Genomic DNA, 56,149 nt, shown 5'->3' with positions numbered 1-56,149 from the left:
GGAGGAGGCCGCGGTAGCGCCAGATCGACCGGGGGCCGGACTCGATGTCCTCGCGGCGGACCCGGCCGAAGTCGTAGGCCACTTCCAGCGGCCCGAAACACTCGATGCACGCGTACTCGGCGGCGAGAGGGGTCTCGTGCCCGCATTCGCGACAGGACAGCGCGCGGGCGGGGCCGAGGTCGAAGGAGGTGCTCTTGGGCACACTGACAGCAGTCATCGCGAGGTAACTCCTCATCTGTCCCGCAGTGCGGGTCGGAATTGGCACCGTGACCGCCGGGCCCCGCACGCGTGCGAGTACCTGACGATCGGGTTGCCGGGGCTTCTTCGGGCCGATCCCTCTGCCCCTCTGGATGAGCGGTATTCAGTTGTGGCCACCAAGTTACGGCACCCTCCCGCCCCTCGACCACCGGTGTCCACACTTCGGGAGTCGGTGGGGCGTGGCAGGATCTGTCCCGTGAGTGCGACCGCTGTCACGCCGGATCCGTTGCAACTCGTGGTCGGCGACGAGGAGTTGCTGGTCGAACGAGCGGTGCGCGCGGCACTGGACGCGGCCCGCGCGGTCGACGCCTCGGCCGATCTGACCCGCGTCAGGGTGACCGACCTCACCCCGCCTGAGCTGGCCGAACTCGTCAGCCCGTCGCTGTTCGCCGAGGGCCGCGTGATCGCCCTGGAGGCCGCGCAGGACGCGGGCAAGGAGATCGCCGACACCGTCATCGCCTACGCCAAGGCCCCGGCCGACGGCATCACGCTCGTCGTCGTGCACTCCGGCGGCGGCCGCAGCAAGGCCGCCAAGGAGCTGCCCGCCGCCCTCCGCAAGGCGGGCGCCGTCGTCGTCGAGTGCCCCAAGATCACCAAGGCCACCGAGCGCGAGGCCTTCGTGCGCAACGAGGTCCGGACCGCGGGCGGCAAGATCGACCCGGAGGGCATCGCCGTCCTGATCGACTCGGTCGGCACGGACCTGCGCGAGCTCGCCGCGGCCGCCTCGCAGCTGGTGGCCGACAGCGGCGGGAAGATCGACGCCGACGAGGTGCGGCGCTACCACCGCGGTCGCGCCGAGGTGACGGGCTTCGCCGTCGCCGAGAAGGCCGTGGCGGGCGACCGGGCGGGTGCCCTGGAGGCACTGCGCTGGGCGATGCAGACCGGCGTGCCGCACGTGCTGGTGGCCGACGCCCTCGCCGACTCCGTGCGGACCATCGCCAGGGTGTCGGCGGCCGGTCGGGCCGACCCGTTCCAGCTGGCGGGCAAGCTGGGAATGCCGCCGTGGAAGGTCAAGAAAGCACAGGGGCAGTCCCGTGGCTGGGATTCCCCCGGATTGGCCGAGGCCATGTCGGTCGTCGCTTTGTTGAACGCCGACGTGAAAGGCGTGGCCGCCGACGCGGATTACGCACTGGAACGCGCGGTCCTGAGGATCGTCGCCATTCACGGCCGCCGTTAGGTTGATCACGGGACCGCGCCCGGTTGCCGTGGAACCACCTGGATGGCGGCGGGCCAGCCACCTGGCCATTCTCCAGTCGGATATCAGCCGCAGGGCAGCGTGGGCGTGGTGCTGAACTGGCGTGCCGGACGTTCAGCGGCTCGGTGAGCAGGAAGCCGCAACCGGGTGCTTCAAGACATTGCCCGAACAACGCCGAGAGGGCGCCACCCCGTCGGGGTGGCGCCCTCTCGTGGTCGCGGGGCGACCGACTGCTCAGATCTGGTTGGCGCGCTTCGCCAGGGCCGACTTCTTGTTGGCGGCCTGGTTGGCGTGGATGACGCCCTTGGTCGCGGCCTTGTCGAGCTTGCGGGACACGTCCTGCAGGAGCGCGGTGGCCTTTTCCTTGTCGCCGGCCTCGGCGGCCTCGCGGAACTTGCGCACCGCGGTCTTCAGGGAAGACTTGACGGACTTGTTCCGCAGTCGAGCCTTCTCGTTGGTCTTGATCCGCTTGAGCTGGGACTTGATGTTGGCCATGCTGACGCCCTCATTCTCTTGCTTCTGGGGTGCACCGCGGTGATGGTTCGGCCCTGCTGGCAGGCAGGTTTCCTCCAGTGCGGAATGCCACGCGGTACGACCGAAGAAGGGTAGCAGCAGGTCGTCGACCAGCAGGAATCGGGCTGGTCAGGACGGCTCAGGCCCTTGGCACACCGAGGACTCGGAACGGGGCGCCGAGCGGGTCGCCCACGGTGGCGAACCGGCCGAACGGCGAGTCCGCCGGGTCGCCGACCGCGATGCCGCCGAGCCGGACGACCCGGTCGACGGCCGCGTCGACGTCGGCCACGCCGAAGTAGGTCATCCAGTGCGGTGGGATGTCGGCGGGCACCTCGTCGGTCATCGCGTACGCGCCGCCGACCGCGCGGCCGTCCACCTCGAACCGGCTGTAGGGGAGTTCGGGCGTGCGCTCCGACTCCAGGTCGAACACGTCGCGGTAGAACGCGGACGCGGTGTCGAGGTCCCTGGTCGCCAGCTCGTTCCACACCACGGCACCGGGCTCGTTCACCAGGTACGCGCCGATGTGCGTCCCGGCCTCCCACATCCCGAACGACGCGCCCGTCGAGTCCGCCGCGATCGCGCCCCGGCCGAGACCCTCCACCTCGAACACCGGCACCAGCACGACACCGCCGTTCTCCTCGGTCAGGTCCACCGACTCGTCCACGTCGTCGGTGGCGAGGTAGGTCGTCCACACCACCGCGAACCGCGCGTCGCGCGGCATCTCGCGCAGGCCCGCGACGGGTTTCCCGCGCAGCAGCGCCATCGTGTAGCCGCCGTTCTCCGGCGTGCCGACCTCGTAGTCCCACCCGAACAGCCCGCGGTAGAAGTCCGTCGTCGCGGGGAGGTCGGTCGTCAGCTGGTCCACCCACGCGGGCGTGCCGTGCTCGTACGGCGTGTTCAGGTCGCTCATGGGGTGCCTTCCTCGATCACCCGGACAGTCTCCGGCGTGCCGAGCGGCCGCGCGACCCGTGGAGGTCGCGCGGCCGGGGTCACTCCTCGGGCTCCTTGCGCGGTCGGCCGCGCTTGGGCTGCTCGGCCGCGGAGGAGGGCAGTCGACCCGCCTCCTTGAGCGCGCGCCGCAGCAGGAACTCGATCTGCGCGTTGGCGCTCCGCAGTTCGTCGCCCGCCCACCTGGTCAGCGCGTCGTGCACCGCGGGGTCGAGTCTGAGCAGGACGCTCTTGCGCTCTACCACGTCGTCCTCAGGTGTACAGCGATCCCGTGTTGACCACGGGCTGGGTGGACCGGTCGCCGCACAGCACGACCAGCAGGTTGGACACCATAGCCGCCTTGCGCTCCTCGTCGAGCTGCACCACGTCGTGCTCGGCGAGCCTCGCGAGCGCCAGCTCGACCATGCCGACGGCGCCCTCGACGATCCGCGTCCTGGCCGCGACGACCGCGCTGGCCTGCTGCCGCTGGAGCATCGCGTGGGCGATCTCCGGGGCGTAGGCGAGGTGCGTGAGCCGAGACTCGATCACCCGCACGCCCGCCGCCTGCACCCGTGCCGCGATCTCGATCGACAGGGTCTCCGTGATGACGTCGGCGTTCTCCCGCAACGACAACCCGGCCTCGTCGTGGTTGTCGTAGGGGTAGCTGTTCGCGATGTGCCGCACGGCCGTCTCGGTCTGGATTCCCACGAACAGCACGAAGTCGTCCACTTCGAACAGTGCGCGCGCGGTGTCGTCGACCTGCCACACCACGACGGCGGCGATCTCGATCGGGTTGCCGTCGGCGTCGTTGACCTTCAGCGCGGAGGTCTCGTGGTTGCGGATCCTGGTCGACACCTTCCTGCGCGTGGTGAACGGGTTCGCCCACCGCAGCCCGTCCTGGCGGACCGTGCCGACGTAGCTGCCCAGGAACTGGAGCACCCTGGCCTCGCCGGGCGCCACGGTGAACAGGCCGCCCATCGCGAGCGAGGCCGCGATGACCACCAGGGCACCCAGGATGATCAGCGGGATGCCGGGGTCGTTCGGTTCGGGGACGATCGCGAGCGCGATCAGGCCTCCGCCCACAAGCTCCCCGACCACCCCGAGGAAGAACGCGGGGATGCCCGCGAGCCCGAGCGCCTCGCGCTCCCTGATCACCGGTGCCGGCATCCGTTCGGCGATCTCGGTCGTCGCGTTCATGACTCCACCCACTTCGTGTCCTCGGCCGCCCCCTGCGGCCCTATCAAAGTGATATCACTTTGATAGGGCGTGTGCAACCTTCCGCCCCCTGGGGCGTCCAACGGGCATGGGGAACATCGTCGTGCGCGCGGCACAGGCCGCGGACTCACCGGCCGTCGTCGACATCCACGTCCGCGCCAGGCGCAGCTACTACGACGGCCACGTCCCGGAGCCGGAGCTCGCCGAGTGGGAGGCGACCCTGCGCGCCACCGGCTACGCGGACCGCTTCGCGATGGCGGGCCGGACCTGGCTGTGCGCGGAGGCCGACGGGGTCGTGCGGGGTTTCGCCCTGGTCAAGGGTCTGGAACTGCTCCAGCTCCAGGTCCACCCCGACCACTGGGGGCACGGCGTCGGCGGGGCGCTGCACGCCGAGTGCGTGCGGGTGTGGCGCAGCGGGGACGTGCCCGTCGCGGGCCTCGACGTGTTCGAGCCCAACACCCGCGCGCGCACCTTCTACTCCCGGCACGGCTGGCGCGAGGTCGGCCGCGACGGCGAACCTCCGCACGTGCGCATGGCGCTCGACGTCGGGGAGTCCTAGAGCAGCCGCTTGGCCAGCGCCGCGACCGCCCGCGCGTCGCAGTCCCGCAGGAGCTCGCGCAGGTCGGCCGCCGCGCCCGCGTGCTTGAGACCCGCTCTCGCCACCGCGGTGCCCCAGGCGAGGTCGTCGTCCTGGGCCTCGGCGAACGCCGTCAGGTGCTTGCGCAGGACGTGCTGGTGGGCGGGCCACCTGGTGACCAGCTCGGCGATGGTGACCAGGTGGCAGGCCTGCCGCACGTCCGTCGTGCCGACCAGGACCCGCAGGTAGAACTGCCACACGTTGACGAGCCGCTTCTCCTCGCGGATCGACTGCTCCGGCTGGGCGGTCAGCCTGCGGTGCAGGTAGGCGCGGACGTCGGCATGGCGTTCGATCGCGACCACCGCCGCCTCCACGGCGGGGCGGGGGAGCGGACGGGCGGGTCCGGGTTCGGCGCTGATGGTCGCGGGAACCGCGGCGGTAGCGGTAGCAGGCCGGGCGTTCGCGGTCGGCGTGGTCGGACCGGGGTGGTGCACCGGACCCAGGTGCGAGTCCAGCACGCGGGTCACGTCGTCGGCGGTGGTGCGGGGCAGCCGGATCGGGAGCTGCACGAGCTTGCGCAGGAACGTCCAGCCGGGACTGGGGTCGTCGGGGTGCGCCACGACCTCGGCGTCGGCGAGCTCCCGGTAGGCGCGGTCGACGTGCGAGGCGACGACGACCGGGTCGAGTCCCAGGACGAACCTGGTGCGGGGCAAGGACTCCGAGAGGAACACGTTGATCGCCTCGAACACCTCGGCGGTGGTCTTCGGGGTGCACCGGTCCAGGTCGTCCACGAACACCACGAGCTGCAGACCGTGCTGCTCCAGGTCGTGCAGGAGCTCGGTCACGTCGTGCTGCGCCAGGTAGAGGTAGCCGGACCTGGCGTTGTAGTACGGGTCGGCCACCGGCTGGGCGCTCGCCGCGGCGGCGCTGACCGGGCCCGCGAACAGCTCACCGGGCAGGAAAGCCGATGCCCTGTCCCAGCAGTAGCGCTTGGCGGTGTGCAGGAGGCCGACCACCAGCGGCGCCGCGGGGACGGCGATGAGCCACGGCAGCGGGATCGGGAGCTTCGCCAGCTGCGCGACGACCGCCAGCCCCAGTCCGAGGACGCCGACGGCGAGGAACGGGGAGCGGATCCGCTTCCACAGCTCGCGCTGGGTGTGCCGCCGGTCGATCCGGGTGGTGTTGCGGGTGAACCAGTGGCGCTCGCGGCCGTCGACGTCCGGGAGGAGCGCGTCCTCGACCGCGTCGGTGACGCACTTGGCCAGCCCGGCCCACACCTGCTCGCTGGACTGGTGCCGCCACGGGTTGAAGGTGGCGACGACCGACGCGGTGAGCGGCACGTCGTCGGACGGGGCGCGGGTCGGTGGTCGGCGCAGCAGGCTGTCGGCCTGCCACACGCGCAGCCGCCTGCCGGGTCCGGCTCGGACGGTGGTGGTGAGCCGCGCCTTGACGAGCTCCAGCAGCGTGCTCTTGCCCGAGCCCCAAGGACCTTCGACGGTGAGGACGTTCGGGCCGACGTCGGAGTCCGTTGTGGACGCCGGTCGCAGCAGCTCGGCCGCGGTGGATACGAACGCGTCGCGGTCGAGCAGGTCCACGGTGGCCGTCCGGTCGCCGAACCCGCGGGTGAGCACCGGTCCGAGCCGGGTCGACCGCAGGTGGCCGAGGTCCCAGACCTCGATGGTCCCCTCGTCACCCGCCGACACGAGGCGCGTTCCGCCGTCCGACCCGGTGAAGTGGGCCAACGCCCGCGCGTGGCCGACCGGGACCAGGACCTCCACCTGCTCGCCGGTGTCGGGGTCCCACAGGCGGATGGTGCCGCCCCGGCTCGCCGAGGCGACCAGTCCGCCGTCGACGAGGGGGACCCACTCCAGCGCGGTCACCGCGGTCGTGTGGCCGTCCAGGCGCCGCAGCTTCCGACCGGAGCCGAGGTCCCGCACCACCAGCGCGTCGTCGGCGCCGCAGGTCACCAGGCGGTCGCCCGCCGCGGCCAGCAGGCGGATGCCCGCCGAGCCGTCCAGGTGCCGGGCGGTGTCCCCGGAGCGCACGGTCAGCCCGGCCGCGTGCGCGGCGACGAGCCCGGTGTCCGTGGCCGCCACCGCGGTGACCCCCGACTCGGGGGCCAGGACCAGGCCGGGAGCGCCGACCGAGCCGAGCCGCAGCTCCCCGGCGCCGGTGACGACCGCGAACCGCGAGGTCGTCGGCGATCCGAACAGGACCACGTCCAGGACCACGTCGTGCACGTCGATCCGGGAGTGCTCCTCGGAGGTGGCCGAGTTCCAGGTCCGCAGTGGCTGGTGGTCGCCCGCGGACATCAGGTACCGCCCGTTCGCGGCCACCCTGGTCACCGGGGCCGCGTGTCCGGACAGCGAACCGAGTTCAGCCCCGGTCTCGGCGTCCCGGAGCTCGACCCGGCCGTTCCCGCACGCCGCGGCGATCACGGTCGTCCCGGCCGGACCGGTGTAGGTGGCCAGATCGGACACGGGGGCGACCGCGTCCAGCCGCAGGACCGGTTCGGCGTCCGCTGCGGGCTCCACGTCACCAGTGTGGCCCTAGTGGTCACGCCGTGTGACGGGTTCGGTGGGACTCATGATGTTTCCGCCACGTTTCCGTCCGGGACTTCCCCGCCGCCAGGTAGTGCGCGAACGGCACTCCGCGGGTCAGTATGTCGTTCATGGAACGTCGAACGCGCACCTCAGCCCTGCGGCGCAGCCCGGCCGTGACGGCCCCGCGGCCGAGCAAGCTGTTCGACGGCTACCTGGATCCGGACCGCCCGCACGCGGACGCCTACGACGAGATGTTCACCCGCGACGAGGGGGTGCGGTCGGCCTACCGGGCGTTGCACGAGTCGATCGCGCCGTCCGAGGTGGCGGACCTGAACGCGCGGTCGGAGGCGCTCGGGCGGGCGTTCGTGGACCAGGGCATCACGTTCTCGCTGTCCGGCCAGGAGCGGCCGTTCCCGCTGGACCTGATCCCGCGCATCCTGACCGCCTCGGAGTGGGCGAAGCTGGAGCGCGGGATCGTGCAGCGGGTGCGGGCGATGGAGATGTTCCTCGCCGACATCTACGGGGACGCGCAGATCGTGCGGGACGGGGTGCTGCCGCGGCGGCTGATCACCTCGTGCGAGCACTTCCACCGGGAGGCGGCCGGGATCAACCCGCCGAACGGGGTGCGGATCCACGTGTCCGGGGTCGACCTCGTCCGGGACGTGGACGGGGTGTTCCGGGTGCTGGAGGACAACCTGCGCTGCCCGTCCGGGGTGTCCTACGTGATGGAGAACCGGCGCACGATGGCACGGGTGTTCCCGGACCTGTTCGCGCGGCACCGGGTGCGCGCGGTGGGCGACTACGCGGTGCACCTGCTGCGGGCGCTGCGCAACGCGGCGGCGCCGAACGCGGCCGACCCGAACGTCGTGGTGCTGACACCCGGCGTGGCGAACTCCGCCTACTTCGAGCACTCGCTGCTCGCCAGGCAGATGGGTGTGGAGCTGGTCGAGGGGCGCGACCTGTTCTGCCGCGACAACCTCGTCTACCTGCGCACGACCGAGGGCGAGCGGCAGGTGGACGTGATCTACCGCCGGATCGACGACGACTTCCTGGACCCGGTGCACCTGCGGGCCGACTCCGTCCTGGGCGTGGCGGGCCTGCTCAACGCCGCCCGCGCGGGCAACGTCGTCATCGCCAACGCGATGGGCAACGGGGTCGCGGACGACAAGCTCGTCTACACCTACATGCCCGAGATCGTGCAGTACTACCTCGGCGAGAAGCCGCTGCTGCCCAACGTCGACACGTTCCGCTGCTGGCTGCCCGACGAGCGCGCCTACGTGCTGGACCACCTGGAGGAGCTGGTGGTCAAGCCGGTCGAGGGCTCCGGCGGGTACGGCATCGTGTTCGGCCCGTACGCCACGACCAGGGAGCTGAACTCGCTGCGCAAGCGGATCAGGACGAACCCGCGCGGCTGGATCGCGCAGCCGGTGGTGCAGCTGTCGACCGTGCCGACGAAGATCGGCGACCGGCTGGTGCCCCGCCACGTGGACCTGCGGCCGTTCGCGGTCAACGACGGCAACTTCATCTTCGTCCTCCCCGGAGGACTGACGCGGGTGGCGCTGCCGGAGGGCAGCCTGGTGGTGAACTCCTCGCAGGGCGGCGGTTCCAAGGACACCTGGGTGCTCGCGCCGCGGTCGTCCACAGTGGAGCGCGAGCTCGCCGAACCCGGGCTCGCCGGTGCCGAGGGGCTCGCCGCCATCGCGGCCGAGCAGGGACCGGAGCTGTCGACGGCCCAGCAGCAGCAACAACAGCAGCAACAGCTTTCCCAGCGCACCGAGGAGGTCTGATGCTGGCTCGCAACGCGGAGTCGCTGTACTGGATCGGTCGCTACGTCGAACGCGCGGACGACACCGCCCGCATCCTCGACGTGTCGGTGCACCAGCTGCTGGAGGACGCGACGGTCGACCCGGACGCGACCAGCCGCCAGCTCCTCGCCGTCCTGGGCATCGCCCCGCCGGAGGGCGAGCGGGCGTTCGACGTGTGGTCGCTGACCGAGCTGGTGGCCTACTCCGGCGAGAACGCCGGGTCCATCGTGGCGTCGGTCAACAGCGCGCGCGAGAACACCAAGGGCGCCCGCGAGGTCGTGTCGAGCGAGATGTGGGAGTGCCTCAACACGATGTACAACGCGGTGCCGGAACGGCAGCGCTACGCCCGCACCGTCGGCCCGCACGCGTTCTTCTCGTTCGTCGAGGAGCGCGCGGCGATGTTCGCGGGACTGGCCGACTCGACGATGAGCCGCGACGACGGCTGGCGGTTCCTGGTGCTCGGCCGGTCGGTCGAGCGGGTCGACATGATCGTCCGGCTGCTGCTGTCCCGCGTCGGCGACAAGGCGTCCTCGCCCGGCTGGGTCACGGTGCTGCGCTCGGCGGGCGCGCACGACACGTACCTGCGCACCTACCGCGGCGCGCTGGACGCGGGCCGGGTCGTGCAGTTCCTGCTGCTGGACCGGCTGTTCCCGCGCTCGGTGTTCCACGCCCTGCGCCAGGCCGAGTCGTGCCTGGAGCACCTCGACCACCAGCCCAGCGTGCGGGTCGGCGCCCGCGCGGAGGCGCTGCGGCTGCTCGGCCAGGCCCGCAGCGACCTGGAGTTCCTCCGCCCGCACGACCTGCTGGAGGACCTGCCGCGCAGGCTGAAGGCGCTGCAGGCGACGGTGCGCGACGTCGGCGAGGCGGTCTCCCTGCAGTACTTCCACTCCGTGCCCTGGGTGGCCTGGACCAACGCGAAGGTGACCTCATGAGCTGGCGCGTGCGGGTGGTGCACACGACGGGCTACCGGTACGAGGCCCCGGTCACCCAGTCCTACAACGAGGCCCGGCTCACCCCGCGCGGCGACCGGCGGCAGAACGTCGTGGTCAGCAGGGTCGAGACCACGCCCGCGACCAGGGCGTACCGCTACACCGACTACTGGGGCACCGAGGTCACGTCGTTCGACCTGCACGCACCGCACCTGGAGCTGAAGGTCGTGGCGTCGTCGGTCGTGGAGACCGGTGAGGAGAACGAGCCGAACCGGTCCGGCAGCTGGCCCGACCTCAAGTCCGAGGCGCTGCTCGACCGGTACACCGAGTTCCTCGACTGGACGCCGTACGTGCCCAAGGACAAGGAGCTGGCCGCGGTGGCGCGCGAGCTGCGCAAGGGCGTGAGCCCGGCGGACGCGGTGCTCGCGGCCTGCCACTGGGTGCACCAGCAGCTCAAGTACCAGCCCGGCACGACCGGCGTGCACAGCTCGGCGACCGACGCGTGGCGGGCCCGCGAGGGCGTCTGCCAGGACTTCGCGCACCTCACGCTGGTGCTGCTGCGGGCCATGGGCATCCCGTCCCGGTACGTGTCCGGCTACCTGCACACCAAGCCCGACGGGGCGGTGCGGGAGACCGTGCGCGGCGAGAGCCACGCGTGGATCGAGGCGTGGACCGGCGGCTGGTGGGGGTACGACCCGACCAACGCCATCCCGGTCGGTCCCCGGCACATCTGGGTGGCGCTCGGCCGCGACTACGGCGACGTCGCACCGCTGAAGGGCACGTACTCCGGCGGGGCCGCCTCCGCGCTCGACGTGACGGTGGAAGTCACCCGATTGGCCTGAACCCCTATGGTCGCCCATCCGTAGTCCCGAACATGCGCCTCCTTCGGTCTGCTGCCGCGTCGCTGATCGTCGCCCTCGCAGCGCTCCTGCTGCCCCTAGCCGGGACGTCCGCCGCCCAACCCGTGTCGACGGAGGTGGAGCAGACGCAGTGGGGCCCGCTGGACGGGGCGGCTCGCGACATGCTCGTGAAGGTCCGCCTCGCGGGCCTGTGGGAGAAGCCCGCGGGCGAGATGGGGCTGGAGAAGTCGGGCAACCCGCTCGTCCAGGAGGCGGGCAGGCACCTGATCGAGGGCCACACCGACCTCGACGCGCGGGTGATCGAGCTCGGCAAGATGCTCAACGTCACCCTGCCCACGGCCCCGAACTCCGACCAGCAGGGCTGGCTGCGCGAGATGACCGCCGCCCCCGCGGGCAGCGACGAGTTCGACAAGATCTACGCCAACCGGCTGCGCGCCGCGCACGGCAAGGTCTACATGTTCCTGGCCACGGTCCGGGCCGGTACCCGCAACTCGCTGATCCGCGACTTCGCCGACGTCTGCATGAAGACCGTGCTGGACCACATCACCGTGCTGGAGTCGACCGGCAAGGTCGACTTCACCGACACCAAGAACATCCCGATCGCCACGCTCGCGGCGGCCGCGGGCGCGCCCACCCCGCAGGCGGCGAGCAGCTTCGCGGCACCGCCGATGAGCATGCCGCTGATCGTCACGATCGGCGGCGTCCTGATCGTGGTCACGCTCGTGGGCCTGCGGATGCTGCTCGGCGGTCGCACGAGGCAGCGCTTCCGGGGCTAGGCCTCCCCAAGCCGGCGGTTCGACGTCCCGCCGGTCGGATTCCCCCGCACCTCGCCCGGTGCGGGGGAATCCGACCGGTCGGGGTCAGTTCCAGCCGTGCCGCACCCGCAGGACGGCGCTGACCTGGTCGAACCGCTCGGACTCCAGCACCGAGCCCTCACGGCGGATGTCGTGCTCGTCCAGCTCGAACACCCGGTCCAACCGCAGGTAGGAGTGCCTGCCATCGCGGTCCCAGGCGCCGGAGCCGAGGTCGAGCCAGTCGTCGGCCTCGCGGTCGTCGGGCTCCTTGCTGGACAGCATCAGGCCCAGCAGCGAGCGGTGGTGCCTGCCCACGACCAGCAGCGGGCGGTCCTTGCCCCGCTCCGGGTCCTCCTCGAAGGGCACCCAGGCCCACACGATCTCGCCCGGATCGGCGAGCCCGTCCAGGTCGGGGGAGTACTCCAGGGTGGCGGCGACGGCGGCCGAGTGCACTTCGCGGACCGCGCCCTTGGCCGGGCGGGCGTCCTCTCCATTTGCGAACACGGCGCAGAGCTTATGGCCCTGGTCTCAGGTCGGCGGGTAATCGAGGTGCGCGCGCCGTGAGATGATGTGGTGTCCCCCGTCCTATTGCGCGAGGAACTTGAGTGAGCACGTTCGCCGACAAGACGTTCACGCCTCCGGAGCTCATCCGGAACTTCTGCATCATCGCCCACATCGACCACGGCAAGTCGACCCTGGCCGATCGGATGCTGCAGATCACCGGCGTCGTCGACCCGAGGTTGATGCGCGCCCAGTACCTGGACCGCATGGACATCGAGCGCGAGCGCGGCATCACGATCAAGGCGCAGAACGTGCGCCTGCCGTGGCAGATCGCGGAGAAGCCGCACGTCCTCCACATGATCGACACGCCCGGCCACGTGGACTTCACCTACGAGGTGTCCCGCGCGCTGGAGGCCTGCGAGGGCGCCGTGCTGCTGGTGGACGCCGCGCAGGGCATCGAGGCCCAGACGCTGGCCAACCTCTACCTGGCGCTGGAGAACGACCTCGCGGTCATCCCGGTGCTGAACAAGATCGACCTCCCGGCGGCCGACCCGGACAAGTACGCCAAGGAGATCGCGCACATCGTCGGGTGCGACCCCGACGAGGTGCTGCGGGTCTCGGCGAAGACCGGCTTCGGCGTCAAGGAGCTGCTCGACGAGGTCGTGCTCAAGGTGCCGCCGCCCGTCGGCGACGCCGACGCGCCCGCCCGCGCGATGATCTTCGACTCGGTCTACGACACCTACCGCGGCGTGGTGACCTACATCCGCGTCGTGGACGGCAAGATCACCCCGCGCGAGCGGATCAAGATGATGTCCACCGGCGCCGTGCACGAGATCCTGGAAGTCGGGATCATCTCGCCGGAGCCCAAGGCCAGCGTCGGGCTCGGCGTCGGCGAGGTGGGCTACCTGATCACGGGTGTGAAGGACGTCCGCCAGTCGAAGGTCGGCGACACCGTGACCTCCGAGCGCAAGGGCGCGACCGAGCCGCTCGCCGGGTACCGGGAACCGCGGCCGATGGTCTACTCGGGCCTCTACCCGGTGGACGGGTCGGACTACCCGGAGCTGCGCGAGGCGCTGGACAAGCTCCAGCTCAACGACGCCGCGCTGACCTACGAGCCGGAGACGTCCGCGGCGCTGGGCTTCGGGTTCCGCTGCGGGTTCCTCGGGCTGCTGCACCTGGAGATCACGCGCGACCGGCTGGAACGGGAGTTCGGGCTGGACCTGATCTCGACGGCGCCGAACGTGGTGTACCGGGTGGTCATGGAGGACGGGGCGGTGCACACCGTGACCAACCCGTCGGACTGGCCGGACGGGAAGATGGCCGACATCTTCGAGCCGGTGACCAAGTGCACGATCATCGCCCCGAGCGACTACATCGGCGCGATCATGGAGTTGTGCCAGTCGAAGCGCGGCCAGCTCGGCGGCATGGACTACCTGTCGGAGGACCGGGTCGAACTGCGGTACACGATGCCGCTCGGCGAGATCATCTTCGACTTCTTCGACAACCTGAAGTCCCGGACGCGGGGATACGCGTCGCTGGACTACGAGGAGTCGGGGGAGCAGAGCTCCGAACTGGTGAAGGTCGACATCCTGCTCCAGGGCGAGGCCGTGGACGCGTTCAGCGCCATCTGCCACAAGGACTCGGCCTACGGGTACGGCACCCGGATGGCCTCGAAGCTGCGCGAACTGATCCCGCGGCAGCAGTTCGAGATCCCGATCCAGGCGGCCATCGGATCACGGGTGATCGCACGGGAGAACATCCGGGCGATCCGGAAGGACGTGCTGGCCAAGTGCTACGGCGGCGACATCACGCGGAAGCGGAAGCTGCTGGAGAAGCAGAAGGTCGGGAAGAAGCGGATGAAGATGGTGGGGAGGGTGGAGGTGCCGCAGGAGGCTTTCGTTGCGGCACTGTCCACGGATGACGACAAGAAGAAGAAGTAGGGCTGGGGTTGTGAGGTAGGGGGCTTCACCCCGATCGCCGAGTGTTCTATACGCAACAACGCTTGTCAAGAGGATAGGGCTGTCTTGACAAGCGTTGTTGCGTATAGAGATGGCTTTTCGTCGGGGTGCGTGGGGGAAGGGTGGGTTTCGGGGGCATCAGGCTGCGCCTGACAGGGCATCCTCGGCTTCGCCGTCGGACCAGGCATCCTTGCTGCGCTGCGGACAAGGCAGTGGGGCGCTCCGCGCCGGATGCGAGGTTGCGGGCTTTGCCCAGTGGGGGATCCGCGCTGCGCGTTGGACAAAGCATCCTTGCTGCGCGGCGGACAAGGCCCCAGGCGCTCCGCGCCGGATGCGCGCTGGCGGGCTGCGCCCGACGACGGACCCTCGGCTGCGCCGTCGGAAGGGAAGGCGTCTTCGCTGCGCGTCGGACTTGCTTGGTGTGTGGTGGGGTTGTTGTTTTGAAATGACGAAGGCCACCTCGGCATCTTTGTCGGGGTGGCCTCTGGTTTGTCGAACTGGCTGTCAGGTCGCTGCCTTGGGGGCGCGCAGACGCGTTCGACGGTGAACGGCCTTGCTTGGGGTCAGTTGCCGGTGCGGATGATCCGTTCCATGGACTGCCTGTGGAGGATCGCCTTGATCTCGGCGGTTTCCGCCGAGTCGTGCCTGGCCAGGATGGTGTCGAGGTCGAGGCGGGCGCTGGGGGTGTTGTAGCTGGCCAACTCGCGTTCGAGGCTTTGGCGGGTCTTGCGGGCCGTGCGGCGGTTGGTCAGGGTCCTGCGCAGAGTTCGGATCGCGGTGCTGGGGTGGGTCATCTAGCTCCCTTTGATGGGTGGTGGCTTGTTGTGCACCACCCATCCTTCACCTTTTTCTTGGCTTCTGCATCGATTCTGATGGTGATCTCTCTCGCATACCGGCGTTACCTGTGGTATACGGCACGTTCATCCGTTCTCGTAATAGTCGAGCAGCCTCAACGCGGTCTCGTACTTCTCGCGGAGGCGTTCGCGTTCGACCGGTTGCAGCTGGGCGGTGCGGTCGGGGGAGAGGTTGTCGCCGATGTCGGCGCGCTTGACGACCAGGGCGATCGGGTCGGCGGCAACGCGGGCGAGGTAGGCGGACTGGGGTTCGTCGGGGAAGTGGGTGAGGGCTTCCACGGCGCGGACGACGATGGTGGGGCAGTCCAGCTCCACGAGCTCGTCGAGGGTGACGGTGGTGTCCTCGACGACGTCGTGGAGGACCGCGGCCATCTGCTCGGCGTCGCCCTCCACGCGGGTCATGACGCGCAGCGGGTGGTCGATGTAGGGATTTCCGGATTTGTCGACCTGGCCCTCGTGAGCGCGGCGGGCCAGGTTGACGGCATCAGGGAGCGTGAAGGTCATGGCTTCCTCCGACTTCCACGGTCGGACGACCGCGTGCCTGTCTGGTGAGTGCGTTCCCAGTTGACCACGGACCAAACACGATTTCTCGGGATCGGGCCGTTCGGCCCAGTGGGGACACCGCCTTCGGCCCAACAGGCTCACCACGTCTTGACAGCGAGGAGTGGTCTAGTCCATTTTTCGAGTGGCCCACATCACGCGTCCGGGCCGTGGCCGCCGAAGTGGATCTGGTGAGGTGCACGTGGGTACGAAGACGAGACGAGCGCTGATCGCGGCGCTGAGCGCGCTGGTGGCCTTCGCGGGCCTCGGGCTGCTGGTGGTGGGGAACGCGTCCGCGGCGAACCTGGTGGGGAACTTCGGTTTCGAGGCGGGCAACACGAGCGCGTGGACCTGTTCCGGTGGGGCCGCGGCGGTGACCAGTCCGAAGCGGACGGGGTCCTACGCGTTGGCGGGAACGCCCGCGGGGCAGGACAACTCGCGCTGCTCGCAGACCGTGACGGTGGTGCCGAACACCGCGTACAAGCTGTCCGCGTGGGTGCAGGGCAGCTACACCTACCTCGGCGTGACCGGCACGAGCGCCGGTGAGAAGAGCACCTGGACCCCCGGTTCGGCGTCGTGGACGCAGCTGTCGGTGGACTTCACCAGCGGCTCCGCCACGACGGTGACCATCTACCTGCACGGCTGGTACGGCCAGCCCGCCTACTACGCCGACGACGTCGCCGTGGACGGTCCGGGCACGCCGCCCACGACGACCACCACCACGACCACGACCACGACGACCACCACGACGACGACCACGACGCCGCCGCCCGCGACGTCGCTGCCGAAGCACGTGCTCACGGGCTACTGGCAGAACTTCAACAACGGCGCCAGGGTGCTGAAGATCGCCGACGTGCCGACCACCTACGACATCATCGCGGTGTCGTTCGCGGACGCGGTGTCGGGCACACCCGGCGCGGTGACGTTCAACCTCGACCCCGGTCTGTCCAGCGCGCTGGGCGGGTACACCGACGCGCAGTTCAAGGCCGACATCAAGACGGTGAAGGCGCGCGGCCAGAAGGTGATCCTGTCGGTCGGCGGCGAGCGCGGCACCATCAGCGTCGGTGACGCGACGGCGTCGAACAACTTCGCCAACAGCGTGAACTCGCTGATCGCGACCTACGGCTTCGACGGCGTCGACATCGACCTGGAGAACGGCATCAACGCGACCCAGATGGGCGCGGCGCTGCGCAAGATCTACGCGGGCGGCGGCAAGATCATCACGATGGCGCCGCAGACCATCGACATGCAGTCCACCGCGGGCGGCTACTTCCAGCTGGCGCTGGCGATCAAGGACATCCTGACGATCGTCAACATGCAGTACTACAACTCCGGCTCGATGCTCGGCTGCGACCAGAAGGTCTACAGCCAGGGGAACGTGGACTTCATCACCGCGCTCGCCTGCATCCAGCTCCAGGGCGGCCTGCGCGCCGACCAGGTCGGCCTCGGCCTGCCCGCGTCGACGTCGGGCGCGGGCAGCGGCTACGTCTCGCCGCAGACCGTGAACAACGCGCTGAGCTGCCTGGCCAGGGGGACGAACTGCGGCGGGTTCAAGCCGTCGACGACGTACCCGACGATCCGCGGCGCGATGACGTGGTCGATCAACTGGGACGCGTCCAACGGCTGGGCCTTCGCGAACGCGGTGGCTCCGCACCTGGATTCGTTGCCTTAAGGATTAACCTCGGGTGCATGCTGGAACGACTGGCTGTACCCGTGATCGCCGCGCCGATGGCGGGTGGCGCGTCCACCCCGAAGCTGGTCGCGGAGGTGGGGTCGGCCGGTGGCCTGGGTTTCCTGGCCGCCGGCCTGCTCACCGTGGAGGCGCTGGCCGCTCAGCTCGCGGAGGTCTCCGGGCTGACCGACCAGCCCTTCGGCGTGAACCTGTTCGTGCCGGGCTCGCAGTCCACAGTGGACCTCTCGGTCTACCGGGAGCGGGTGGCCGCCCAGGCCGCGCTGGCCGGTGTGACGCCGGGCACGCCGGTGTGGGACGACGACTCCTACCCGGCGAAGCTGGAGCTCGTCCTGGCCATGCGCGTCCCGGTCGTGTCGTTCACCTTCGGCCTGCCCGGCGCCGACGAGGTCCGGCGGCTGCACGCCGCGGGCTCGTACGTCGTGGTGACCGTGACGACCCCGGCCGAGGCGAAGCAGGCGGCGCAGATCGGCGCGGACGCGCTGTGCGTGCAGGGCCTGGACGCCGGTGGGCACCGCGGCACGCTCACCGACGACGGCGTCTCGCCCGGCGGTGGCGAGCTGCTGGGCACGCTGGCCGCGCTGCGGCTGGTGGCCGCCGCCGTCGACCTCCCGCTGGTCGCGGCGGGTGGGCTGGCGACCGGCGCGGACGTCGCCGCGGTGGTGACCGCGGGCGCGGTGGCCGCGCAGCTGGGCACCGCGTTCCTGCTCTGCCCGGAGGCGGGCACCGCGCCCGGCTACCGGATGGCGTTGCAGGAGAAGAACCGCAGGACCGCGCTCACCCGCGCGTTCAGCGGCAGGCCCGCGCGCGGCCTGGTGAACCGGTTCCTGACCGAGAACACCGCGCACGCGCCCGCCGCGTACCCGAACCTGCACCTGATGACGAAGCCGATCCGCGCCACCGGTGACCCCGAACTGATGTCCTTGTGGGCCGGGCAGACCTACTCTTTGATCGAGTCGGCACCGGCCGCGGAAGTGGTGCGGAGGCTGGACGTCCAGGCGCGGACGGCGATCCGGAACGCCGCCGCCAGGTTCGCTGGGGAGTAGACGGTGGGCGATCTCGTCGAGGACGCGGTGGACCTGGTTCTCGACGCGGATCCGCTGTTCGCCTCGCTGCTGGGGGTACCGGGCCACGACCACCGGCTGCGCGACGTCGGCGAGGACGGCGAACGGGCGCTGCGGGCGCGGGCGGTGGAGATCGCCGAACGGGCCGGTGCCGCCGACGACCTCGACGAGCTGACCCGCGCGGTGGCGGTCGACCAGGCGGACTCCGTGGTGTGCCGGGTCGACGCCCGGCTGGTCGAGCACACCTACTCCGAGGCGCTCTCGGCCCCGGTGACCGGGCTGCTCGGCATGCTGCCGCTGCTGCGGCCGACGGGGGAGGAGGCCGAGCGGGCCTACCTGACCAGGCTCGCCGCCGTCCCCCGCTTCCTGGCGCAGGTGACCGAGCGGAACCGCGCGGGCCTGGCCGCGGGGAGGCTGCCGCTCGCGCACCTGGTGCGGGCCGCGGCCGCGCGGGTGGAGCGCTACCTGGCCGACCCGGCCGCGGACCCGTTGCGCACGCCGGGACTGGGCGCGTCGAACGCGCGGGAACGCGACCGGCTGCTGGAACGGGAGGTGCGGCCCGCGTTCGCCGCCTACCACGGGTTCCTGCTCGCCGAGGTCGTGGCGCACGGCCGCCCGGACGACCGGCCGGGCCTGTGCGCGCTGCCCGGCGGCGACGTGACCTACGCGAGTCTCGTGCGGATGCACACCACGACCGACCGCACACCGGAGCAGCTGCACCGGACGGGGCTCGACCTGATCGCCGGGCTGGAGCGGGAGTACGCGGAGCTGGGCTTCGGCACGATCGCCGAGGTCCGCGAGCGCAAGCGCGCCGACCCGGCGCTGAGGTGGCGCGACCCCGACGAGATGCTCGCCGTCGCCCGCGCCACGATCGCCCGCGCGGAGGCCGTCGCGCCGTCCTGGTTCGGCCGCGTGCCGAGCACCCGGTGCGCGGTGGAACGCGTGCCGGAGGCCGACGAGCCCAACGCCCCGAGGGCCTACTACCTGGACCCGTCGATGGACGGGGCGCGTCCGGGCACGTACTTCGTGAACACCCACCGGGCGTCCGAGCAGGACCGCACGCTCGCGGAGGCCACGGCGTTCCACGAGGCGGTTCCGGGGCACCACTTCCAGCTCGCGCTGCTCCAGGAGACCGGTGACCTGCCGCTGCTGCGCCGGATCGCCTCGATCGAGGCGCACATCGAGGGCTGGGCGCTCTACACCGAGCGGCTCGCCGACGAGATGGGGCTCTACAGCGACGCCACCGCCCGCCTCGGGATGCTGGCGCTGGACTCGATGCGGGCTGCCAGGCTGGTGGTCGACACCGGCCTGCACGCCTTCGGCTGGACCCGGGACCAGGTCGTCGCCTACCTGAGGGAGAACACCGTGCTGTCCGATGTGGACATCCAGTCGGAGACCGACCGGTACGTTGAGCAGCCGGGTCAGGCGCTCGCGTACATGGTGGGGCGCCTGGAGTTCCAGCGCCTGCGCGCCGAGGCCTCCGCCCGGCAGGGCGACGCGTTCGACCTCAGGGCGTTCCACGACCTCGTGCTGGCCAGTGGTCCGCTGCCGATGGACGCGTTGGCGGGCCTGGTCGAACGGCGGTTCGCCTGAGATGGCCGACCTCGCCGACACCATGATGGACCTGCTCCTGGACGCCGAGCCGCTGTCCTCGACCCTGCTCGGCCTGCCCGGCCGCGACCACCTGCTGCGCGACCTCGGCGTCGAGGCGGAGTCGGCGCTGCGCGCCCGTGCCGAGGACGTGCTGGGCCGGGCGGTGGGCGGCGACCCGACCACGGCGGTGGTGGCCGACCAGGCCACGGCGCTGCTCGAGTGGCTCGACGCCCTGCCCGCGGAGCTGACCTGCGCCGACGTCTGGAGGGCGTCCGCCGCGGGACTGCTGACCATGCTGCCGCTGGTGCGGCCCGTCGACGAGCGCGGCCAGCTCGACTACCTGGCCCGCCTCTCGGTCGTCCCCCGGTTCCTGGAGCAGCTGGCGGACCGGCAACGGGCGGCCGCGGCCGCCGGGGTGGTCCCGGTGGCACGGCTGGCGCGCAGGGCCGTCGACTTCCTGGACCGCTACCTGGCCGACCCGGACGGCGACCCGCTGCGCACCCCGGAGCTGGACGGCCCGCGCGACGCCAAGCGCCTCCGGTTGCTGGAGCAGGAGGTCAGGCCCGCGTTCGCCGCCTACCGCGCGTTCCTGCACGACGAGATCGCGCCCCAAGGCCGCGGCGACGACCGCCCCGGCCTGTGCGCGCTGCCCGGTGGCGCGGCGATGTACGCCGGTCTGGTGCGCCGGTTCACCACCACCTCGGCGAGTCCGGAGGAGCTGCACCGGACGGGACTGGAGCTGGTCGCCGAGCTGGAGCGGGAGTACCTGGAGGTCGGGTCCCGCGTCTTCGGGCTGACCACCGTCGAGGCGGTCCGGGAGCGGGTCCGCACCGACCCGGCGCTGCGCTGGGCGGACGCCGACGGGATGCTGGCCGCCGCCGAAGCGACCGTCGACCGGGCGCTGGCCGTGGCGCCGCGGTGGTTCGGCAGGCTGCCGCGCGGGGAGTGCGCGGTCGAACGCGTGCCCGAGGCGGCCGAGTCGACCGCGCCGCTGGGCTACTACGTGGACCCGGCGCTGGACGGCTCGCGGCCGGGCACGTACTTCGTGAACACCCGCCGGCCCGGCGAGCAGGACCGCACCATCGGCGAGGCGCTCGCGTTCCACGAGGGCGTACCCGGCCACCACCTCCAGATCGCGCTGGCCCAGGAGCTCGGCGACCTGCCCCTGATCCGCCGCATCGCGGTGGTCGAGGCCTACACCGAGGGCTGGGGCCTCTACGCCGAGCGGCTCGCCGACGAGATGGGCCTCTACACCGACGACGTGGCCCGGCTCGGCATGCTCGCGCAGGACTCGGCGCGCGCGGCCCGGCTGGTGGTCGACACCGGGATGCACGCCTTCGGCTGGTCCGTCGACCGGGCGGTCGAGTACCTGCGGGCCAGCACGGCCATGGCCGAGGCGGACATCCGGTCGCAGGTCGACCGGTTCGTCGAGAACCCCGGCCAGGCGCTGGCGTACATGGTGGGACGGCTGGAGTTCCAGCGCCTGCGCCGGGAGGCCGAACAGCGGCTCGGCGCCGCGTTCGACCTGAAGGCGTTCCACGACCTCGTGCTCGGTGGCGGTCCGCTGCCGATGGCCGTGCTCGCCGACGTGGTCGACCGGTGGTCAGCCCGACTCCTCCAGCGCGGAGTGCCTGCGGCTGTAGGCGAAGTACACGACGAGGCCGATGGCGAACCAGACGGCGAACCGCAGCCACGTGGTGGGGTTGAGGAACGTGATCAGCCACAGTGAGAACACCACGCCGATCACGGGCACGACCGGCATGCCGGGGGTGCGGAAGCCGCGCGGCAGGTCGGGCTGCCGGTAGCGCAGCACGATGACCGCGACGCACACCACCACGAACGCCAGCAGGATGCCGATGTTGGTCAGCTCGGCCGCCTCGGCGATCGGCAGGAACCCGGCGATCACCGCGGCCGCGCCGCCGAGTACCCAGGTGAACCGGCTCGGTACGTGCCTGGTCGGGTGGGTCTTGCCGAACCACGGCGGCAGCAGGCCGTCGCGGCTCATCGAGTAGCCGACCCGGCTGGCGCCCATGAGGAACGTGAACAGCACCGTCGTGATGCCGAGGATCGCGCCGACCGACACGACCACGCCCAGCGCGGGCAGGCCGATGTCGGCGAAGGCGGTGGCGAACGCGCTCTCCGCGTCGACGTCCCGGTAGTCGACCATGCCGGTGAGCACGAGGCAGGCGAGCACGTACAGCACCATCGAGATGGCCAGCGAGTAGAGGATCGCCTTGGGCATGTGCTTCTGGGAGTCCTTCGACTCCTCGGCCGCCGTGCTCATCGCGTCGTAGCCGAACACCGCGAAGAACACCGTCGCCGCGCCGGTCAGCGCCCCGGAGATCCCGAACGGGAAGAACGGGTCGTAGTTGTCGGTGTCGATGTGGAAGACGCCGACCGCGACGACGAGCAGCACGATGGCGACCTTGAGGTACACCAGGACCGTCTCGAACCTGGCGGCGTTGCGCATGCCCTGGTTCAGCACGAACGCGATCAGCAGGCACAGCAGCACCGCGAACAGGTTCACCTTGTAGCTGCCCGCCGCGACGTCGCCGGTCTCCGTCCCCGGAGCGCCGAGCATCCACGCGGGCAGGCGGACGTGCAGCAGCGACAGCAGCTCGGTGAAGTAGCCGCTGATGCCGATCGCCACCACCGCCACGATCGCGGTGTACTCCAGCAGCAGGTCCCAGCCGATGAACCAGCCGACGATCTCGCCCAGCACGGCGTAGCCGTAGGTGTAGGCCGACCCTGCCTTCGGGATCATCCCGGCGAACTCCGCGTAGGAGAACGCGGCCGCCGCGCTCGCGATCCCCGCGACCAGGAACGACACCAGCACGGCCGGACCCGCCGTCTTGTTGGCCACCGCGCCCGCGAGCGAGAAGATCCCGGCGCCGATGATGCCGCCGATGCCGATCGCGGTGAGCTGCCACAGCCCCAGCGTCCGGCTCAGCGACTCCCCGCCGCCCTCGTCTATCCGCTCGATGGGCTTGCGGCGGAACACCCCGGACCCGCGGCCGAAGCCGCCTTGCGTCGAGGACATCGTCGTCTCCCTTCGCCGTCGTGCGCCTTGATCGAACCTACGACCGGCGGGGGCGCTCGGCGACACGGGGAACAAGGTCGGCCGACGCCGTGTTGCCACCTGTCGTGAGACTCGAAGTGTGGTCGGACGTCGTCTGTCCCTGGTGCTACATCGGCAAGCGCAAGATGGAGAGCGCCCTGGAGGCCTGGGACGGTGAGCCCGTCGAGGTGCGCTGGCGCCCGTTCCAGCTGGATCCGGGCTCGCCCAACGACGGCGCGCCGATGACCGAGGCGCTGGCCGTGAAGTTCGGCGGCGCGGACGCCGTGGCGGGTGCCCACAAGCGGGTGGCCGAGGTCGCCGCGGGGGTCGGGCTCGAGTACCACCTGGACAAGACCCGCCAGGCCAACACGCTCGACGCGCACAAGCTGATCGCCCTCGCCGCCGACCAGGGCGTGCAGGAAGCGGTGCAGGAGCGGCTGTTCCGGGCCAACTTCACCGAGGGCGCGCACCTCGGCGACCCGGAGACGCTGGTGGAGCTGGCGGGCGAGGCCGGGCTCACCGGTGCCGAGGAGGCGCTGCGCGACGAGGCACTGGCGGCGCGGGTGCGCCAGGAGCTGGCCGAGGGCATCGCCATCGGCGTGCGGTCCGTGCCCACGTTCGTCGTCGGCAACCGCGGTGTCTCCGGCGCTCAGGACCCGTCGGTGATCCTGGAGCTGCTCAAGGGAGCCTGACCGGCTCGTGCGCGCCTCCACGCGGAGGCGCGCACGTCGGGGGCTAGCGGGTGAAGACGATCTTCCCGGCGGTCTCGCCGTCGAGCATGCTCCTGAGGCCTTCCTCGGCGCGCTCCATCGGCAGTTCGAGGCCGATCTGCGGGCGCAGGTCGTTGAGCGCGCAGAACGCCAGCAGGTCGCCGAGCTCCTCGCGGGTGCCCATGGTCGAGCCGACCACGCGCAGCTGGAGGAAGAACAGCCGCTGCAGCTCGGCACCGGTGGCGTCACCGCTGGTGGCACCGGAGATCACCACGATGCCGCCCGGCTTGAGCGACTTCATCGAGTGCGACCAGGTGGCCTTGCCGACCGTCTCGAACACCGCGTCGACCCGCTCGGGCAGGCGCGCGCCGGACTCGAACGTCGCGTGCGCGCCCAGCGACTCGGCGAGCGCGCGCTTCTCCTCGGTGCGGCCGGTCACCCACACCCGGTACCCGGCGGCGCGGCCGAGCTGCACCAGCGCGGTCGACACACCGCCGGACGCGCCCTGCACCAGCATCGTCTGGCCGGGGCGCAGCCCGGACTTCACGAACAGCATCCGGTACGCGGTCAGCCACGCCGTGCCCATGCAGGCCGCCTCGGCGAACGACAGCCCGGCGGGCTTGGGCAGCGCGTTCCTCCTCGGCACCACGACGTGGTCGGCGAACGTGCCCTGGTGCTTCTCGGTCAGCAGCGTGCGGCCGGGGTCGAGGGTCTCGTCGCCCGACCAGTCCGGGTCGCCGATCACGGAGTGCAACACGACCTCGGTGCCGTCGTCGAGCACGCCGGCGCCGTCGCAGCCCAGGATCATCGGGAACCGGTCGGCCTTGATGCCGACACCCCGCAGCGTCCACAGGTCGTGCATGTTCAGGCTGGCCGCGCGCACCCCGACCCGCACCCAGCCGTCCGGGACCTCGGGCTCCGGCCGCTCACCCACCCTCAGCGCGGCAAGGGGGTCCTGCGGGCTCGGCTCGGCTGCGTAGACGGCGAACATGCACGGAACATAACCCAGCCGACCTGGTCGGCCTGCGGTGAGGCGCGTCACGGCGCTAGGCTCGGTGTCGTGCCGGACGCGATCGCGCAGTGGTGGGACGGGGTCGAGCTGTGGCTCACCCAGCTGCCCTTCGTGCTCCAGTTCCCGATGATGATGGCGGTCATGCTGCCCATCTGCCTGTTCGCGGCGCGGCTCATCGACCGGGTCGTGGACCGCACGACGGCCCGCGTGACCCCGCACAAGGACGCCGAGCCGCCCGTCGGGACGTTGCCGACGGACATCCGCGAGCCCCACCCGCTGCGCCCCGGCGGCGGTTCGTAGGCTGACCCGGTGACTCCTGGTAGGCGGCTCTCCGTCGCCCTCATCGGTTTGATCGCCCTGGTCGTCTTCGGATGGGTCTTCAAGGACCTGACGTCCTCCTCCACGCCGTCGAGCGGTCCGACCTCGTCGTCGGCGAAACCCGCGGCACCGGGGAAGTCCACGTCGGCGGCCCCCGGCGGCGCGGTGGCGGGCACGGAGTCCGGGCTGGACGTGAAGCCGCTGTCGAGCCTGCCGTCGCAGGCCGCCGACACGTGGAAGCTGATCGAGAAGAACGGGCCGTTCCCGTACCCGCGCAACGACGGCGTCGAGTTCCAGAACCGCGAGAAGCGCCTGCCCGCCAAGGCGGGCGACTACTACAAGGAGTACACCGTGCCGACTCCGGGAAGTCCCGACCGCGGCGCGCGGCGGCTGATCACCGGCGGGCAGCGGGAGGTCTACTACACCGGCGACCACTACGACTCCTTCGTCGTCGTGGACGTGCGCAAGTGAGCGTCCAGGAGGCCGTGAAGGCGGCCCGCGACCGCGGCGCGCACCCGCACGTGCTGCGCGGCGAGGCCGTGACGACCAGGCACGAGGCCATGGAGGCGATCGCCGCCGCGCTGTCGTTCCCGGAGTGGTTCGGGCACAACCTGGACGCGCTCTACGACTCGCTGACCGACCTGTCCTGGCTGCCGCCCGGCGAGCACGTGCTGATCTGGCCGCGCCCGGCCGAGCTGGCCCGGCACGACCCGCGCGGCTACGACAGCGTGAGCGCCGTGCTCGAGGACGCCGTGCGCCGCAGCGCCGAGCTCGGCGACCGCGTGCTCACGCTCGTCCGCACCGACTGAGCCGCGCGCTCACCGGCCCGCCTCCCGCCACGCCGACGGCGTCACGCCGTGCGCGGCGCGGAACCGGCGGATGAAGTACCCCGCCTCCCGGTAGCCGACCCGGTGCGCGGTCTCCGCGACGGTCAGGTCGGTGTCCGCGAGCAGCCGCCGCGCCTCCCGCATCCGGCGCTCGGTGATCCACTGCTGCACGGTCCGCCCGGTCCGCTTGCCGATGGCTGTGGTGAGGTGCCCGGTCGTCAGACCGACGGCCTCCGCGACGTCCCGCAGCGAGATCGGCTCGTGGTAGCGGTTCTCGACGACCTCGAACACCGCGGCCAGCAGCGGTTCCACGGCCGCGTCCCCCGGCACGTCGACGTGCAGCCGACCGAGCCGCACCAGCAGCAGCGCGAGGTGCGCGCGGGCCGCGTCGGCGTACCCGTCGCGCCTGCCGCGCAGCTCCTCCTCGAGGTCGGCCAGGTGCCCGAGCCACGCCGCGCGCTGCTCGGCGGGCACGTGCAGGCGCTGCCCGCCGCCGCGGTGGTTCCCGATGAACGGGGACAGCAGGGGATGGGTGCGCCAGGACGCCAGCGGGGCCGCGGCCGCCGGGTCGACGGCGTCGGCCGGGAAGAACACCGCCCAGCTCTCCGCGTCGTCCCCGATCCGGCCCCTGGCCGGCGTGATCACCGTGCCCGGCGCGACGACGAACGCGTCACCGGCCGTCAACGGCCAGTCCCTCCCGTCCACCCGCAGGCTCGCCTCGCCGCGCTGGACGTAGAACAGCACCAGGAAGTCGTGGGCGTGCGCGTCCAGCGTCAACGGGTGCTCGTGCCGGTCGCCGACCCAGTGCACCACCGTCACCGACGGCAGCCCGGCGGCGCGGACGTAGTCGACGACGAGGACGCCCTGCGCGTTGCGCCGCGACCGGCGGAGGAGATCACCGGGACCGGAAGATAGTTCCATCAGAGCCGCACTTCGTGTCTTGTCCGCAGGTGGAGGCGTTGGAAGGCTAACAGCCAGCCACCGAACTTCGTACCTGCTGGGGGATGCCATGACGACCGACACCGAGCGCGACTACCTGCCCGCGATGGGGCGGAACAAGCTGCTGCTGCCGTTCTACGACGTGGTCAGCAAGCTCTCGGGCGCCAAGGGGCTGCACTGGCGGCTCGTCGCCCAGGCGGGCGTCGAGCCCGGCGCGACCGTCGTGGAGATCGGCTGCGGCACCGGGAACGTCCTGCACCTGGTGAAGTCGGCCGTGCCGGACGCCACCGCCATCGGTCTCGACCCGGACGCCAAGGTGCTCGCCATCGCCGCCCGCAAGGCGGCCCGCGCGGGCATCGAGCTGAAGCTCGACCACGGCTACGCCGACGACCTGCCCTACGCCGACGGGAGCGTCGACCGCGTCCTGTCCTCGTTCATGTTCCACCACCTGCCCGGCGAGCAGAAGCTCGGCGCCCTGCGCGAGGCCCGCCGCGTCCTCGTGCCCGGCGGCCGCCTGCACCTCGCCGACTTCGACCACAAGGAGCCCAAGGCCCTGTCCCGCAGGCACTCCGCCCACGCCCACGACTACGCGAACGGCTCGGTGGTCAACCTGCTGACCGAGGCTGGTTTCGCCGACGCCGCCGAGGTCGCACGGGCCGACTCGCGCATCGGCAGCCTCGGCTACTACCGCGCCACCAACCGTCCGTAACGCCGCGGTAACGGTCCGTGCTGCGAACTCCGGAGCCAACCGGGACAGTGTCGTCCCATGAATCCCCTTCGCCTTGCCGCCCTCCTGACCACCGCCGCCACCCTCACCGCCCTCGCGGCGGCACCCGCCCACGCCACCTCCGACCCCGGCTGCGACTACGAGCACGCCATCACCCCGTTCGACGTCGCCAACGGCGACAACCCGGTCGTCATGGTGACCGGCCGGGTCGTCGAGCTCAGGGCGTCCAACAAGACGAAGTGCGCGTGGGGCCGCATCTCCAGCGGCACCAACGGCGAGGAGATCTGGACAGACCGCCGCAAGCCCGACGGCTCCGGCTACCAGGGCTTCCTCGGCTACACCCGCATCGACAACAGCGGCAGCAAGCACACCGACGCGTTCAGCAACGACGGCAAGCTCATGCGCGCCTGCGGCTCCTCGCAGGGCCACATCGAGTGCACGGGCTGGTTCTAGTCCTCCTCGGCGGGCACCCAGGAGGCCTTCCGCTTCTCCACGAACGCGGCGATCCCCTCCTGCCCCTCCGCTCCGCCGAAGTGCTTGGCGGACAGCTCCAGCATGTCCGCGAACACGTCGCCGAGGTTCGTCGCGCGCGGCTGCTGGAGCATCCGCTTCGTCGACGCCAACGCGTTCGGCGCCCCCAACGCCAGCATGCCGGTGTACCGCGCGACCTCGTCGTCGAGCCCGTCGACGGGGACCTGCGAGTTGATCAGACCGATCTCCTGGGCTCTCTGCGCCCCGAACACCTCGCCTGTCAGGAACAGCTCGTGCGCCGCCCGCGGCAGCAGCCGGGGCAGCACCGTCACCGAGATCACCGCGGGCACCACCCCGATCCGCACCTCGCTGAACGCGAACGTCGCCGTCTCCACCGCCACCGCGATGTCGCAGGCCGCCACGATCCCCACCCCACCGGCCCGCGCCGGCCCGGCCAACCGCGCCACCACCGGCTTCGGGCTGGTCCAGATCCGCTCCAGGATCGCCGGGAACTCGTTCACCCCCTGCTGGTTCGCCGAAGCCCCACCGGCCTCCTTCAGATCCATCCCCGAGCAGAACACGCTGCCCGTGTGGCTCAACACCACGACCCGCACCCCGTCGTCGGCGACGGCCGCCTTCAGGTGCTGGGTGAGTTCGCCGCGCAACTGTGCCGAGAGCGCGTTGCGGTTGCGGGGGGAGTCCAGCGTGATCGTCGCGATGCCACGCCGCACCTCGTAGTGGACCAGCTCATCTGCCATGCCCAGCACTCTACGATCCCCGGTCCGGGCTGGTCGTGGGGAGCGGTGAGGGGCTGGGGCGAGGAGCAGGTCACAACCACGCGGCCGGCGTCCGCAGACTAGGGGCACACGATCGGTTGACCGGACTTCCGAAGTCGGCGGCGTCGGGCATAACCTTGGGACAGCCTTTCCCGCTAGGGGGAGGAAGTGAGCCCAGGTCGGCGTCCGGACGGTCGCTGCCTGGGCTTCGCGCTTGTTCGGCTCCGATGTCCGTAGTGCTGTCCGGCAGGAACACTTCGCCCCTCAACCTCCAACGCCACGGCCGTTGATCCGCTGTGTCAACGGGCGTCCCATCCGGACTTGCCCGAGAGGCAATCACGTCCGACACGGAAGTGGTTGCTGGACCGCTGGTCCACGCCCTGGGGCCGCGTGGGGTTCCGGAGAACCCCACGCGGGGACCGGTCAGCCGATGGTGGTGGTCGTGAGGGCGGGGTTGGGGTCGGGGTAGCCGGTGGCGGGGGCGTCGATCGGGAAGCCGAGGGCGGTGATGGTGGCGGTGAAGGTGAGGCCGGGGGCGGTGTAGCTGGTGCCGCCGAGCTTCGTGGTGATCGTGCCGGAGGCGCCCGCCGTCAGGTTGAGGGTGATGGTGGGCAGTTCGAAGTCGGCGCCGCCCTTGATCGGGCCCGCGATCTTGAGGACCACGTCGGTGCCCGACAGCGAGACGGTGGGGGTGCCGTTGCCGAGGCCCGCGCCGCCGGTGGCGGTGGCGGACCGGAAGGTGGCGTTGGCGGGCACGGGCAGCTTCAGGGTGATGGTCTTGATCTCGCGCACGGTGTACCCGCCCGCCGAGGCGGGCACCTTGTTCGGTGCGGGGTCGATCACGGCGGTGACGGTGCCGCCCGGTGCGGCGGTCTCCGGCGCGGTCGCGTCCAGGGTCTGGTCGAGGGTGAACTCGGCGCTCTGGCCGAGTGCCGTGGCTTTCAGCTTGTAGGTCACCGCGCTGGGGGCGGCGGACGCGGGTGCGCTCGTCGCGAGCAGCAGGGCCATCGCGGCGATTCCGGCTAGCTTCTTCATGTTTCCCTCTCCCCGTTGAGGTGGGAGGGCATCCAGTGGAAGCGGCGTGCCTTAACTGACTACTTGTGAGTAAGTTTCACGTCAAGTCCCTGTCGCTCGATCGGACGAGTTACGCGTACTGCCGAACGTCGAGCCCCGCCAACGCGGTCGAGTAGCGGTGCAGCACCAGCTCGGCGACCTCCGGGTCGGCCCCGAGCGGGGCGGCGATCCGGGCGTCCGGGTCCTGGGCCAGCGCCTGCGCGGTGATCCGGTCGGGCAGCAGACCCGGTGCCAGGAACCAGGACGCGACGGCGACGCGGGTCGCGCCGCGGGCGCGCAGCCGGGCCACGGCGGTGCTCACGTCGGGGGACGCGGCGGAGGCGAACGCGGGTTCGACGCCCGCCCAGCCGGAGCGGGCGGACCAGCGGTCGGCCATCGCCGTCACGGCGGCGTTCGCCGGGGCGTGCGAGGAGCCCGCGCCCGCCAGCACGACGCCGGTGGAGCGGTCGCCGGGCCGGACGCCCGCCTCGGTGAGCCTGCGCAGCGCGGCCGACTCGAGCCACGGGTCGGGGCCGAGGACATCGGTGGTGGTCACGGCCAGGCGCGGGAAGAGGCGGCGCACCTCGGCCACCGCGCCCGGCACGTCCACGCGGGCGTGGAAGGCCTTGCCCAGCAACAAGGGCACGACCACGGCCCGGTGGTGGCCCTCGCCGTGCACGGCGCGCAGCACGTCGCCCAGCCGCGGCGCGGACAGGTCGAGGAACGCCGCGCGGACGTCGAGGGCCGGGTTCAGGGCGCGGACCACGTCCAGCAGCTCCGCCACGGTGGCGGCGGAACGCGGGTCGCGGCTGCCGTGCGCGACGGCGACGAGCGGTGTCATCAGAGTGCTCCGGTGAGGCCGCGGGCGCGCAGCACGGCCCGTTCGAGGGGGCGGAAGAGCAGGAGCTCGATGCCGATCCCGACCAGGAGGATCAGGAAGATGGCCGCGATCACCATGGAGATGTCGTTGAGGGACTGGCCGTTGTGCAGGAACTGGCCGAGGCCGAGCCCCAGCTGCGGTGAGGTCGCGATGATCTCCGCGGCCATCAGCGACCGCCACGAGAACGCCCAGCCCTGCTTGAGCCCCGCGAGGTAGCCGGGGAGGGCGGCGGGCAGCAGGATGTGCCGCGCCGACGACAGCCTGCCCGCGCCGAGCGCCTGCCCGACGCGGGGGAGCAGCGGCGGGATCTGGTCGATGCCCGACACCAGCCCGTTCGCGATCGACGGCACGGACCCCATCAGCACCACGAAGTAGATCGCGGACGGGGTGAGGCCGAACCACAGGATCGCGGCGGGCACCCACGCCACCGACGGCAGGCTCTGCAGGCCGGTCAGCAGCGAGCCGATGGCCGCGCGGACCACCCGCACCTTCGCGACCAGCAGGCCCAGCGGCGTCGCGATGACCACGGCGATGGCGAACCCGAACACCGCGCGGGACACCGAGGTCCACAGGATCTCGCCCGCGTCGCCGGACCGGACCGTCGTCCAGACCGTGTCCCACACGGCCAGCGGCGCGGGCAGCTGGAACTCCGGCCAGATCGCGGACGCCCACAGCGCCTGCCACGCGCCGACCAGCAGCGCGAACGCCACGATCGGCGGCACGGCGGTGTGCAGGAACCGCTGCCCGGCCGACCTCCGGTGGTCCTGGGGCGGCGCGTCCAACGCGTCCAGACCGGCGCCGACCGCGGCGAGCCCGCGGTCGGCCTCCAGGGTCTCAGGAGGCTGCGGCGTGGCCACTGATCACCTCCCGGAGGTGCGCGGTGATCTCCTCGATGGTCTCCGTCTCGTCCGCGCCCGCCAGGCCGTCGACGCCCCACTCACGCACGACCCGGCCGGGTCGCGACGAGAGCAGCACGACGCGCTGGCCCAGCCGCACGGCCTCGCGCACGTCGTGGGTGACGAACACGATGGCGGTGTCGGTCTCCCGCCACACCCGGACCAGCTCCGCCTGGAGCACGTCGCGGGTGATCGCGTCGAGCGCGGCGAACGGCTCGTCCATCAGCAGCAGGCCGGGGGTGCCCTCCTCGGCGCTGCCCAGGGTGGACGCCAGCGCGCGGGCCAGCGCGACCCGCTGGCGCATGCCGCCGGACAGCTCGTGCGGACGCTTGCCGCCCGCCTCGCCGAGCCGCACCAGCGAGAGCAGCTCGTTAGCCTTGGCGCGCCGGGCACCGCGCTTCAGCCCGGCCAGCCGCAGCGGCAGCTCGACGTTGCGCACGGCGGTGAGCCACGGCATGAGCGCCGCCTCCTGGAACATCACGGCGGGCCGCGAGGTGGTCAGCGCGATGCTGCCGGAGGTGGGCGCGTCGAGCCCGGCGACCAGGTTGAGCAGCGTGCTCTTGCCGCAGCCCGACGCGCCCAGCAGGCACACGAACTCACCCGGCGCGACCGTCAGGTCGACGCCGTCCAGCGCGAGCACCGCGTTCGGGCCGTGCCCGAACGCCTTGCGCACCCCGGACAGCGTCACGGCGGCGTCGACGTGGGAGGGGGTGGGAGCCTCAAGCGTGGCGGTCATGGTGTGCCTGCCTTTTCCTCGGCCGTCCGGCTACTTCTTGTCCAGGCCCGCGGTGTCGACGGTCGTCTTGCCCGCGGCGGAGAGCACCTTGTTCAGCAGCGTGAAGTCGGCGAAACCGGTCACGTCCGCCGCCTCCTTCGACACGCCCGCGGTGACCGCGTCCTTGGCCAGCTGCGGGAAGTGCTTGGCCTGCGGGTCCACGGTCAGCTCGATGTTCTCGAACGCGCGGTCCAGCACCGGTTCGCCGAGAGCCTTGGAGGTCAACGCCTTCAGCGCGTTGTTGACGGTGGTCTTGGCCTCGGCCTTGTTCGAGGTCGCCCAGTCGATCGCGGCCACCTCGCCCTTGAGCAGCGCCTCCACGGTCCGCGGGTGTTCCTTGAGGAACTGGGTGCGCACGATGATCACCGTGGTCGGGAACTTGCCCTGGTCCCACAGGGTCTTCTCGTCGACCAGCACCTTGGCACCGGCGTCGAGCACCAGCCGCGAGGACCACGGCTCCGGCGCCCAGGCGCCCTGGATCCCGCCCTGCTTGAACAGGTCCAGGCTCGCCGCGTTCTCGGTGTTGGTCACGTTGACCTGGTCCGGCCCGCTGCCCGCGGCGATCTTCTGGTCCACCAGCCACTTCTTGAACGAGACGTCCTGCGTGTTCGCCAGCTGCGGGGTGCTGATGGTCTTGCCCTTGAGGTCCGCCGCGGAGTTGATGTCCGACTTCACCACGAGCTGCGCGCCGCCCGAGGTCGCGCCGGCGACCAGCCGGACGGCCTCGCCCTTGGACTTCGAGTAGGCGTTGATGGCCGGGCCGGAGCCGATGAACGCCACGTCGAGCGAGCCGCCGAGCAGGGCGTTGACCTCGTCGGGACCGGCGTTGAACGTCTGGGTGGTCAGCTTGGTGGAACCGAGCTCCTTGGCGAACAGGCCCTTGTCCACGCCGATCAGCGCGGCGGCGTGCGTGACGTTGGGGAAGTAGCCGAGCCGCACCTCGGCGGCCGGGCCCTTGTCGTCGGAGGCGGCGGGGGCGGCCGCGGTGTCACCGCTGCCCGCGCGCGAGCAGCCCGCGAGCGCGGCGAAGGTCGTCAGTACGGCGAGGGACGTGGCGAGGAGTCTGCGGTTCGTGCTCACGGCAGCGGGGACCTTTCGGGGATCTTCAGGGACCGGGGGAGACGAGGGCGTGGTCGTCGGAGGCCGAGGGGGCGGTGTTCCCGCCCTCGGTACAGCTGTCGACGCCGTCCAGCACCGGCAGGCCCGCGCCCACGAGGCCCGCGGCGAGCGTGCCGCCGTCGGCCGCGTCGATCACCAGGAAGGCCCCGGTGCGCCTGCTGCTGTAGTACCCGTCGAGCGGGAGCGGTTCGGACGTGCGGATCGCCACCCGGCCGATCTCGTTGAGCCCCAACGAGGTCGGACTGTCCACACTGGCCAGTCGCTGCTCGTCGAAGCGCGCGCGCAGCTCGGTGACGATCGCCTGCACGGTGCGCGCGCCGTGCTTGACCAGTACGCGGGCACCGGGCGACAGCGGCTTCTCCGACAGCCAGCACAGGGTGGCGTCGAACTCGTCGGTCACCTCGGGTGGGGTGCCCGCCTCGGCGACCAGGTCGCCGCGCGAGATGTCCAGGTCGTCGGTCAGCAGCAGCGTCACGGACTGGCCCGCCGCCGCCTCGGTCAGCGGCCCGTCGTAGGTGTCGATGCCCGCCACCGTGCTGCGCAGCCCGGCGGGCAGGGCGACGACCTCGTCGCCCACCTTGACCGTGCCCGACGCCACGAGCCCGGCGTAGCCCCGGTAGTCCGGGTGCTCCGCCGTGCGCGGGCGGATCACGTACTGGACGGGGAAGCGGAACACGGCGTCGTGGGGGTCGGCCTCGACGGGGACGCCCTCCAGGTGCTCCAGCAAGGTCGGCCCGGAGTACCACGGGGTGTTGGTCGAGTGTTCCACCACGTTGTCGCCCGCGAGGGCCGACACCGGGATGTGCACCACCGCGTCCGGGCTGTAGCCCAGCGCTGTCGCGTGCGCGGTGAACTCCTTGGAGATGCGGCCGAACGTGGTCTCGTCGAAGTCGACGAGGTCGATCTTGTTCACCGCCAGCACGAGCCGCGGCACGCCCAGCAGCGCCAGCACGGCCGCGTGCCGACGGGTCTGCTCGATCACGCCCTTGCGCGCGTCCACCAGCAGGATCGCCAGCTGCGCCGTGGACGCGCCGGTCACCGTGTTGCGGGTGTACTGCACGTGGCCGGGGGTGTCGGCGAGCACGAACGAGCGCTTGTCGGTGGCGAAGTACCGGTACGCCACGTCGATCGTGATGCCCTGCTCGCGCTCCGAGCGCAGGCCGTCCACCAGCAGCGACAGGTCCGGGGTGGTCAGGCCGCGGTCGGCGCTCGCGCGGTGCACGGCGTCGAGCGTGTCGGCCAGCACCGACTTGGTGTCGTACAGCAGCCGTCCGACCAGCGTGGACTTCCCGTCGTCCACGCTGCCCGCCGTCGCCAGCCTCAACAGGTCGCTCATTTAGAAGTAGCCCTCCCGCTTGCGGTCTTCCATGGCTGCTTCGGACAAGCGGTCGTCCGCGCGGGTCGCGCCGCGCTCGGTGAGCCGCGAGGCGGCCACCTCGGCGATGACCTCGCGGATGTCGGACGCCTCGGACTCCACGGCGCCGGTGCACGAGCCGTCGCCGACCGTGCGGTAGCGGATGGTCTTGTGCAGCACCGTCTCCTCGGGCCGTGGGCCGCCCCACGGGCCCTCGGTCAGCCACATGCCGTCGCGCAGGTACACGTCGCGCTGGTGCGAGTAGTAGATCGACGGCAGCTCGATGCCCTCGCGCTCGATGTAGTTCCACACGTCGAGCTCGGTCCAGTTGGACAGCGGGAACACCCGCACGTGCTCGCCCGCGCGGTGCCGTCCGTTGTAGAGGTTCCACAGCTCGGGGCGCTGGCGGCGCGGCTCCCACTGGCCGAAGGCGTTGCGCAGGCTGAAGATGCGCTCCTTCGCCCGCGCCCGCTCCTCGTCGCGCCTGCCGCCGCCGAACACCGCGTCGTACTTGTGCGAGGTGATCGAGTCCAGCAGCGGCACGGTCTGCAACGGGTTGCGCGTGCCGTCCGGGCGCTCCTGGAGCCTGCCGTCGTCGATCCAGTCCTGGACCTTCGCGACCTCCAGCCGCAGCCCGTGCTGGGCGACCACCTCGTCGCGGAACTCGATGACCTCGTCGAAGTTGTGCCCGGTGTCGACGTGCAGCAGCGGGAACGGCACCGGAGCGGGCCAGAACGCCTTGATCGCCAGGTGCACGAGCAGCGTGGAGTCCTTGCCGCCGGAGAAGAGGATCACCGGCCGGTCGAACTCGCCCGCGACCTCGCGGAAGATGTGGATCGCCTCGGATTCGAGGCGATCCAACGTGGTCTGTTGCGTGGGGGCGCTCATCCGTGGAGACCGCATTCCGTCTTGGCCATGCCCGCCCAACGTCCGCTGCGGGCGTCCTGGCCCGGCAGCGGCTTGGCGGTGCACGGCGCGCAGCCGATCGAGGGGTAACCGGCCTGCACCAACGGGTTCTCCAGGATCCCGTGCTCGGCGATGTAGGCGTTGAACTCGTCGTCGGACCACGTGGCGATCGGGTTGACCTTGACCAGCCCGTTGCGCTCGTCCCACTGCACGATCGGCGTGGTCGCCCGCGTCGGCGCGTCGACCCGGCGCACGCCGGTGACCCACGCGTCGTACCGGGCCAGCGTCCGCTGCAACGGCACGACCTTGCGCAGCGCGCAGCACCGGCCGGGGTCGGTCTTGTTCAGCAGGCCGAACTCGGCCTCCTGGTCGGCGACGGACTGCTCGGCGGCGGCGTTGACGATGTGCACGTCCGGGTAGACCAGGTCCACCGCGTCACGGGTGCCGATGGTCTCGGCGAAGTGGTACCCGGTCTCCAGGAACAGGACGTCGATGTCCGGCTTCGCCTTCACGGCGAGGTCGATCAGCACCGCGTCCTGCATGTTCGAGGCGACGATCCAGCTCTCCCCGAACGTCCGCGCGGTCCACTCCAGCGCCTCCGCGGCGGTGGCGTCGGCCAGCTCGACCGACGCGGCCTCCGCGATCACCCTCAACTCCTCGGAACGGGTAGCCGTGGTCATCGCTTCACCTCCTGTGGCAAGTGCAGTCCAACGAACTTCACGGTGAAAACGCGGCGGCAGCCGGTGCAGAGCCAGGCCGCGTGCGGCTCCTCCTCGGGACGCAGGTCCTCGTCCCCGCAGTACGGGCAGTAGAACGGCGTCGCCCTCTCGGTGGCGCTCACTTCAGGTCCCCCTCGTCCGCGCGCAGGACCCACTGGGCGAACCGCTCGCCCTCGACCCGCTGCGCCACGTACGCCCGCACGACCCGCTCGACGTACCCGGACAGCTCGGCGGCGGTCACCTTGTGCCCGCGCACTTTCCGGCCGAACCCGGCGTCCAGGCCGAGCCCGCCGCCGAGGTGCACCTGGAAGCCCTCGACCTGGGCGCCGTCGGCGTCGGTGACGATCTGGCCCTTGAGCCCGATGTCCGCGGTCTGGATCCGGGCGCACGAGTTGGGGCAGCCGTTGATGTGGATGCTGACCGGGGTGTCGATGTCGCCGACGATGTCGGCCAGCGTCTTCTCCAGCGTGCTCACCAGGTCGACCGCGCGGGCCTTGGTCTCGACGATCGCGAGCTTGCAGAACTCGATGCCGGTGCACGCCATCACGCCCCGCCGCCACGGCGACGGCTCGGTCTGCAGCCCCAGCTTCGCCAGGTCCCCTTGCAGCGCGGGCACGTCCGCCTCGGCCACGTCCAGCACGACGAGCTTCTGCTGCGGCGTCAGGCGGACCCGCCCGGACCCGGCGCGCTCGACGGCCTTGGAGACCTCGACGAGCGTCGACCCGGACACCCGGCCCGCGATCGGCGCCGCGCCGACGTAGAACAGGCCGTCCTTCTGCCGGTGCACGCCGATGTGGTCACGCGGCTGGGCGGGCACCTCCGGCGCGGGGCCGTCGACGAGCTTCCGCTTGAGGTACTCGGTCTCGAGGACCTCCCTGAACCTCTCCGGCCCCCAGTCCGCCACCAGGAACTTGATCCGCGCCCGGTGCCGCAGCCGCCGGTAGCCGTAGTCGCGGAACACGCTGATCACGCCCGCCCACACGTCCGGCACCTCGTCGCGCGGCACCCAGGCGCCGAGCCGCTTGCCGATCATCGGGTTGGTGGACAGGCCGCCGCCGACCCACAGGTCGAAACCGGGTCCGTGCTCGGGGTGCTCCACGCCGACGAACGCGATGTCGTGGATCTCGTGCGCCACGTCCTGCAGACCGGACACCGCGGTCTTGAACTTGCGCGGCAGGTTCGAGAACGCCGGGTCGCCGATGTAGCGCTCCAGGATCACGTCGATCGCCGGACCGCCGTCGAGCACCTCGTCCACGGCGATGCCCGCGACCGGCGAACCGAGGACCACGCGGGGGCTGTCCCCGCAGGCCTCCATCGTGGTCAGGCCGACGCCCTCCAGCTTCCGCCAGATCGCGGGGACGTCCTCGATGCGGATCCAGTGGTACTGGATGTTCTGCCGGTCGGTGATGTCGGCCGTGTCGCGCGCGTAGGTCTGCGACACCTCGCCCAGCACCCGCAGCTGCTCGGTGGTCAGGCGACCGCCGTCGGAGCGCACCCGGAGCATGAAGAACTCGTCGTCCAGCTCCTCCGGCTCCAACGTGGCCGTGCGGCCGCCGTCGATGCCGGGCTTGCGCTGGGTGTAGAGCCCGTACCAGCGGAACCGGCCGCGCAGGTCGGCCGGGTCGATGGAGGCGAAGCCGCCGTGCGCGTAGATGTTCTCGATCCGCGCGCGGACGTTGAGCGGGTTGTCGTCCTTCTTGCTGCGCTCGTTGGGGTTGAGCGGTTCGCGGTAGCCGAGCGCCCACTGCCCCTCGCCGCGGCGTTGTTTCGCGCCGCGTTGTGACGTCGTAGTCGGGGGGACCATCGTCGTCCTCCGGGGTTTCGGGGCGCTGGGTGCGCGCGGCCGAGTCCCGGTGGAGCTGTGGTGGGGGTCTCGTCAGCGCACCCGGCGCCGACGGGAACAAGATCAATAGCAGGCGCGGGCTATGCCGTAGGACGGCACAACGCGCTGGAGACGCGACGGAAGTCGACGTGGCGGCGCACCACCAGGCGGACTCCGGTCGAGGTCATGGCTCGAGAGTGCCACCTGTCCACCCCGTGGTCCACCGCCAACCGAATGCTGGGACGGCCTCGCCACCTGTGTTAAGTGGGAGACTGGGACCCATGCCCTCCGCCCTCCCCGCTGGTGATCCCGCACCCGCCGACGGCTCGCTGCCGCCGTCGGCGTTGGCCGGGCTCGGCAGCCGTCCGTTCGGCGTCTACGTCCACGTCCCGTTCTGCGCGACCCGCTGCGGCTACTGCGACTTCAACACCTACACCGCCGGTGAGCTGGGCACTTCCGCTTCGCCGCAGTCGTGGCTGGAAGGGCTGCGGGCGGAGCTGGACCTCGCCGCGCGGGTGCTGGGCACCCCGCCGCGGGCCGACACGGTGTTCGTCGGCGGCGGCACGCCGTCGCTGCTGGGCGCGGACGGGCTCGCGGACGTGCTGGCCGCGGTGCGGTCGTCGTTCGGCCTGAGCCCCGGCGCGGAGGTCACCACCGAGTCGAACCCCGAGTCCACGTCGGCGGAGTTCTTCGCGGGCATCCGCGACGCCGGCTACACCAGGGTGTCGCTGGGCATGCAGTCCGCCGCCCGCCACGTGCTCCGGGTCCTCGACCGCAAGCACACGCCGGGCCGACCGGTCGACGCCGCCCGCGAGGCCCGCGCCGCGGGGTTCGAGCACGTGAACCTCGACCTCATCTACGGCACCCCCGGCGAGACCGCCGACGACCTCAAGGCCTCGCTCGACGCCGTGTACTCGGCGGGCGTCGACCACGTGTCGGCGTACGCGCTGATCGTCGAGGAGGGCACGGCGCTGTCCCGCAAGATCGACCGCGGCGTGCTGCCGATGCCCGACGACGACGTGCTCGCGGACAAGTACGAGCAGATCGACGCGGCCATGACCGCGCAGGGGATGCCCTGGTACGAGGTGTCCAACTGGGCCACCGACGACGCCGCCCGGTGCGCGCACAACCTCCTCTACTGGCGCGGCCACGACTGGTGGGGTGCCGGGCCCGGCGCGCACAGCCACGTCGGCGGCCTGCGCTGGTGGAACGCCAAGCACCCGGCCCGCTACGCCGACGTGCTGGCCAAGGGCGAGTCCCCGGCCGCCGGGCGCGAGCTGCTGACCGCCGACGACCGCCGCGTCGAACGCGTCCTGCTGGAGCTGCGCCTGCGCGACGGCCTGCCGCTGGACGTGCTCGACCCCGACGGCCAGGCCGAGGCGAAGCTCGCCGCGGACGACGGCCTCCTGGAGCCGGACGCGCTGGCCGGGGGCCGCTGCGTGCTGACCGATCGGGGCCGGCTGCTCGCCGACGCCGTCGTGCACCGGCTCACATGAGTCCGGATCGGTGCACAGCTTGTCGTCAGGGCTCCGTAAACTTGATCCCAGCGCACTCAACATCTGGAGGTGACGCGCCGTGAACGCCGATGAACGCCGGTTCGAGGTGCTGCGCGCGATCGTCGCCGACTACGTCTCCAACCAGGAGCCCGTGGGCTCCAAGGCACTGGTCGAGCGGCACAACCTCGGGGTCTCCAGCGCGACCGTCCGCAACGACATGGCGTCGCTGGAGGAGGACGGCTACATCATGCAGCCGCACACCAGCGCGGGCCGGGTGCCGACCGACAAGGGCTACCGGCTGTTCGTCGACCGGCTCAGCGAGATCAAGCCGCTGTCGACCGCCGAGCGCAAGGCCATCCACAGCTTCCTGGAGGACGCGCTCGACCTGGACGACGTGCTGCGCCGCAGCGTCCGGCTGCTGGCCCAGCTGACCCGCCAGGTCGCCGTCATCCAGTACCCGGTGCTCAGCGGGTCGAACGTGCGGCACCTGGAGGTGCTCAGGATCACCCCGGCCCGGCTGATGCTGGTGCTGATCACCGACACCGGCCGCGTCGACCAGCGCTCGGTCGACCTCGGCGACGTGATCACCGAGGACAACGTGGCGCGGCTGCGGGCGATGCTCAACGCGGCCATGGTCGGCAGGCGGCTCTCGGAGGCCTCGGCCAAGGTCGCCGAGCTGCCCGACCAGTCGCCCGGCGACCTGCGCGCGGTGATGATCCGGATCAGCACGGTCCTCATCGAGTCGCTCGTCGAGCACCCCGAGGAGCGCCTGGTGCTGGGCGGCACCGCGAACCTCACCCGCAACGTGGCAGACTTCCCCGGCTCGCTCCGCCAGGTGCTGGAGGCGCTGGAGGAGCAGGTCGTGGTGCTCAAGCTGCTCGCCGCCGCGCGCGACCCGGGAACGATCCTGGTGCGCATCGGCGAGGAGAACGAAGCCGCCGAGATGCGCAGCACCTCGGTGGTGTCCATCGGCTACGGCAGCCATGACAACCTGCTCGGGGGCATGGGTGTCGTGGGCCCGACCCGGATGGACTACCCGGGGACCATGGCGGCCGTTCGCGCGGTCGCCACCTACGTCGGGGAGATCCTGACCGCGCGCTGAGGGGCGCGGAACAGTCCTGGCACATTCGACGTTTCGGTACGCGAGCACGGGAACAGACGCAAGCGGGCGCGGGATCGCACCCGCAGGAGGACAACACGGTGGCGAGGGATTACTACGGCACGCTCGGGGTCGGGAAGAACGCGACCCCGGAGGAGATCAAGCGCGCCTACCGCAAGCTCGCGAGGCAACTGCACCCGGACGTGAACCCGGACGCGGAAGCGCAGTTCAAGGAGGTGACCGCCGCCTACGAGGTCCTCTCCGACCCGAAGAAGCGCCAGGTCGTCGACCTGGGCGGCGACCCGCTGGAGTCGGGCGGCCGCGGCGGTGGCGGCGGCGGGATGGGCGGCGACCCGTTCTCGGGCTTCGGCCTCGGCGACATCATGGACGCGTTCTTCGGCGCCAACAGCGCGGGCGGCGGACGCGGTCCGCGCAGCCGCGTGCAGCCCGGCTCGGACGCGCTGATCCGGCTGGACATGACGCTGGAGGAGTGCGCCGCGGGCACCAACCGCGAGCTGACCGTCGACACGGCGGTCCTGTGCGACCGCTGCCACGGCGGCGGCTGCGCCGAGGGCACCTCGCCGATCACCTGCGACACCTGCGGTGGCCGCGGTGAGGTCCAGTCCGTGCAGCGCTCGTTCCTCGGCCAGGTCGTCACGGCCCGCCCGTGCCCGGTGTGCCGCGGTTTCGGCGAGGTCATCCCCGACCCGTGCGGCCAGTGCGGCGGCGACGGCCGGGTGCGCTCGCGCCGGACCATCAACGTGCAGATCCCGCCCGGTGTCGCCGAGGGCATGCGCGTGCGCCTCGCGGGCCAGGGCGAGGTCGGCTCCGGCGGTGGACCGGCGGGCGACCTCTACGTGGAGATCGAGGAGCAGCAGCACGACGTGTTCGAGCGCGACGGCGCCGAGCTGCACTGCGTGGTGCGGATCCCGATGACCGCCGCCGCGCTCGGCGCCGTGCTCCCGCTCGCGACGCTCGACGGCGAGGAGGAGCTCGACATCGAGCCCGGCACCCAGCCCAACACCGAGCTGCTGCTCACCGGCCGGGGCATGCCGAGGCTGCGCTCCAACGGCCGCGTGGACGGCCGCGGCGACCTGCACGTGCACCTCGAGGTCGTGGTCCCGACCAAGCTCGACGCCCGGCAGACCGAGCTCCTGCGCGAGCTGGCCACCGAGCGGGGCGAGGAGGAGCCCACGCTGGCGCACAACGGCAAGAGCGGCGGCGGCCTCTTCTCCCGGCTGCGTTCCGGCCGCGGCAACCGGTGACCCTGCCGGTCTTCCTCGTCGAGGCGCTGCCCACCGGCGGCAGCGCCGTGCTGGACGGCCCGGAAGGCAGGCACGCCGCCACCGTGCGGCGGCTGCGCGCGGGGGAGGAGCTGGTGCTCTCCGACGGGTCCGGCGCCCAGGTGCGCTGCGTGGTCGACGAGGTCGTCGGGAAGGACGCCCTGCGCCTGACCGTGGTCGAGCGCTGGGTGGTCCCGGACCCGACGCCCCGCGTCGTGCTCGCGCAGGCGCTGGTGAAGGGCGACCGCGGCGAGCTGGCCGTGGAGCTGGCCACCGAGGCCGGCGTGGACGGCGTCGTGCCGTGGCGCGCCGCCCGGTGCGTGACCAAGTGGGAAGAGGGCCCGCGCGGCGCCAAGGCGCTGGCCCGCTGGCGCAGCACCGCCCGCGAGGCCGCCAAGCAGGCCCGCCGCGCCCGCGTGCCCGAGGTGGACGAGCCGGTGGGCACCCCGGCCCTCGCCCGGCTCGTGGCGGAGTCCGCGCTGACCCTGGTCCTGCACGAGTCCGCGGACACGCCCCTCACCAAGGTCGACCTGCCCGCGAGCGGCGACGTGCTGCTCGTCGTGGGCCCCGAGGGCGGCATCACCGACCAGGAGCTGGCGATGCTGGCGGACGCGGGCGCCCGAGTAGTCCGACTGGGCCCAACCGTGTTGCGCGCATCTACCGCCGCCGCTGTGGCATTGGGAGCACTCGGTGTACTGACCAATCGCTGGGAGTAACATTTTTGCTTACTCCTAGCGAACTGAGACGCGAAAGAGTTACGCTCATCACCTGAGGGGGCGAACCTGTTCTGCCTCTTCAGACCCAGTCTCGCCGGACACCTCCCCCCTCGGTCCGGCGTTCGCCGCGGCGTTGTGGGACGACCCCCAGGTCCCACAACGCCGCGGCATCTTTTTCCCGTTCAGCGCCCTCCGGTCGCTTCCCGTGAAGCGTCGTTGGTCTCCACGGGGCTCCGCCCCGGACCCCGGGTTGCCGCGGCATCTTTTTCCCGTTCAGCGGCCCCTGGCTCCCGTTGCGCCGCATTCCTGGGAACGCCTGGTTTGATCCTGGTCATGGACCGCATCACCTACGGGGACCACCCGAGCCAGTTCGCGGAACTCACCGTCCCCGTCGGCGCGGACCCCGTGCCGGTCGTGGTGGTCATCCACGGCGGCTTCTGGATGCAGCAGTACGACCTGGACCTGGGGCGTCCCCTCGCCGCCGACCTCGTCGCGCACGGCGTGGCCGCCTACAACGTCGAGTACCGCAGGCTCGGCGGCGACGGCGGCTGGCCCACCACCGGCGACGACGTCCTCGCCGCCCTGGACGCGCTGGACGACCCCCGGCTGGACCTGGGCACCGTCGTGGCGCTCGGCCACTCCGCCGGCGGTCACCTGGCGGTCTGGGCGGCCGCGCGGCACGACCTGGTCACCGGAGCGGTCTCCCAGGCGGGCGTCCTGGACCTGGCCGCGCACCCCAGGTCCCGGCAGCTGCTGGGACCCGACCCCGACTACGCCGACGCCTCACCCGTCGAGCAGGTCCCCATCGGCGTCCCCGTGGTCTGCGTGCACGGCACCGCCGACGAGAACGTCCCCATCGCCCAGAGCGAGGCGTTCCAGGCCGCTTCGGGCTGCGAGCTGGTCCGCCTGGAGGGCGTCGGCCACATGGACCTCGTCGACGTCACGACCCCCGCCTGGAAGGCCTGCCGGGACGCGGCGCTCCGCCTCGCGGGCCGGTAATCTCCGCCGCATGTCAGACGACTGCCTGTTCTGCCGCATCGTCGCCGGTGAGATCCCCGCGACGGTCGTGCTGGAGACCAAGACCATCCTGGCGTTCCGCGACATCGCCCCGCAGGCGCCCGTCCACGTCGTGCTCGTGCCGAAGCTGCACGAGCCGAACGCCGTCGCGCTGGCCGAACGCGCACCGGGCGAGCTGGCGGACCTGTTCGTCGCCGCCGGTGACGTCGCCGAGTCCGAGGGCATCGCCGACAGCGGCTTCCGGCTGCTCTTCAACACCGGCGCGGACGCGGGCCAGACCGTCTTCCACGCCCACCTGCACCTGCTCGGCGGCAAACCCCTCGGCCACCTCGCCTGATCCCACCGCGCCCGGCGATGCCCGAACACCGGGCCCCGCCGGGCGCGGCCGGTCTCAGCCCAGTGCCTGCATCATCGGCACGTGCAACCGCGCCCGGTCCCCGGCCAGGTCGCCCAGCACCATCAGGTCCACCCCGCCGCGGCGCTCCAGCCCCCGCTCGACCAGCCAGTCGGCCAGCTCCGGGTGGTAGGCGTCGACGCGCAGAGCCCCCTCCGCCCCCGCGGCCAGGTCGCCGACCAGGACCTTGGCCTCCTCGACGGACTCCGCCACCACCGGCCCCACCGACAGGTTGTCCACGGTCCGCCAGGCCGCCGCGAACCCGCCCGACGGTCCGAGCCGCACCTGGTCGGTGAACCGGAAGTAGTCCTTCCACAGCACCCCGCGGTCCGCCCCGAACGCCTCCGCGTCCCGCTCCACCACCGCGGGCAGGTCCGCGTGCAGGGCCGAGCGCGTGCTCCCGGACAGCTCCGCGTCCCGGAACACCCCGAAGTGCGTCACGGCCCGCCCCACCAGCCGGAACCCCAGCTTCTCGTAGAGCGGCCTCCCCATGGCGGTCGCGTGCAGCGACACCACCGGGCAGTCCGCCTCCGCGAGCGCGTGCTCCACCAGCCGCCTGCCGAGCCCCTGCCCGGCGTGGCTGGACGCGACCAGCACCATGCTGAGCACCGCGTGCTGCCCCGCGTACCGGGTGACGACCGTGGTCCCCACCAGCTCACCCGAGTCGAACAGGCCGTACCCGGTGCCGTTGTCCAGCAGGAACGACCACTTGCGCTCCTCGGGCGACCACCCCCTGTCCCGTGCCAGGCTGAGGCAGTCCGCCAGGTGTCCGTGGGTGAGCGCTCGGGGCGTCGGATCGGTGGTCACGGTCAACCAGTACACACCGCCTGTCCAGCGGGTTCTTTACTCCGGTGCGTTTTGTCGGTGCCGACGACTACCATCGGTGGCGTCAACGAGGACCCGACGAGGGCCCGTGAGCACGGCGCGACAGCGCAGGAAGCAGGCCCGAGGCTACGTGGTCGGTACCGCAGCGGGTGGAGCCGCCCGATTCCCGGAGGAGCGCTCGGTGACCGCCGCCGCGGGCCCCGCCAACGGGACGAGGAAGTCGTCGTCGGCCGGCCAGGCCCCGACCTACGCACAATCGAAGATCGCCGTGCCGGACGAGGCGGTGCTCGCGCTGCTCGGTTCGCGCGACGAGAACCTGCTCCTCGCCGAGGACCTGCTCGACGCCGACGTGCACGTGCGGGGCAACGAGATCACGCTGTCCGGCGAGCCCGCCGAGGTGGGTTTCGCGGAGCGCGTGTTCTCCGAGCTGATCCAGCTCGCGAGCCGCGGCCAGCAGGTCGGCCCGGACACGGTCCGCCGCACGGTCTCGATGCTGTCGGCGAACACGACCGAGTCGCCCGCCGAGGTGTTCAGCCTCGACATCGTGTCCCGCAAGGGCCGCACGATCCGGCCGAAGACGTTGAACCAGAAGCACTACGTCGACGCGATCGACGCCAACACCATCGTCTTCGGCATCGGCCCCGCCGGTACCGGCAAGACGTACCTGGCGGTGGCGAAGGCCGTGCAGGCGTTGCAGGCCAAGCAGGTCAGCCGCATCATCCTGACCCGACCGGCGGTCGAGGCAGGCGAGCGGCTCGGCTTCCTGCCGGGCACCCTGAACGACAAGATCGACCCGTACCTGCGCCCGCTCTACGACGCCCTGCACGACATGGTCGACCCGGAGTCGATCCCGCGGCTGATGCAGGCGGGCACGATCGAGGTCGCACCGCTGGCGTACATGCGCGGTAGGGCGCAGCCCGTCTTCACCCCGGTCCTGACCCCGGACGGCTACCGCCCGATCGGATCGCTGCGGGTCGGTGATCTGGTCGTCGGGTCGAACGGCGAGCCGACCCCGGTGCTGGGCGTCTACCCCCAGGGCGAGAAGGACGTCTACCGCCTCACGGCGCAGGACGGTGCGTCGACGCTCGCCTGCGGGGAGCACCTCTGGACGGTCCGGACGGCGTCGGACCGGCGCCGGGGCAAGCCGTGGCGGGTGCTCCAGACCCAGGAGATGATCGGCAACCTCCGCGCCGCCCACGCTCGGCGCTACGAGCTCCCGATGATCAGCGCACCGGTGTGCCTGCCGGAACGCGAAGTGCCGATGGACGCGTACGCGCTCGGTCTGCTGATCGGTGACGGGTGTCTCACGGGTTCGACGACGCCGTCGTACTCGACCGCCGACCCCGCTCTCGCCTCCGCACTCCAGGCCGCGCTCGACCCGCGGGTCGTGCTGACGAGGAAGAACCAGGTCGACTACACGCTGCGGCGCGTCAGGGCACCTGGCGACCTGATGACGACCGTGAACCCCGTGACCGCGGTCATGCGCGAACTGGGGCTCAACGGCACGCGGTCGCACACCAAGTTCGTGCCCGCGGTGTACCTCCAGAACAGCGCTGACGTGCGTCTGGCCCTGCTCCAGGGTCTGCTCGACTCCGATGGTGGCCCGGTCACCCAGACGGGCCGCACCTGTCGCGTCCAGTACACGACGACGTCGGAACGGCTGCGGGACGATGTGGTCGGGCTGGTCCGTTCGCTCGGTGGCGTCGCCTACTGGCGTTGCCGTCCGGCGGCCGGACGCAAGCCGGGCATGGCCAAGGGCCGCGAGGTCGGTTACCGCCACGACGCGTACGTCCTGGAGATCAGGCTGCCGGAGGGCGTAGAGCCGTTCCGGCTGGAGCGCAAGCGGGAGAAGTACCACGCCGCGGGCGGCGGTGGGCGTCCGATGCGGTTCATCGACAGCATCGAGCCCGCGGGCCGCACCGAGACGGTGTGCATCCAGGTGGCGGCACAGGACTCCCTGTACGTCACCGAGGACTACCTGCTGACGCACAACACGCTGAACGACGCCTTCATCATCCTGGACGAGGCGCAGAACACCACGCCCGAGCAGATGAAGATGTTCCTCACCAGGCTCGGCTTCGGGTCGAAGATCGTCGTCACGGGTGACATCACCCAGGTCGACCTGCCCGGTGGGCAGCGCAGCGGGTTGCGGGTCGTCCGGGACATCCTGGACGGTGTCGAGGACGTCAACTTCTCGGTCCTGAGCAGCAGCGACGTGGTCCGCCACCGGTTGGTGGGCGACATCGTGGACGCGTACGAGAAGTGGCAGGTCGTCCAGGACAACACCGATCAGCACGGGCGCCAGACCGGACCCGGTGCACGACGTGGTGAGCAGCGCCGGGGACGATAGGTCCGTGAGCATCGAGATTGCCAACGAGTCCGGGGTCGTGGTCGACGAGCCGTCGATCGTGTCGGCCGCCCGGTTCGCCCTCGACCGGATGGGCGTCAGCCCGCTGGCCGAGCTGTCCGTCCTGCTGGTCGAGCTGGACGTGATGGCGGACCTGCACGAACGCTGGATGGACCTGCCCGGTCCCACGGACGTGATGGCGTTCCCCATGGACGAGCTGGACTCGGCCCGCCGCCCCGACGCGGCCGGGCTGGGTCCGGCGCTGCTCGGCGACATCGTGCTGTGCCCCGCGTTCGCCAAGGACCAGGCGAAGAAGGCGGGCCACGCCCTGATCGACGAGCTGCACCTGCTGACCGTGCACGGTGTGCTGCACCTGCTCGGGTACGACCACGCGGAGCCCGCGGAGGAACGGGAGATGTTCACGCTGCAGAACCGGATCCTCGCGGACTTCCGGTCCGCGACGGTCGAGGCCGAGCGGCTCGCCGTGCAGCGGGCGTCGGACTCCAAGCTGCTCGGTGCCGTCGGCCTCGAGCACTCGGACCAGCCCGAACCCGTCGATCCCAACGCCTGAGGCGGCCCAGGTGACCACGAGTTCCGCCAGCCTGATCTTCCTGGCCGTGGTGCTGGTGCTGGCGGCGGGCCTGTTCGCCGCCGCCGACGCCGCGCTCGGCACCGTGTCGCGCGCCCGCGTCGAGGGTCTGCAACGGCAGGGCCGTACCGGTGCGCGCCAGCTGCTGCAGGTGCTGACCGACCGGCCGCGGCACGTCAACCTGCTGCTCCTGCTCCGGCTGGCCTGCGAGCTGTCGGCCACGGTGCTGGTCACGGTCGTGTGCCTGCGGCTGGTGTCCCCGCCGTGGCTGGCCGTCGTGACGGCGGGTCTGTCGATGCTCGTGGTGTCCTACGTGCTCGTCGGCGTCGGCCCGCGCACCATCGGCCGCCAGCACCCGTACGCCGTCGGCCTGGCCGCCGCCGCCCCGATCCGGGTGCTCGGCCGCGTGCTCGGCCCGTTGAGCAGGCTGCTGATCCTGGTCGGCAACGCGATCACCCCCGGCAAGGGCTTCCGCGAGGGCCCGTTCTCCTCGGAGGTCGAGCTGCGCGAGCTGGTCGACATGGCCCAGGAGCGCGGTGTCGTGGACGAGGGCGAGCGGGAGATGATCCACTCGGTCTTCGAGCTGGGCGACACCATCGCCCGCGAGGTGATGGTGCCGCGCACCGAGATCGTGTGGATCGAGCAGGCGAAGTCACTGCGGCAGGCGCTCGCGCTGTCGTTGCGCACCGGGTACACCCGCGTGCCGGTGATCGGCGAGAGCGTCGACGACATCGTCGGCGTGGTGAACCTCAAGGACCTGGTGCGGGTGACGTTCACCGACGAGGTCAACGGCACCACCGTCGGCGAGATGATGAAGCCCGCGACCTTCATCCCCGACTCGAAGCCGTTGGCCGACCTGCTGCGCGAGATGCAGCTGTCCCGCACGCACCTGGCCATCGTGATCGACGAGTACGGCGGCACCGCGGGCCTGCTGACCATCGAGGACATCATCGAGGAGATCGTCGGCGAGATCACCGACGAGTCCGACACCGACGACCGCCCGCCGGTCGAGCACCTAGCCGACGGCGCCGTCCGGGTCAGCGCCCGCCTGCCGGTCGACGACCTCGACGCGCTGTTCGGCACCGAGCTGGACGAGCACGAGGTCGAGACCGTCGGCGGCCTGCTCGCCCAACGCCTCGGCCGCGTCCCGCTGCCGGGTACCGAGGCCGAGATCGCGGGCCTGCGCATGCGCGCCGAGGGCGGCAAGGACGAGCGCGGCCGCATGCGCATCACCACCGTGCTGGTGCGCCCGGTCGCGGTCCCCGAACCGGTCGAGGAGAAGGAACGCGAGGACCACCGTGGCTGACCGGCACCGCCGGTGTCCGGCGGACCGCCCATGACGACCGCGACCGACCCGGATCCCCGCCGGGGGCGGGAGTCCCCGTCCGGTCGCACCAGGCTGACCACCGTGCCGGTCCGCGACCGGGCGGCCGATGACGAACGCGAGGACCACCGTGGCCGACCTTGACCCCGAAGACGCCAAGATCGTCACCCTGGCCCGTTCGGTGCGCGCCCGCACCGGCGCCGCCGAGGGCGCGGCGGTCCGCGACACCGACGGCCGCACCTACGCCGCGGCCACCGTCGCGCTGCCCTCGCTCAAGCTCACCGCGCTCCAGGCGGCCGTCGCGGCGGCGGTCTCCAGCGGTGCCGAGGGCCTGGAGGCGGCCGCCGTCGTGACGGCCGCGGACCAGGTGGACGGCGACTCGACCGCCGCCGTCCGCGACCTGACCACGACCGGCCCGATCTTCCGCGTGGACGCCTCGGGCACCGTCGTCGACACGGCCTGAGGTCCGTCGGGGCACCGGTTCCTTGCGGCGGCGCGCGCCAGTGGTCATGATCGTCGGCATGACCGGGAGAATCGAGTCCTCCGCGCGCCGGTGAGCGCCGCGTCCGCGCGTCCGTCGAGCCTCTTCGACCACGCGCTCCGCCTGCACCGCCTGCATCCCGACGGCCCCCTGCCGAACAACGGCGAGCCGTTCCCCGGCGAGGTGGAGCCGGTCCGCCGCAGACCCGCACGGGTGCCGCAGCACCTCGTGGGCGCCGACGTCGCCGCGGTCGTCGACCTGCACGTCACCGATCCGCCCGCGCTGGCCGACGCCCTTGAGCCCCTGAGCGTCCCCGTCCACCCCAACGACCACGTCGCCGCCGCCGCACGGCGCGCCGACCCGGAGGTGGCCCAGGGGACGGGCCGGTGGCTGGTGCGCCGCGGAACGCACCGGTCGGCCGTCGCGGTCGGCCTCGCGCTGCTGGCCGCGGGGTGGGCGGAGGAGGACATCCCGCTCATCCGCACCACCGGCCTGCTGTCCCGTGCGTTCGGACCGCTGGTGGCCTCCGCCCTCGAACGTCGGCACGGCGGCGTCGAGGCGCTGCTCTGGCTCGGTGACCGGGTGGCGGACTGGGGACGGGTGTCCGTGGTCGAGTCGCTGTGCCGGGTCGGCGGATCGGCCGCGCGGCCGTGGCTGCTGCGCCGGGCCCTCGGCGGCGGGCTCGACGGCTACTTCGCGGGCCAGGTCGCGACCGCGGCGCACCTGCACGCGGCGATCACCGCGACCGACGTCGACGACGAGCTGGTCGACCACACCGGCAGGCTGCTGATGGCGATGGCGGACTGCGAGGGCGTCGGCACGACGCTGGACCACTACCCGCCCGCCGACCAGGTCCTGGAGGCCTACCTCGGGCACCTCGCCGACCAGCGGCCGACCGTCGACCGCTACCTGGTCGCGGGCACGATCGCGCACCACCGGCCGGCGCGGCGCGACCGCGTCCGCGCGCTGCTCGACCGGGACGACTGGTGCGCGGTCGTCCCCGCCCACGACGGCGCGAGCCACCACCTGGCCTGGTTCGCGCGCACGGCGGCCCCGCGGCTGGGGCTGAAGGCGTTCGCCGGAAGGGCTTTCGAGGGCTGGCGCAGCAGTGCCGGTGACACCAGGGACAATGGACGGATGGATGGTTACCGCTCAGGGTTCGCGTGCTTCGTCGGCCGTCCCAACGCAGGCAAGTCGACGCTGACCAACGCGCTGGTCGGGACCAAGGTCGCGATCACGTCAAGCAAGCCGCAGACCACCCGCCACACCATCCGGGGCATCGTGCACCGCGAGGACGGCCAGCTGATCCTCATCGACACGCCCGGTCTGCACCGGCCGCGCACGCTGCTGGGCCAGCGGCTCAACGACCTGGTCCGCGAGACCTGGTCGGAGGTCGACGTGGTGGGCTTCTGCGTGCCCGCGGACCAGAAGGTGGGTCCCGGTGACAAGTTCATCGCCGCCGAGCTGCAGAAGATCGCCAAGAAGACCCCGGTGATCGGCATCATCACGAAGACGGACCTCGTGCCGCAGCAGCAGGTGGCCGAGCAGCTGATGGCCCTGCAGAACATCATGGAGTTCGCCGAGATCATCCCGGTCTCCGCGGTGGACGGCTACCAGGTCGACACGCTGGAGAAGCTGCTGCTCGACCGGCTCCCGGAGGGCTCGCCGCTCTACCCGGACGGCGACCTGACCGACGAGCCGGAGATGACGCTGATCGCCGAGCTGATCCGCGAGGCCGCGCTGGAGGGCGTGCACGACGAGCTGCCGCACTCGATCGCCGTGCTGGTCGAGGAGATGGCGCCGCGCGAGGGTCGCGACGACCTGATCGACGTGCACGCGAACCTGTACGTGGAGCGCACCAGCCAGAAGGCGATCATCCTCGGCCACCGCGGCGAGCGGCTGAAGCAGGTGGGCATCACCTCGCGCAAGCAGATCGAGGCGCTGCTGGGCAGCAAGGTGTTCCTGGACCTGCACATCAAGATCGCCAAGGACTGGCAGCGCGACCCCAAGCAGCTGCGCCGTCTGGGGTTCTAGATGGCGAACCTGTACCGCGACACGGGGATCGTCCTGCGCGTGCAGAAGCTCGGCGAGGCGGACCGGATCATCACGCTGCTGACCCAGAAGCACGGCAAGGTGCGGGCGGTGGCCAAGGGCGTGCGCCGCACGTCGTCGCGGTTCGGGGCCAGGCTGGAGCCGTTCGGGCACGTGGACGTGCAGTTCTACCCCGGCCGCTCGCTGGACGTCGTCACCCAGGTGGAGACGCTGGACGCGTTCCACGTCAGCCTGGTCGGCGACTACTCCCGCTACACGGCGGCGTGCGCGGTGCTGGAGACGGCCGACCGGCTCACCGCCGAGGAGGGCGAACCCGCGCTGCGGCTGTACCTGCTGGTCACCGGTGCGCTGCGGGCGCTGGCGGCGGGGGAGCGGGACGGGTCGCTGGTGCTGGACGCGTTCCTGATGCGCGCCATGTCGATCGCGGGCTGGGCGCCCGCCGTGGAGGAGTGCGCGCGCTGCGGCGAACCCGGTCCGCACCGGGCGTTCAACGTCCAGGCGGGCGGTGTCGTGTGCGCGAACTGCCGCCCCGCGGGCTCGGCGACACCGTCGGCGGAGACGCTGCGGCTGCTGGTCGCGCTGCTGCACGGCGAGTGGGACGTGGTGGACGCGCTGCCGACCGGCGCGCGCCGCGACGCCAGCGGACTCGTCGCAGCTCACCTGCAATGGCACATGGAGCGGCAGCTGCGGTCGCTACCACTGGTCGAGCGCACGGCGCGACCGGTCGACGGCTAAAGTTCGGCCGCCGCACAGTCTTCGAGAGGAACCACCACACCATGCTGCGCCGAAGGCGGGCCGAACCCGAGACGCGCGTCCCACGACCTCCGGACCCGCACCCCTCCGGCGCCAAGCCGCCCGCCATCCCGGCCGAGTTCGTGCCGCGGCACGTGGCGATCGTGATGGACGGCAACGGCCGCTGGGCCAACCAGCGCGGCCTGTCCAGGGTGGAGGGCCACAAGCGCGGCGAGGGCGTCGTGGTCGAGGTCGCCCGCGGCGCGATCGAGCTGGGCGTGAAGTGGGTGTCGCTGTACGCGTTCTCCACGGAGAACTGGCGCCGCAGCCCCGAGGAGGTCCGCTTCCTCATGGGCTTCACCCGCGAGGTGATCCACAACCGCACCGACGAGCTGGACGAGCTCGGCGTGCGGGTGCGGTGGGCGGGCCGCAAGCCGAAGCTGTGGCGCAGCGTCATCTCCGAGCTGGAGGACGCGCAGGAGCGCACCAAGGGCAACCGGGAGCTGAACCTGGCGATGTGCATCAACTACGGCGGCCGGGCCGAGATCGGCGACGCCGCCCGCGAGATCGCCCGCCTCGCGGCCGCCGGGAAGATCAACCCGGACAAGGTCGACGAGCGCACGCTCGCCAGGTACATGTACCAGCCCGACATGCCCGACGTGGACCTGTTCATCCGGCCGTCGGGCGAGCAGCGCACGTCCAACTTCATGCTCTGGCAGTCGGCGTACGCCGAACTGGTGTTCCAGGACATCCTGTGGCCCGACTTCGACCGCCGGGACCTGTGGGCGGCGTGCGAGGTCTACGCGCGCCGCGACCGCCGGTTCGGCGGCGCCGAGGACACCCCCATGGTCGACAAGCCCGACGAGGAGACCCCGTGACCGACGCCGACGCGGCCGCCATCACCGCGGCACTGCTGACCTCCGCCCGCGAGGCCCTCGAGCTGTTCCACGACGTGCACGTGGACGACGACGGCGCGCTGAGCTTCCTGCACGGCGAGGTGCCGTGCGCGATCCAGGCGATGCAGCTGGCCGAGGGCCTGACCGTCCTGAGCCTGACCTGCGTCGTGGCCTGGGACCTCCCGGAGGACCGCGACCTCGCGGTGTCCGCGGCGGAGCGGGCCGGGCAGGGCCTGTTCGGCACGCTCGGCGTCGTGCACACCGAACGCGGCATGGACGTGACCCTGCGGTACGCGTTCCCGGCCGAGGGCATGAAGCCCGAACCACTCAGCACCCTGCTGATGCTCGTGGTCTCCACCGCCTCCCAACTGCGCGGCGAGCTGCTCGCCGACAAGGAGTCGGGCAACCAGGAAAGGACCCCCTGATGGGTGGCGTGATCATCTACGAGCCGGACGAGGACTCCGCTGTGCTGGAGTTCCCCTGGGTGGTGACGTTCGAGCCGTCGGGCGGCGAGGAGTGGGACTCCTTCGTCTGCGGCCCCTACGAGCGCGCCCACGCGGTCGCCTTGGCCGAGGCGGTCGCACTGGCCGAGGACGGCATGCTCGCCGTCGTCGAGCCGATGATGCCGGTGCTCAGCGCGGACGAGGTGCTGGCCACCATCGACGAGCTGCGCGAGGCCGAGGAGGAGATCGAGGAGCTCGACGGTCCGCTCGTGGAGCCGAAGGTCAACGGCACCCACGTGGACCTCGACCTCGGTGAGACCGACCTCGTCGAGGAGGAGATCGCGGACGACTTCGAGCCGCCGACCCCCGAGGAGGTCCGCGCGGGCATGGAGCGCACGTTCCGCAGGCTGCTCGCGGCGACCGACCCCACCACCCCCTGACGACCGGGGGAGGCGCGTCCGCACGCGCCTCCCCCCTCCGGTCAGGGCGTCAGCTCGGCGACCCTCGTGTAGTTGCCGTTCTGCGGTTGCGACCCGGTCGCGACGAGCCGGACCCCCGTCGTGGTGACGGGCTGGTCGAACGGCACCCACCGGGTCAGCGCGGTGTTCCCGGTGACGGTGGCCCGCGTCGTCCAGGTCGTGCCCTCCAGGGTCTGGATCGCGAAGTCGGTGACGACACCGTCCACTATGGACTGGAAGCCGGTGCCCGCCAGCGTGACCGGCGCGGGGGTCGTGAGCGTCAGGGTGTCCGGGAACTGCCCCGGCGACGCGTCGTTCCAGAACGTGGCGGGGTCGCGGTCGACGGCGTTGCCCGCGTAGTAGGTGCGGGGCTGCCCTTCGAACACGTTGGGCGCGGCCTCGCTGGACGCCAGGGCCGTGACACCCGCGGGCCACTCGCCGAAGACCGTCGGCCGCGTGGTGGTCTCGGCGGTCAGCCGACCGCTGGTCGCCTTGATCCGGATCTGCGGCTGACCACCGGTCCCGCCCGCCGGGGCGCGCACGCGGACGTTCACCACGGCGCTGGTGGACCCCTTGGCCGGGTCGAGGCCGAACGTCGCCGGCGTCGTCGTCCACCCGGCGGGTACGACCGCCTCGACCTTGCCGCTGAGCGCCTTGCCGCCCTGGGCGGTGACGGTGACCGCGATGGTGTGGTCCTCGCCGACCCGGACCGGGGCGCTGTCCGCCGAGGTGACCGCCACGGCCAGACCCGACTCGGTGGTGCCGACCGTCCGGCTGTCCAGCACGGCGCACGCGGGCAGGCCCTTCAGCACCACGTAGCCGTCCTCCAGGTGCGCGCCGTAGGCCAGGCCGCGCGTGCCGTTCCAGACCGGCCTCCCGTTGACCCGGACCGCGGTCCTCGCCCCGAAGGTGGGGATCTCCACCCGGTCCACGGCGGCGGTGGGGGCGGTGAGCCGTCCGGTGAACGAGCCGCTGCGCGCGTTGTGCGACCAGGAGAGCGCGATGTCGCCGAGCGGGGTCTTCAACGAGCCCTCGGCGCTGGTCAGGTCACCGGGCTGCGGCCTGATGACGTACCCGCCGCCGACCGACCGCGGCCGGATGCCGAGCACGGAGAACGTGAGTGCGGACGTCGGGCCGGTCGCCCAGCCGTGCGCCAGGCTCATGTACGCGCCGCCGTACCCCGGCCGGCCGTCGGCGAGGTAGCCCTCCCAGAACGTGCTGCCGGTGCCGATCGGCGAGTCCAGCATGTAGCCCCACTCGCGGCGGACCAGCTCCAGCGCGCGGGTGGTGTCACCAGCCTCCAGGTGCGCCTGCACCTCCATCGAGCCGGGGAAGGTGCCGATCTCGGAGCCCTTCTCGGGAGTCGTGGCCCCGTAGGCGTTCCAGTTCAGCGTGAGCGAGGCGCTGATCCGGTGCGAGCGGGCCGCCGAGTCGGTGAGGCCGAACCAGACCGCCAGCGAGTTGCCGTCCTGCGGGTGCAGCGCGCTGGTCGGGTTGTCGCGGAACAGGCCCGCCTGCTCGTCCCACAGGGTCGCGTTCACCGCGGTCTTCACGCCCGCCGCGGTGGCCCGCCACGCCGCCGCCGACGGGTCGCCGACCAGGTCCGCGAGCTCGGCACCGGTCAGGAGTGCTTGGTAGGCAAGGGCGTTCGCCGCGATGTTCTCGCCGCCCTGCCCGCCCCGCGCCCAGTCGTTGGCACCGGTCACCCGGAACAGGCCGTTCGGTCCCACCTTCGCCAGCGCGAAGTCGAGCGCCCTGCGGTAGCCGGCCCACGTGTCGCGCAGCCACGCCAGGTCGTGGGTGTACTGGACGTAGTTCG

Annotated in this window: 55 protein-coding genes, 4 pseudogenes and 1 riboswitch (2 of these 60 only partly in view); of the genes and pseudogenes, 34 read left to right on the top strand and 25 right to left on the bottom strand. The window is 71.7% G+C overall.

The window, feature by feature from the left end; all coding sequences use genetic code 11:
* Positions 1-217: the start of a threonine synthase gene (gene thrC / locus CLV43_RS34545; protein ID WP_106192690.1), read on the bottom strand. Its footprint begins 1,046 nt before the window's first position; the window shows 217 of its 1,263 coding nt (coding positions 1-217); its start codon is at positions 215-217; its stop codon lies off the left edge, out of view.
* An 11-nt stretch (positions 218-228) separates the two neighbouring features.
* A riboswitch (SAM riboswitch) is annotated at positions 229-357 on the bottom strand.
* Between the two features lie 97 nt (positions 358-454).
* Here thrC and holA point away from each other — a divergent pair.
* Entirely contained in the window at positions 455-1,435 is a 981-nt protein-coding gene (gene holA / locus CLV43_RS34540; RefSeq protein WP_106192689.1) for a DNA polymerase III subunit delta, read from the top strand.
* A 252-nt stretch (positions 1,436-1,687) separates the two neighbouring features.
* Here the strand turns inward: holA and rpsT are convergent, their stop codons facing one another.
* From rpsT to CLV43_RS34520, 4 genes are all read right to left on the bottom strand, one after another.
* Positions 1,688-1,948: a 30S ribosomal protein S20 gene (gene rpsT / locus CLV43_RS34535; protein ID WP_106192687.1), complete on the bottom strand. Its 261-nt coding sequence runs from the start codon at positions 1,946-1,948 to the stop codon at positions 1,688-1,690.
* Positions 1,949-2,105: 157 nt separating this feature from the next.
* A complete protein-coding gene (locus CLV43_RS34530) occupies positions 2,106-2,876 on the bottom strand; it encodes a VOC family protein (RefSeq protein WP_106192685.1) in 771 nt (256 codons plus the stop codon).
* Positions 2,877-2,955: 79 nt separating this feature from the next.
* Positions 2,956-3,159, bottom strand: a complete 204-nt coding sequence (locus CLV43_RS34525; protein ID WP_106192683.1) for a type II toxin-antitoxin system antitoxin — start codon at positions 3,157-3,159, stop codon at positions 2,956-2,958.
* A gap of 7 nt (positions 3,160-3,166) precedes the next feature.
* Positions 3,167-4,090: an SPFH domain-containing protein gene (locus CLV43_RS34520; protein WP_106192682.1), complete on the bottom strand. Its 924-nt coding sequence runs from the start codon at positions 4,088-4,090 to the stop codon at positions 3,167-3,169.
* 106 nt (positions 4,091-4,196) lie between these two features.
* Here CLV43_RS34520 and CLV43_RS34515 point away from each other — a divergent pair, with 106 nt between their 5' ends.
* Positions 4,197-4,667, top strand: coding sequence for a GNAT family N-acetyltransferase (locus CLV43_RS34515; RefSeq protein ID WP_106192680.1), 471 nt, complete (start codon positions 4,197-4,199; stop codon positions 4,665-4,667).
* Here CLV43_RS34515 and CLV43_RS34510 read toward each other — a convergent pair.
* The gene (locus CLV43_RS34510) at positions 4,664-7,219 is read right to left on the bottom strand and encodes a P-loop NTPase fold protein (RefSeq protein ID WP_106192679.1); all 2,556 of its coding nucleotides are present in this window, start codon (positions 7,217-7,219) and stop codon (positions 4,664-4,666) included. The two genes, CLV43_RS34515 and CLV43_RS34510, sit on opposite strands and share 4 nt — an antisense overlap.
* A gap of 128 nt (positions 7,220-7,347) precedes the next feature.
* Between CLV43_RS34510 and CLV43_RS34505 the strand changes: the two genes are divergently transcribed.
* From CLV43_RS34505 to CLV43_RS34490, 4 genes are read left to right on the top strand one after another with little or no spacing between them, the layout of a single operon-like run.
* Positions 7,348-9,015: a circularly permuted type 2 ATP-grasp protein gene (locus CLV43_RS34505; RefSeq protein ID WP_106192677.1), complete on the top strand. Its 1,668-nt coding sequence runs from the start codon at positions 7,348-7,350 to the stop codon at positions 9,013-9,015.
* Positions 9,015-9,965 carry an alpha-E domain-containing protein gene (locus tag CLV43_RS34500; protein WP_106192675.1) on the top strand — a complete coding sequence of 317 codons (951 nt, stop codon included), beginning with the start codon at positions 9,015-9,017 and terminating at the stop codon, positions 9,963-9,965. Before CLV43_RS34505 ends, CLV43_RS34500 begins: the two co-directional genes overlap by 1 nt.
* Positions 9,962-10,804, top strand: coding sequence for a transglutaminase family protein (locus tag CLV43_RS34495; RefSeq protein ID WP_106192674.1), 843 nt, complete (start codon positions 9,962-9,964; stop codon positions 10,802-10,804). The genes CLV43_RS34500 and CLV43_RS34495 overlap by 4 nt, the downstream gene beginning before the upstream one ends.
* A gap of 32 nt (positions 10,805-10,836) precedes the next feature.
* Positions 10,837-11,598, top strand: coding sequence for a DUF4142 domain-containing protein (locus CLV43_RS34490; protein ID WP_106192672.1), 762 nt, complete (start codon positions 10,837-10,839; stop codon positions 11,596-11,598).
* Positions 11,599-11,682: 84 nt separating this feature from the next.
* Here CLV43_RS34490 and CLV43_RS34485 read toward each other — a convergent pair whose 3' ends face one another.
* Positions 11,683-12,120, bottom strand: coding sequence for a type II toxin-antitoxin system PemK/MazF family toxin (locus CLV43_RS34485; protein WP_106192671.1), 438 nt, complete (start codon positions 12,118-12,120; stop codon positions 11,683-11,685).
* 101 nt (positions 12,121-12,221) lie between these two features.
* On the opposite strand from CLV43_RS34485, the gene lepA reads away from it, so the two are divergent.
* Positions 12,222-14,057 carry a translation elongation factor 4 gene (gene lepA / locus CLV43_RS34480; RefSeq protein WP_106192669.1) on the top strand — a complete coding sequence of 612 codons (1,836 nt, stop codon included), beginning with the start codon at positions 12,222-12,224 and terminating at the stop codon, positions 14,055-14,057.
* Between the two features lie 581 nt (positions 14,058-14,638).
* Here the strand turns inward: lepA and CLV43_RS34475 are convergent.
* Together CLV43_RS34475 and CLV43_RS34470 are read right to left on the bottom strand one after the other, a co-directional pair.
* Positions 14,639-14,869: a hypothetical protein gene (locus tag CLV43_RS34475; protein ID WP_106192667.1), complete on the bottom strand. Its 231-nt coding sequence runs from the start codon at positions 14,867-14,869 to the stop codon at positions 14,639-14,641.
* A 126-nt stretch (positions 14,870-14,995) separates the two neighbouring features.
* Positions 14,996-15,433 carry an HD domain-containing protein gene (locus CLV43_RS34470; RefSeq protein WP_106192665.1) on the bottom strand — a complete coding sequence of 146 codons (438 nt, stop codon included), beginning with the start codon at positions 15,431-15,433 and terminating at the stop codon, positions 14,996-14,998.
* A 238-nt stretch (positions 15,434-15,671) separates the two neighbouring features.
* Here CLV43_RS34470 and CLV43_RS34465 point away from each other — a divergent pair, with 238 nt between their 5' ends.
* The 4 genes and pseudogenes from CLV43_RS34465 to CLV43_RS34450 all read left to right on the top strand — a co-directional run.
* Positions 15,672-17,141, top strand: a complete 1,470-nt coding sequence (locus tag CLV43_RS34465; protein ID WP_170156144.1) for a chitinase — start codon at positions 15,672-15,674, stop codon at positions 17,139-17,141.
* Positions 17,142-17,158: 17 nt separating this feature from the next.
* Entirely contained in the window at positions 17,159-18,205 is a 1,047-nt protein-coding gene (locus CLV43_RS34460) for an NAD(P)H-dependent flavin oxidoreductase (RefSeq protein WP_106192662.1), read from the top strand.
* 3 nt (positions 18,206-18,208) lie between these two features.
* Entirely contained in the window at positions 18,209-19,816 is a 1,608-nt protein-coding gene (locus tag CLV43_RS34455; RefSeq protein WP_106192660.1) for a DUF885 domain-containing protein, read from the top strand.
* Position 19,817: 1 nt separating this feature from the next.
* Positions 19,818-21,398: pseudogene (locus tag CLV43_RS34450) on the top strand (DUF885 domain-containing protein); the annotation flags it as partial.
* Positions 21,399-21,419: 21 nt separating this feature from the next.
* On the opposite strand, the gene CLV43_RS34445 reads toward CLV43_RS34450, so the two are convergent.
* The gene (locus CLV43_RS34445; RefSeq protein ID WP_106192659.1) at positions 21,420-22,856 is read right to left on the bottom strand and encodes an amino acid permease; all 1,437 of its coding nucleotides are present in this window, start codon (positions 22,854-22,856) and stop codon (positions 21,420-21,422) included.
* A 104-nt stretch (positions 22,857-22,960) separates the two neighbouring features.
* On the opposite strand from CLV43_RS34445, the gene CLV43_RS34440 reads away from it, so the two are divergent.
* The gene (locus tag CLV43_RS34440; protein ID WP_170156143.1) at positions 22,961-23,566 is read left to right on the top strand and encodes a DsbA family oxidoreductase; all 606 of its coding nucleotides are present in this window, start codon (positions 22,961-22,963) and stop codon (positions 23,564-23,566) included.
* A gap of 43 nt (positions 23,567-23,609) precedes the next feature.
* Here CLV43_RS34440 and CLV43_RS34435 read toward each other — a convergent pair whose 3' ends face one another.
* Positions 23,610-24,575 carry a zinc-binding dehydrogenase gene (locus CLV43_RS34435; RefSeq protein WP_106192656.1) on the bottom strand — a complete coding sequence of 322 codons (966 nt, stop codon included), beginning with the start codon at positions 24,573-24,575 and terminating at the stop codon, positions 23,610-23,612.
* Positions 24,576-24,644: 69 nt separating this feature from the next.
* Here CLV43_RS34435 and CLV43_RS34430 point away from each other — a divergent pair, with 69 nt between their 5' ends.
* From CLV43_RS34430 to CLV43_RS34420, 3 genes are read left to right on the top strand one after another with little or no spacing between them, the layout of a single operon-like run.
* Positions 24,645-24,896, top strand: a complete 252-nt coding sequence (locus CLV43_RS34430) for a hypothetical protein (RefSeq protein ID WP_106192654.1) — start codon at positions 24,645-24,647, stop codon at positions 24,894-24,896.
* Positions 24,897-24,905: 9 nt separating this feature from the next.
* Complete coding sequence (locus tag CLV43_RS34425; RefSeq protein WP_106192652.1) at positions 24,906-25,385, top strand: guanyl-specific ribonuclease; 480 nt, start codon at positions 24,906-24,908, stop codon at positions 25,383-25,385.
* Positions 25,382-25,723, top strand: coding sequence for a barstar family protein (locus tag CLV43_RS34420; protein WP_106192650.1), 342 nt, complete (start codon positions 25,382-25,384; stop codon positions 25,721-25,723). The genes CLV43_RS34425 and CLV43_RS34420 overlap by 4 nt, the downstream gene beginning before the upstream one ends.
* Positions 25,724-25,732: 9 nt before the next feature.
* On the opposite strand, the gene CLV43_RS34415 is transcribed toward CLV43_RS34420, so the two are convergent.
* On the bottom strand, positions 25,733-26,662 hold the full coding sequence (locus tag CLV43_RS34415; RefSeq protein ID WP_106192649.1) for an AraC family transcriptional regulator: 930 nt from the start codon (positions 26,660-26,662) through the stop codon (positions 25,733-25,735).
* An 88-nt stretch (positions 26,663-26,750) separates the two neighbouring features.
* On the opposite strand from CLV43_RS34415, the gene CLV43_RS34410 reads away from it, so the two are divergent.
* Both CLV43_RS34410 and CLV43_RS34405 read left to right on the top strand, forming a co-directional pair.
* Complete coding sequence (locus CLV43_RS34410) at positions 26,751-27,389, top strand: class I SAM-dependent methyltransferase (protein ID WP_106192647.1); 639 nt, start codon at positions 26,751-26,753, stop codon at positions 27,387-27,389.
* 57 nt (positions 27,390-27,446) lie between these two features.
* Positions 27,447-27,860 (top strand): glycosyl hydrolase, encoded by a 414-nt coding sequence (locus CLV43_RS34405; protein WP_106192645.1) that lies wholly within the window; start codon positions 27,447-27,449, stop codon positions 27,858-27,860.
* On the opposite strand, the gene CLV43_RS34400 is transcribed toward CLV43_RS34405, so the two are convergent.
* The 11 genes from CLV43_RS34400 to CLV43_RS34350 form a co-directional block, all read right to left on the bottom strand.
* Positions 27,857-28,636 carry an enoyl-CoA hydratase-related protein gene (locus CLV43_RS34400; RefSeq protein ID WP_106193021.1) on the bottom strand — a complete coding sequence of 260 codons (780 nt, stop codon included), beginning with the start codon at positions 28,634-28,636 and terminating at the stop codon, positions 27,857-27,859. The genes CLV43_RS34405 and CLV43_RS34400 overlap by 4 nt on opposite strands.
* Before the next feature lie 441 nt (positions 28,637-29,077).
* The gene (locus CLV43_RS34395) at positions 29,078-29,689 is read right to left on the bottom strand and encodes a cyclase (protein WP_106192644.1); all 612 of its coding nucleotides are present in this window, start codon (positions 29,687-29,689) and stop codon (positions 29,078-29,080) included.
* 109 nt (positions 29,690-29,798) lie between these two features.
* The gene (locus tag CLV43_RS34390) at positions 29,799-30,548 is read right to left on the bottom strand and encodes a sirohydrochlorin chelatase (RefSeq protein WP_106192642.1); all 750 of its coding nucleotides are present in this window, start codon (positions 30,546-30,548) and stop codon (positions 29,799-29,801) included.
* Complete coding sequence (locus CLV43_RS34385) at positions 30,548-31,444, bottom strand: ABC transporter permease (protein ID WP_245887177.1); 897 nt, start codon at positions 31,442-31,444, stop codon at positions 30,548-30,550. The genes CLV43_RS34390 and CLV43_RS34385 overlap by 1 nt, the downstream gene beginning before the upstream one ends.
* Positions 31,422-32,219 (bottom strand): ABC transporter ATP-binding protein, encoded by a 798-nt coding sequence (locus CLV43_RS34380; protein ID WP_106192641.1) that lies wholly within the window; start codon positions 32,217-32,219, stop codon positions 31,422-31,424. Before CLV43_RS34380 ends, CLV43_RS34385 begins: the two co-directional genes overlap by 23 nt.
* Before the next feature lie 30 nt (positions 32,220-32,249).
* Positions 32,250-33,338 carry an ABC transporter substrate-binding protein gene (locus CLV43_RS34375; protein WP_106192639.1) on the bottom strand — a complete coding sequence of 363 codons (1,089 nt, stop codon included), beginning with the start codon at positions 33,336-33,338 and terminating at the stop codon, positions 32,250-32,252.
* Between the two features lie 25 nt (positions 33,339-33,363).
* Positions 33,364-34,713, bottom strand: coding sequence for a sulfate adenylyltransferase subunit 1 (locus CLV43_RS34370; protein ID WP_106192637.1), 1,350 nt, complete (start codon positions 34,711-34,713; stop codon positions 33,364-33,366).
* Positions 34,714-35,634: a sulfate adenylyltransferase subunit CysD gene (cysD, locus tag CLV43_RS34365; RefSeq protein WP_106192636.1), complete on the bottom strand. Its 921-nt coding sequence runs from the start codon at positions 35,632-35,634 to the stop codon at positions 34,714-34,716.
* Complete coding sequence (locus tag CLV43_RS34360; RefSeq protein ID WP_106192634.1) at positions 35,616-36,317, bottom strand: phosphoadenylyl-sulfate reductase; 702 nt, start codon at positions 36,315-36,317, stop codon at positions 35,616-35,618. Before CLV43_RS34360 ends, cysD begins: the two co-directional genes overlap by 19 nt.
* Positions 36,314-36,478 carry an Insertion element protein gene (locus tag CLV43_RS49645; protein ID WP_106192632.1) on the bottom strand — a complete coding sequence of 55 codons (165 nt, stop codon included), beginning with the start codon at positions 36,476-36,478 and terminating at the stop codon, positions 36,314-36,316. The genes CLV43_RS34360 and CLV43_RS49645 overlap by 4 nt, the downstream gene beginning before the upstream one ends.
* Entirely contained in the window at positions 36,475-38,160 is a 1,686-nt protein-coding gene (locus CLV43_RS34350) for a nitrite/sulfite reductase (protein WP_106192631.1), read from the bottom strand. Before CLV43_RS34350 ends, CLV43_RS49645 begins: the two co-directional genes overlap by 4 nt.
* Positions 38,161-38,459: 299 nt before the next feature.
* Between CLV43_RS34350 and hemW the strand changes: the two genes are divergently transcribed.
* The 6 genes from hemW (at position 38,460) to CLV43_RS34320 (ending at position 44,126) form a co-directional block, all read left to right on the top strand.
* Entirely contained in the window at positions 38,460-39,674 is a 1,215-nt protein-coding gene (gene hemW, locus CLV43_RS34345; RefSeq protein WP_106192629.1) for a radical SAM family heme chaperone HemW, read from the top strand.
* 79 nt (positions 39,675-39,753) lie between these two features.
* Entirely contained in the window at positions 39,754-40,776 is a 1,023-nt protein-coding gene (hrcA, locus tag CLV43_RS34340) for a heat-inducible transcriptional repressor HrcA (RefSeq protein WP_106192628.1), read from the top strand.
* A gap of 98 nt (positions 40,777-40,874) precedes the next feature.
* Positions 40,875-42,038 (top strand): molecular chaperone DnaJ, encoded by a 1,164-nt coding sequence (gene dnaJ, locus CLV43_RS34335; protein ID WP_106192626.1) that lies wholly within the window; start codon positions 40,875-40,877, stop codon positions 42,036-42,038.
* Positions 42,035-42,772, top strand: a complete 738-nt coding sequence (locus CLV43_RS34330) for a 16S rRNA (uracil(1498)-N(3))-methyltransferase (RefSeq protein WP_106192624.1) — start codon at positions 42,035-42,037, stop codon at positions 42,770-42,772. Before dnaJ ends, CLV43_RS34330 begins: the two co-directional genes overlap by 4 nt.
* 333 nt (positions 42,773-43,105) lie before the next feature.
* Positions 43,106-43,771: an alpha/beta hydrolase family protein gene (locus CLV43_RS34325; RefSeq protein WP_211304694.1), complete on the top strand. Its 666-nt coding sequence runs from the start codon at positions 43,106-43,108 to the stop codon at positions 43,769-43,771.
* A 10-nt stretch (positions 43,772-43,781) separates the two neighbouring features.
* Positions 43,782-44,126, top strand: a complete 345-nt coding sequence (locus CLV43_RS34320; protein WP_106192622.1) for a histidine triad nucleotide-binding protein — start codon at positions 43,782-43,784, stop codon at positions 44,124-44,126.
* 54 nt (positions 44,127-44,180) lie between these two features.
* Here CLV43_RS34320 and CLV43_RS34315 read toward each other — a convergent pair whose 3' ends face one another.
* Positions 44,181-44,990: a GNAT family N-acetyltransferase gene (locus CLV43_RS34315; protein ID WP_245887176.1), complete on the bottom strand. Its 810-nt coding sequence runs from the start codon at positions 44,988-44,990 to the stop codon at positions 44,181-44,183.
* A 199-nt stretch (positions 44,991-45,189) separates the two neighbouring features.
* On the opposite strand from CLV43_RS34315, the pseudogene CLV43_RS49640 reads away from it, so the two are divergent.
* From CLV43_RS49640 to CLV43_RS48710, 11 genes and pseudogenes are all read left to right on the top strand, one after another.
* Positions 45,190-45,918 (top strand): annotated as a pseudogene (locus CLV43_RS49640) (PhoH family protein); the annotation flags it as partial.
* Positions 45,907-46,719: pseudogene (locus tag CLV43_RS50365) on the top strand (LAGLIDADG family homing endonuclease); the annotation flags it as partial. The pseudogenes CLV43_RS49640 and CLV43_RS50365, both read left to right, overlap by 12 nt.
* 282 nt (positions 46,720-47,001) lie before the next feature.
* Positions 47,002-47,358: pseudogene (locus CLV43_RS49630) on the top strand (PhoH family protein); the annotation flags it as partial.
* Between the two features lie 4 nt (positions 47,359-47,362).
* Entirely contained in the window at positions 47,363-47,926 is a 564-nt protein-coding gene (gene ybeY / locus CLV43_RS34305) for an rRNA maturation RNase YbeY (RefSeq protein WP_106192619.1), read from the top strand.
* A 10-nt stretch (positions 47,927-47,936) separates the two neighbouring features.
* A complete protein-coding gene (locus tag CLV43_RS34300; protein ID WP_106192617.1) occupies positions 47,937-49,250 on the top strand; it encodes a hemolysin family protein in 1,314 nt (437 codons plus the stop codon).
* A gap of 148 nt (positions 49,251-49,398) precedes the next feature.
* A complete protein-coding gene (locus tag CLV43_RS34295) occupies positions 49,399-49,731 on the top strand; it encodes a cytidine deaminase (protein ID WP_106193014.1) in 333 nt (110 codons plus the stop codon).
* A gap of 1,155 nt (positions 49,732-50,886) precedes the next feature.
* Entirely contained in the window at positions 50,887-51,783 is an 897-nt protein-coding gene (era, locus tag CLV43_RS34290) for a GTPase Era (protein ID WP_106193013.1), read from the top strand.
* On the top strand, positions 51,784-52,536 hold the full coding sequence (gene recO, locus CLV43_RS34285; RefSeq protein WP_106192615.1) for a DNA repair protein RecO: 753 nt from the start codon (positions 51,784-51,786) through the stop codon (positions 52,534-52,536).
* A 41-nt stretch (positions 52,537-52,577) separates the two neighbouring features.
* The gene (locus CLV43_RS34280) at positions 52,578-53,411 is read left to right on the top strand and encodes an isoprenyl transferase (RefSeq protein WP_106192614.1); all 834 of its coding nucleotides are present in this window, start codon (positions 52,578-52,580) and stop codon (positions 53,409-53,411) included.
* Positions 53,408-53,854, top strand: coding sequence for a hypothetical protein (locus CLV43_RS34275; protein ID WP_106192612.1), 447 nt, complete (start codon positions 53,408-53,410; stop codon positions 53,852-53,854). Before CLV43_RS34280 ends, CLV43_RS34275 begins: the two co-directional genes overlap by 4 nt.
* Complete coding sequence (locus CLV43_RS48710) at positions 53,854-54,312, top strand: hypothetical protein (RefSeq protein WP_211304693.1); 459 nt, start codon at positions 53,854-53,856, stop codon at positions 54,310-54,312. Before CLV43_RS34275 ends, CLV43_RS48710 begins: the two co-directional genes overlap by 1 nt.
* 41 nt (positions 54,313-54,353) lie before the next feature.
* On the opposite strand, the gene CLV43_RS34265 is transcribed toward CLV43_RS48710, so the two are convergent.
* Positions 54,354-56,149: the 3' portion of an alpha-L-rhamnosidase-related protein gene (locus CLV43_RS34265; RefSeq protein WP_106192611.1), read on the bottom strand. 982 nt of this gene lie beyond the right edge of the window; 1,796 of the gene's 2,778 nt are visible here — the last part of the coding sequence; its start codon lies off the right edge, out of view; it ends in the stop codon at positions 54,354-54,356.

Source organism: Umezawaea tangerina (genome assembly GCF_003002815.1).
Classification (GTDB): Bacteria; Actinomycetota; Actinomycetes; order Mycobacteriales; family Pseudonocardiaceae; genus Umezawaea; species Umezawaea tangerina.
The sequence above is the reverse complement of the archived record's forward strand: the minus strand, read 5'-3'. Positions and strand labels throughout refer to the sequence as shown.

What these genes read in the sequence shown, in the direction of transcription:
- era (WP_106193013.1), top strand. Translation starts at nt 50,887, where the DNA reads ATGGATGGTTACCGCTCAGGGTTCGCGTGCTTCGTCGGCCGTCCCAAC.
- CLV43_RS34475 (WP_106192667.1), bottom strand. Translation starts at nt 14,869, where the DNA reads ATGACCCACCCCAGCACCGCGATCCGAACTCTGCGCAGGACCCTGACC.
- CLV43_RS34515 (WP_106192680.1), top strand. Translation starts at nt 4,197, where the DNA reads ATGGGGAACATCGTCGTGCGCGCGGCACAGGCCGCGGACTCACCGGCC.
- CLV43_RS34415 (WP_106192649.1), bottom strand. Translation starts at nt 26,662, where the DNA reads ATGGAACTATCTTCCGGTCCCGGTGATCTCCTCCGCCGGTCGCGGCGC.
- CLV43_RS34380 (WP_106192641.1), bottom strand. Translation starts at nt 32,219, where the DNA reads ATGACCGCCACGCTTGAGGCTCCCACCCCCTCCCACGTCGACGCCGCC.
- CLV43_RS34400 (WP_106193021.1), bottom strand. Translation starts at nt 28,636, where the DNA reads ATGGCAGATGAGCTGGTCCACTACGAGGTGCGGCGTGGCATCGCGACG.
- CLV43_RS34470 (WP_106192665.1), bottom strand. Translation starts at nt 15,433, where the DNA reads ATGACCTTCACGCTCCCTGATGCCGTCAACCTGGCCCGCCGCGCTCAC.
- CLV43_RS34500 (WP_106192675.1), top strand. Translation starts at nt 9,015, where the DNA reads ATGCTGGCTCGCAACGCGGAGTCGCTGTACTGGATCGGTCGCTACGTC.
- CLV43_RS34370 (WP_106192637.1), bottom strand. Translation starts at nt 34,713, where the DNA reads ATGAGCGACCTGTTGAGGCTGGCGACGGCGGGCAGCGTGGACGACGGG.
- CLV43_RS34395 (WP_106192644.1), bottom strand. Translation starts at nt 29,689, where the DNA reads ATGAAGAAGCTAGCCGGAATCGCCGCGATGGCCCTGCTGCTCGCGACG.
- CLV43_RS34280 (WP_106192614.1), top strand. Translation starts at nt 52,578, where the DNA reads ATGCTGCGCCGAAGGCGGGCCGAACCCGAGACGCGCGTCCCACGACCT.
- CLV43_RS34530 (WP_106192685.1), bottom strand. Translation starts at nt 2,876, where the DNA reads ATGAGCGACCTGAACACGCCGTACGAGCACGGCACGCCCGCGTGGGTG.
- cysD (WP_106192636.1), bottom strand. Translation starts at nt 35,634, where the DNA reads ATGCGGTCTCCACGGATGAGCGCCCCCACGCAACAGACCACGTTGGAT.
- CLV43_RS34405 (WP_106192645.1), top strand. Translation starts at nt 27,447, where the DNA reads ATGAATCCCCTTCGCCTTGCCGCCCTCCTGACCACCGCCGCCACCCTC.
- recO (WP_106192615.1), top strand. Translation starts at nt 51,784, where the DNA reads ATGGCGAACCTGTACCGCGACACGGGGATCGTCCTGCGCGTGCAGAAG.
- CLV43_RS34505 (WP_106192677.1), top strand. Translation starts at nt 7,348, where the DNA reads ATGTCGTTCATGGAACGTCGAACGCGCACCTCAGCCCTGCGGCGCAGC.
- CLV43_RS34390 (WP_106192642.1), bottom strand. Translation starts at nt 30,548, where the DNA reads ATGACACCGCTCGTCGCCGTCGCGCACGGCAGCCGCGACCCGCGTTCC.
- CLV43_RS34350 (WP_106192631.1), bottom strand. Translation starts at nt 38,160, where the DNA reads ATGGTCCCCCCGACTACGACGTCACAACGCGGCGCGAAACAACGCCGC.
- CLV43_RS34495 (WP_106192674.1), top strand. Translation starts at nt 9,962, where the DNA reads ATGAGCTGGCGCGTGCGGGTGGTGCACACGACGGGCTACCGGTACGAG.
- CLV43_RS34460 (WP_106192662.1), top strand. Translation starts at nt 17,159, where the DNA reads ATGCTGGAACGACTGGCTGTACCCGTGATCGCCGCGCCGATGGCGGGT.
- CLV43_RS34320 (WP_106192622.1), top strand. Translation starts at nt 43,782, where the DNA reads ATGTCAGACGACTGCCTGTTCTGCCGCATCGTCGCCGGTGAGATCCCC.
- CLV43_RS34325 (WP_211304694.1), top strand. Translation starts at nt 43,106, where the DNA reads ATGGACCGCATCACCTACGGGGACCACCCGAGCCAGTTCGCGGAACTC.
- CLV43_RS34445 (WP_106192659.1), bottom strand. Translation starts at nt 22,856, where the DNA reads ATGTCCTCGACGCAAGGCGGCTTCGGCCGCGGGTCCGGGGTGTTCCGC.
- CLV43_RS34360 (WP_106192634.1), bottom strand. Translation starts at nt 36,317, where the DNA reads ATGACCACGGCTACCCGTTCCGAGGAGTTGAGGGTGATCGCGGAGGCC.
- CLV43_RS34490 (WP_106192672.1), top strand. Translation starts at nt 10,837, where the DNA reads ATGCGCCTCCTTCGGTCTGCTGCCGCGTCGCTGATCGTCGCCCTCGCA.
- CLV43_RS48710 (WP_211304693.1), top strand. Translation starts at nt 53,854, where the DNA reads ATGGGTGGCGTGATCATCTACGAGCCGGACGAGGACTCCGCTGTGCTG.
- CLV43_RS34435 (WP_106192656.1), bottom strand. Translation starts at nt 24,575, where the DNA reads ATGTTCGCCGTCTACGCAGCCGAGCCGAGCCCGCAGGACCCCCTTGCC.
- rpsT (WP_106192687.1), bottom strand. Translation starts at nt 1,948, where the DNA reads ATGGCCAACATCAAGTCCCAGCTCAAGCGGATCAAGACCAACGAGAAG.
- CLV43_RS34410 (WP_106192647.1), top strand. Translation starts at nt 26,751, where the DNA reads ATGACGACCGACACCGAGCGCGACTACCTGCCCGCGATGGGGCGGAAC.
- CLV43_RS34520 (WP_106192682.1), bottom strand. Translation starts at nt 4,090, where the DNA reads ATGAACGCGACGACCGAGATCGCCGAACGGATGCCGGCACCGGTGATC.
- hemW (WP_106192629.1), top strand. Translation starts at nt 38,460, where the DNA reads ATGCCCTCCGCCCTCCCCGCTGGTGATCCCGCACCCGCCGACGGCTCG.